General features: G+C 46.2%; 49 protein-coding genes (1 of these 49 running past the window's edge). 16 read left to right on the top strand and 33 right to left on the bottom strand.

All coding sequences use genetic code 11. The annotated features are described in order from the left end of the window. The 3 genes from L5M10_RS12165 to L5M10_RS12175 all read right to left on the bottom strand — a co-directional run. Positions 1-168: transposase domain-containing protein (locus L5M10_RS12165; RefSeq protein ID WP_263255355.1), on the bottom strand; the 168-nt coding region annotated here is incomplete at its 3' end. A gap of 112 nt (positions 169-280) precedes the next feature. Then, positions 281-1,537, bottom strand: coding sequence for a GTPase (locus L5M10_RS12170; protein WP_263197495.1), 1,257 nt, complete (start codon positions 1,535-1,537; stop codon positions 281-283). 62 nt (positions 1,538-1,599) lie between these two features. Next, on the bottom strand, positions 1,600-2,001 hold the full coding sequence (locus tag L5M10_RS12175) for a hypothetical protein (RefSeq protein WP_263197493.1): 402 nt from the start codon (positions 1,999-2,001) through the stop codon (positions 1,600-1,602). 130 nt (positions 2,002-2,131) lie between these two features. Here L5M10_RS12175 and L5M10_RS12180 point away from each other — a divergent pair, with 130 nt between their 5' ends. Further along, a complete protein-coding gene (locus L5M10_RS12180; protein WP_099457742.1) occupies positions 2,132-3,820 on the top strand; it encodes a sigma 54-interacting transcriptional regulator in 1,689 nt (562 codons plus the stop codon). A gap of 378 nt (positions 3,821-4,198) precedes the next feature. Here L5M10_RS12180 and L5M10_RS12185 read toward each other — a convergent pair whose 3' ends face one another. Then, positions 4,199-5,461, bottom strand: coding sequence for a tyrosine-type recombinase/integrase (locus L5M10_RS12185; protein WP_263197490.1), 1,263 nt, complete (start codon positions 5,459-5,461; stop codon positions 4,199-4,201). 319 nt (positions 5,462-5,780) lie between these two features. Then, on the bottom strand, positions 5,781-6,395 hold the full coding sequence (gene fabR / locus L5M10_RS12190; protein ID WP_105251021.1) for an HTH-type transcriptional repressor FabR: 615 nt from the start codon (positions 6,393-6,395) through the stop codon (positions 5,781-5,783). 144 nt (positions 6,396-6,539) lie between these two features. Between fabR and L5M10_RS12195 the strand changes: the two genes are divergently transcribed. The 3 genes from L5M10_RS12195 (at position 6,540) to mnmH (ending at position 9,906) form a co-directional block, all read left to right on the top strand. Next, a complete protein-coding gene (locus tag L5M10_RS12195) occupies positions 6,540-7,646 on the top strand; it encodes an acyl-CoA desaturase (RefSeq protein WP_173242614.1) in 1,107 nt (368 codons plus the stop codon). A gap of 95 nt (positions 7,647-7,741) precedes the next feature. Further along, a complete protein-coding gene (selD, locus tag L5M10_RS12200) occupies positions 7,742-8,800 on the top strand; it encodes a selenide, water dikinase SelD (protein ID WP_263255322.1) in 1,059 nt (352 codons plus the stop codon). After that, entirely contained in the window at positions 8,800-9,906 is a 1,107-nt protein-coding gene (gene mnmH, locus L5M10_RS12205; RefSeq protein WP_263237077.1) for a tRNA 2-selenouridine(34) synthase MnmH, read from the top strand. The genes selD and mnmH overlap by 1 nt, the downstream gene beginning before the upstream one ends. A gap of 79 nt (positions 9,907-9,985) precedes the next feature. On the opposite strand, the gene L5M10_RS12210 is transcribed toward mnmH, so the two are convergent. From L5M10_RS12210 to L5M10_RS12260, 11 genes are all read right to left on the bottom strand, one after another. Next, complete coding sequence (locus L5M10_RS12210) at positions 9,986-11,848, bottom strand: MFS transporter (RefSeq protein WP_263255323.1); 1,863 nt, start codon at positions 11,846-11,848, stop codon at positions 9,986-9,988. Then, positions 11,839-12,450 (bottom strand): TetR/AcrR family transcriptional regulator, encoded by a 612-nt coding sequence (locus L5M10_RS12215; RefSeq protein ID WP_263255324.1) that lies wholly within the window; start codon positions 12,448-12,450, stop codon positions 11,839-11,841. Before L5M10_RS12215 ends, L5M10_RS12210 begins: the two co-directional genes overlap by 10 nt. A 316-nt stretch (positions 12,451-12,766) precedes the next feature. Continuing rightward, positions 12,767-13,210 carry a GNAT family N-acetyltransferase gene (locus L5M10_RS12220; RefSeq protein ID WP_263185003.1) on the bottom strand — a complete coding sequence of 148 codons (444 nt, stop codon included), beginning with the start codon at positions 13,208-13,210 and terminating at the stop codon, positions 12,767-12,769. A gap of 7 nt (positions 13,211-13,217) precedes the next feature. Then, a complete protein-coding gene (gene cysQ, locus L5M10_RS12225) occupies positions 13,218-14,030 on the bottom strand; it encodes a 3'(2'),5'-bisphosphate nucleotidase CysQ (RefSeq protein ID WP_011848162.1) in 813 nt (270 codons plus the stop codon). 120 nt (positions 14,031-14,150) lie between these two features. Beyond that, the gene (gene nudE / locus L5M10_RS12230; protein ID WP_131525220.1) at positions 14,151-14,732 is read right to left on the bottom strand and encodes an ADP compounds hydrolase NudE; all 582 of its coding nucleotides are present in this window, start codon (positions 14,730-14,732) and stop codon (positions 14,151-14,153) included. Between the two features lie 236 nt (positions 14,733-14,968). Further along, on the bottom strand, positions 14,969-22,942 hold the full coding sequence (locus L5M10_RS12235) for an Ig-like domain-containing protein (RefSeq protein ID WP_263255325.1): 7,974 nt from the start codon (positions 22,940-22,942) through the stop codon (positions 14,969-14,971). Between the two features lie 189 nt (positions 22,943-23,131). Beyond that, positions 23,132-23,782 carry a phage tail protein gene (locus tag L5M10_RS12240; RefSeq protein ID WP_263147043.1) on the bottom strand — a complete coding sequence of 217 codons (651 nt, stop codon included), beginning with the start codon at positions 23,780-23,782 and terminating at the stop codon, positions 23,132-23,134. A 235-nt stretch (positions 23,783-24,017) separates the two neighbouring features. Then, positions 24,018-24,515: a GNAT family N-acetyltransferase gene (locus tag L5M10_RS12245; RefSeq protein ID WP_263255326.1), complete on the bottom strand. Its 498-nt coding sequence runs from the start codon at positions 24,513-24,515 to the stop codon at positions 24,018-24,020. Continuing rightward, positions 24,512-25,672, bottom strand: coding sequence for a hypothetical protein (locus L5M10_RS12250; RefSeq protein WP_263255327.1), 1,161 nt, complete (start codon positions 25,670-25,672; stop codon positions 24,512-24,514). Before L5M10_RS12250 ends, L5M10_RS12245 begins: the two co-directional genes overlap by 4 nt. Next, positions 25,672-27,717: a phytanoyl-CoA dioxygenase family protein gene (locus L5M10_RS12255; protein WP_263255328.1), complete on the bottom strand. Its 2,046-nt coding sequence runs from the start codon at positions 27,715-27,717 to the stop codon at positions 25,672-25,674. Before L5M10_RS12255 ends, L5M10_RS12250 begins: the two co-directional genes overlap by 1 nt. Then, the gene (locus L5M10_RS12260; protein ID WP_263255330.1) at positions 27,695-28,282 is read right to left on the bottom strand and encodes an aspartyl/asparaginyl beta-hydroxylase domain-containing protein; all 588 of its coding nucleotides are present in this window, start codon (positions 28,280-28,282) and stop codon (positions 27,695-27,697) included. The genes L5M10_RS12255 and L5M10_RS12260 overlap by 23 nt, the downstream gene beginning before the upstream one ends. A gap of 160 nt (positions 28,283-28,442) precedes the next feature. Here L5M10_RS12260 and yrfG point away from each other — a divergent pair, with 160 nt between their 5' ends. Then, positions 28,443-29,105, top strand: coding sequence for a GMP/IMP nucleotidase (gene yrfG / locus L5M10_RS12265; protein WP_263142171.1), 663 nt, complete (start codon positions 28,443-28,445; stop codon positions 29,103-29,105). A 143-nt stretch (positions 29,106-29,248) separates the two neighbouring features. On the opposite strand, the gene L5M10_RS12270 is transcribed toward yrfG, so the two are convergent. The 12 genes from L5M10_RS12270 to gspC form a co-directional block, all read right to left on the bottom strand. Beyond that, complete coding sequence (locus tag L5M10_RS12270; RefSeq protein ID WP_173497004.1) at positions 29,249-30,010, bottom strand: type II secretion system protein N; 762 nt, start codon at positions 30,008-30,010, stop codon at positions 29,249-29,251. A gap of 14 nt (positions 30,011-30,024) precedes the next feature. Then, positions 30,025-30,501: a type II secretion system protein M gene (locus tag L5M10_RS12275; protein ID WP_105251002.1), complete on the bottom strand. Its 477-nt coding sequence runs from the start codon at positions 30,499-30,501 to the stop codon at positions 30,025-30,027. A gap of 1 nt (position 30,502) precedes the next feature. After that, on the bottom strand, positions 30,503-31,690 hold the full coding sequence (gspL, locus tag L5M10_RS12280; protein WP_131525233.1) for a type II secretion system protein GspL: 1,188 nt from the start codon (positions 31,688-31,690) through the stop codon (positions 30,503-30,505). A gap of 183 nt (positions 31,691-31,873) precedes the next feature. Continuing rightward, entirely contained in the window at positions 31,874-32,872 is a 999-nt protein-coding gene (gene gspK, locus L5M10_RS12285; RefSeq protein WP_105251000.1) for a type II secretion system minor pseudopilin GspK, read from the bottom strand. Next, a complete protein-coding gene (gene gspJ, locus L5M10_RS12290) occupies positions 32,869-33,630 on the bottom strand; it encodes a type II secretion system minor pseudopilin GspJ (RefSeq protein WP_263255334.1) in 762 nt (253 codons plus the stop codon). Before gspJ ends, gspK begins: the two co-directional genes overlap by 4 nt. Further along, positions 33,611-33,979: a type II secretion system minor pseudopilin GspI gene (gene gspI / locus L5M10_RS12295; protein ID WP_105250998.1), complete on the bottom strand. Its 369-nt coding sequence runs from the start codon at positions 33,977-33,979 to the stop codon at positions 33,611-33,613. Before gspI ends, gspJ begins: the two co-directional genes overlap by 20 nt. Next, positions 33,966-34,541, bottom strand: a complete 576-nt coding sequence (gene gspH, locus L5M10_RS12300; RefSeq protein ID WP_113941577.1) for a type II secretion system minor pseudopilin GspH — start codon at positions 34,539-34,541, stop codon at positions 33,966-33,968. The genes gspI and gspH overlap by 14 nt, the downstream gene beginning before the upstream one ends. 1 nt (position 34,542) lies before the next feature. Further along, complete coding sequence (gene gspG, locus L5M10_RS12305; protein WP_105250996.1) at positions 34,543-34,977, bottom strand: type II secretion system major pseudopilin GspG; 435 nt, start codon at positions 34,975-34,977, stop codon at positions 34,543-34,545. A gap of 62 nt (positions 34,978-35,039) precedes the next feature. Next, a complete protein-coding gene (gene gspF / locus L5M10_RS12310) occupies positions 35,040-36,263 on the bottom strand; it encodes a type II secretion system inner membrane protein GspF (protein ID WP_105250995.1) in 1,224 nt (407 codons plus the stop codon). 3 nt (positions 36,264-36,266) lie between these two features. Further along, a complete protein-coding gene (gspE, locus tag L5M10_RS12315) occupies positions 36,267-37,832 on the bottom strand; it encodes a type II secretion system ATPase GspE (RefSeq protein ID WP_105250994.1) in 1,566 nt (521 codons plus the stop codon). Further along, the gene (gspD, locus tag L5M10_RS12320; RefSeq protein ID WP_263192122.1) at positions 37,825-39,939 is read right to left on the bottom strand and encodes a type II secretion system secretin GspD; all 2,115 of its coding nucleotides are present in this window, start codon (positions 39,937-39,939) and stop codon (positions 37,825-37,827) included. The genes gspE and gspD overlap by 8 nt, the downstream gene beginning before the upstream one ends. Before the next feature lie 24 nt (positions 39,940-39,963). Continuing rightward, positions 39,964-40,893 carry a type II secretion system protein GspC gene (gene gspC, locus L5M10_RS12325; protein ID WP_263255335.1) on the bottom strand — a complete coding sequence of 310 codons (930 nt, stop codon included), beginning with the start codon at positions 40,891-40,893 and terminating at the stop codon, positions 39,964-39,966. A 253-nt stretch (positions 40,894-41,146) separates the two neighbouring features. Here gspC and hslR point away from each other — a divergent pair, with 253 nt between their 5' ends. The 4 genes from hslR (at position 41,147) to L5M10_RS12345 (ending at position 45,976) form a co-directional block, all read left to right on the top strand. Further along, complete coding sequence (gene hslR, locus L5M10_RS12330) at positions 41,147-41,545, top strand: ribosome-associated heat shock protein Hsp15 (protein ID WP_011848177.1); 399 nt, start codon at positions 41,147-41,149, stop codon at positions 41,543-41,545. Positions 41,546-41,559: 14 nt separating this feature from the next. After that, on the top strand, positions 41,560-42,420 hold the full coding sequence (hslO, locus tag L5M10_RS12335; protein ID WP_105250990.1) for an Hsp33 family molecular chaperone HslO: 861 nt from the start codon (positions 41,560-41,562) through the stop codon (positions 42,418-42,420). 198 nt (positions 42,421-42,618) lie between these two features. Continuing rightward, positions 42,619-44,160 (top strand): phosphoenolpyruvate carboxykinase, encoded by a 1,542-nt coding sequence (locus L5M10_RS12340; RefSeq protein ID WP_173497001.1) that lies wholly within the window; start codon positions 42,619-42,621, stop codon positions 44,158-44,160. A gap of 256 nt (positions 44,161-44,416) precedes the next feature. Next, positions 44,417-45,976 (top strand): AbgT family transporter, encoded by a 1,560-nt coding sequence (locus L5M10_RS12345; protein ID WP_263255337.1) that lies wholly within the window; start codon positions 44,417-44,419, stop codon positions 45,974-45,976. Positions 45,977-46,172: 196 nt separating this feature from the next. Here L5M10_RS12345 and L5M10_RS12350 read toward each other — a convergent pair whose 3' ends face one another. Continuing rightward, positions 46,173-46,529, bottom strand: coding sequence for a hypothetical protein (locus L5M10_RS12350; RefSeq protein ID WP_263255339.1), 357 nt, complete (start codon positions 46,527-46,529; stop codon positions 46,173-46,175). 499 nt (positions 46,530-47,028) lie between these two features. Between L5M10_RS12350 and L5M10_RS12355 the strand changes: the two genes are divergently transcribed. The 3 genes from L5M10_RS12355 (at position 47,029) to L5M10_RS12365 (ending at position 51,858) form a co-directional block, all read left to right on the top strand. Then, positions 47,029-48,279, top strand: coding sequence for a dicarboxylate/amino acid:cation symporter (locus L5M10_RS12355; RefSeq protein WP_263255341.1), 1,251 nt, complete (start codon positions 47,029-47,031; stop codon positions 48,277-48,279). A gap of 272 nt (positions 48,280-48,551) precedes the next feature. Then, positions 48,552-49,688, top strand: coding sequence for an FUSC family protein (locus L5M10_RS12360; protein ID WP_263142192.1), 1,137 nt, complete (start codon positions 48,552-48,554; stop codon positions 49,686-49,688). Between the two features lie 133 nt (positions 49,689-49,821). Next, a complete protein-coding gene (locus L5M10_RS12365; protein ID WP_263255343.1) occupies positions 49,822-51,858 on the top strand; it encodes a M14 family metallopeptidase in 2,037 nt (678 codons plus the stop codon). 25 nt (positions 51,859-51,883) lie between these two features. Here L5M10_RS12365 and L5M10_RS12370 read toward each other — a convergent pair whose 3' ends face one another. Further along, positions 51,884-52,651 (bottom strand): class I SAM-dependent methyltransferase, encoded by a 768-nt coding sequence (locus L5M10_RS12370; RefSeq protein ID WP_263175873.1) that lies wholly within the window; start codon positions 52,649-52,651, stop codon positions 51,884-51,886. A 269-nt stretch (positions 52,652-52,920) separates the two neighbouring features. Here L5M10_RS12370 and L5M10_RS12375 point away from each other — a divergent pair, with 269 nt between their 5' ends. The 3 genes from L5M10_RS12375 (at position 52,921) to L5M10_RS12385 (ending at position 55,300) form a co-directional block, all read left to right on the top strand. Beyond that, positions 52,921-53,706, top strand: a complete 786-nt coding sequence (locus L5M10_RS12375; protein WP_263255345.1) for a hypothetical protein — start codon at positions 52,921-52,923, stop codon at positions 53,704-53,706. Positions 53,707-54,015: 309 nt separating this feature from the next. Further along, positions 54,016-54,486 carry a hypothetical protein gene (locus L5M10_RS12380; RefSeq protein WP_263255347.1) on the top strand — a complete coding sequence of 157 codons (471 nt, stop codon included), beginning with the start codon at positions 54,016-54,018 and terminating at the stop codon, positions 54,484-54,486. Between the two features lie 121 nt (positions 54,487-54,607). After that, on the top strand, positions 54,608-55,300 hold the full coding sequence (locus tag L5M10_RS12385) for a hypothetical protein (protein ID WP_263255348.1): 693 nt from the start codon (positions 54,608-54,610) through the stop codon (positions 55,298-55,300). A 532-nt stretch (positions 55,301-55,832) separates the two neighbouring features. Here L5M10_RS12385 and L5M10_RS12390 read toward each other — a convergent pair. Beyond that, positions 55,833-56,711: a hypothetical protein gene (locus tag L5M10_RS12390; RefSeq protein WP_263255350.1), complete on the bottom strand. Its 879-nt coding sequence runs from the start codon at positions 56,709-56,711 to the stop codon at positions 55,833-55,835. Between the two features lie 267 nt (positions 56,712-56,978). Between L5M10_RS12390 and L5M10_RS12395 the strand changes: the two genes are divergently transcribed. Beyond that, positions 56,979-57,101, top strand: a complete 123-nt coding sequence (locus L5M10_RS12395; RefSeq protein ID WP_263187938.1) for a hypothetical protein — start codon at positions 56,979-56,981, stop codon at positions 57,099-57,101. 24 nt (positions 57,102-57,125) lie between these two features. Here the strand turns inward: L5M10_RS12395 and L5M10_RS12400 are convergent, their stop codons facing one another. Then, a complete protein-coding gene (locus tag L5M10_RS12400) occupies positions 57,126-57,584 on the bottom strand; it encodes a GIY-YIG nuclease family protein (RefSeq protein WP_263255352.1) in 459 nt (152 codons plus the stop codon). 11 nt (positions 57,585-57,595) lie between these two features. After that, positions 57,596-57,671, bottom strand: partial view of a S9 family peptidase gene (locus L5M10_RS12405; protein ID WP_168826939.1) — the end only. Its footprint extends 2,060 nt past the window's final position; the window shows 76 of its 2,136 coding nt (coding positions 2,061-2,136); the start codon falls outside the window, past its right edge — the gene reads right to left on this strand; it ends in the stop codon at positions 57,596-57,598.

Below are 57,671 nucleotides of genomic sequence, written 5' to 3' on the forward strand. Positions count from 1 at the left end.
CGCGGCCCAAATCATCGCGTCCATCGGCAATTTACGCCGTCTTAACGTCGCAACGCCCTGAGAGTCTAGACAAGATTGAATTAACTCAGGTTCTAACACATCTGCTAAGCAGGTGAATTCGGTTAGGCGGGTAATATGAGTACGGGCGAGTGCTTCTGAGAGTTGCATAAAAAATCCGATGACATGAGGTCATCGGATTTTGATCTTTTCAGCGAGATCGTCAAGCGATCTGTCTTAACTGATCGGCATTAGGCATGCCCCAGGTTTTATTTTCTCGCCGTTATTTTTGTTCGGCTTTTAAGTGTTCGGTCTCTTTACCCTTAGCTTCTAACTGACTCACTACCCAGTTAAACACGGCCTGCGTACCAATTGGGCCATCTTGTGGCCAGCGCGGGTCTGGGTCAAACACGGTTTCAATCACATCGGGGTTATCCAAGCGTATTTTGGCTACCTCAAGCATTTTCTCTTTCTGATCCGGGCGCAGCATATCTACCTTATTTAGGCAGACCAACACAGGTTTACCCTCCGCCTTTAATTTTTCCAATGTCTCCACTTCGTGACCCGATACTCCACGGCAGACATCGACCACCAGCAGGAACAGATCGGTATGCTTAATGTTGTCATTCACTAGGTCATTGACCTCGGAACGAACGTCGTGAAATCCAGGGAAGTTAATCAGTTTAATGGTGCCAGTATGCCCAAGGTCATAAACTTTCGTATCGGCTGTTGAGCCAGCAATAGGATTGATATTGCCAGTATCGACACCGAATACACTTTTTAATAGCGCGTCTTTGCCTACGGAACCATCTCCCACTACGCTGATGGTCAGGCGTTTCAATACGTTTTGACGCAACATTGCAATGTGTATGATCGCCGGGACTGTTTTTCGAAAAGCTGGGCCAGCAATTTCTACCGCCAGCCATGTGCCGGAAACAATCCAACCAATTGGCCCTAGAAATGCCCCGACCCCTCTTACCAGCGCTGCATTTGCTGCAAAGTTGAGGCCATTACCCAGAAGTGAGCGGGCCAGCATGTTGGCCAGAATGACGGTCATCCGATACACCGCGAAGCCACCAAATTGGTTAAGCATCACCTGCGAAGCCAATAATGTGCCCGCCAGTATTGCTCCCTGATCTTTTTCTGAAAGATTCATAGAACGCATCAGCGCGCTGCGTTCTTCATCGCTCATTTTCTTCAGTGCATCAGAAAACATATGCTGAATAATTAATTCTTCGTTTTTCTCTACCGAATTGTTTTCACTGATCCCTTGAACCTTGAGCTTTTCACCAACATCGCAGACGATTTCTTTATACTCAACGCCTTTACCGCTGCGAAATATTCTGGCGATATCGTTGCTGCCCATTTTGCACAGGTAATCGGCAATTTTTTGCGCATCTGAATGGGTACTGCTGCGCTCCATCTGTAGCTTTAGTTCCTCCTGGGTGGTGCCAAGGTATTTAAGCAGTGGAGTAATGTCTTCTTTTTTCTGCGCTAGGGATCGTTGTAAAACATCAACGAGTGAAAGAGGTTTGGTCATTATTTATTTCCTTTTGAGCAGGTGCTGCGTTGTGCCGCTGCACCTGCGTTTACTGTAATAAGTTAGACTAACGTCAGAACAAGGTTGCCGCTATCGGCTACCGGGGTGACAGTAATACGTATCTGCGCTAAGGCTGCCCCAGCCGCAGTCCCTAGCACTGCCCCTGTTAACGCGCCGAGCACACCGCCTAAAATCGCGCCCATCACCGTGCCAGTTACCACCCCAGTGGTACAAAAGTAAATTATACGATCGGTCGATGGGTCTTCAAACTGAACCGTAATACGGCGTGCTTTGCAGAAGTCATGCAGTTCGTTTTCAACGCTTTGCAGCAAGCTGGCCGCGACTTCAAATTGTGTCCCTTTGGCTTTTACGCCAATAAAGGCTAACAGTTTACTGATTTGGTCTGGACTAGCAATTTGGATAGTCATGTTGATTTCTCTTTGGTTAATTTTAGAAGTAGTCATGGCTCTCGCTCCTATATAGAAGACTGATATGACTATTGCGAAGTATGTGCCAACTTTAAAAATATTTTTTAATACATATAAAACAATGTTTTATATATTCATCGCTCAATGTTGACTTTTTGTTTTAGTAATGAAAACATCGCTAAGTGTTTCACTTAATAATGATTTCGACATTATGAATTTCCGTGTGATCAATTTTAGCGAAGAAAAATCTCCAGCCGATTTAGCATTTTATTGGCATCAGGTCAGTACAGAATTGTCCTGCGAGCAGACAATTTCGTTTACCTCAGATATTACCGATATGATTTCTCAGGCCGTGCTGAACGAATGGAGGCTGGCGCTGGAGTTGCTCGTGAAACAGGAAAACATCCTAGTTTTGGTGAAAAAATATCCGGAATTTATGCAGTGGGTTGAGCTAATTGCAGATAAGGGACCAAGTCTAGTCTTGCAAAATGAGAGTAATATTTTCAAAGCTGTAGGGATAATAGACCGATACGATCTGGGTAATGACCGCGATTTTATCAACCGAGCGCGAGCTATTGTGATGCGCAAAACCGTTTTTTTGCTACCAGATAGTGCCCCGTCAGGCTCAGCGTTGTACCAAGTTGATAAGCGTAATGAGTTTATCGGTTCGCTTTCGGTTTTGCTTAGTTCAGGAAACACCTCCATCGCGTTGGCAAAATCTGGGCATAAGGCCGCTGCTGGCGATTCAATCTTCCGAAACGTGCTGGCCTCGCTCTTTGCTAGGAATTCACAGCTGCGAATGGATGAGGATACGGGCATTCACATCAAGCCTGGCCCTCTACTTATTGAAGGAGATACTGGGACTGGTAAAAGTGCGGCGGCAAAACATCTCGCCACGAAAATGGGTAAGACAATGGTTGAGATTAACCTTGCCGCCGTCAGTGAAACATTGCTGGAAACCCGTATGCGAGGATCGACAAGCGGTGCATTTACCGGAGCAACCAACAAAAAAGGATTTTTTGAAGAATCACATAACGGCGTGCTTTTCCTCGATGAACTACAAAGCGCAAGTCTGGCCTCACAAACACAGTTGTTGGATTTACTGTCTGCCATTAGTAATGACGTCTGGATTAGTAAAGTAGGTGATGATGCGACTAAGAAAAAATACGATGTCAAAGTGGTACTCGCTGTCAATGAACCCGTCGAGCTCCTACTGGCAGAAGGTCGGTTACGTCGCGATTTGTTTCATCGTATTCGTGACGTTGTGAAATTCAAATCACTCAACGAGCTTTTTGCAAAAGACAATGCTCTAGAGTTGTTAACCCACATTCTGACGCTCTACCGATGGAAATCCTTAGATTTGCCTGTATTTACCAGCAATGGAAAGGCGAAACAGCTTTTGTCACAGCTTTTCACGGTTTACGAAGAGGGAGTCATGGAAAAAATATTACATTCCCCTTGGCCGGGAAACTTTCGCCAGCTGGAACGCTTCGCTTGGGATCTCTTCTTTGTCCTAGGAGACAGCATCGAAGTGACTAATAAACTTATCGACCGGCTGCTGAAAGAGGAGGTGAACCGTATTCCGCCCACCCTTATTGAGACCGAGCCAGCTCACATAGAGCAAACTGTCCCTATAATATTCAGTGAAGTGGAATCCATTATCAAAAAGCACAATTTCAACATGAAAGCCTCACTGCCAGAACTCGGGGCTTACCGTCTGCGAACCTACAATGCTCTTAGAGGATTTATAAGGGAAAACAAAGCCCAATTCAGCGAGGTTTTTTTGGCTGACTCCAAAATTACGAAGATTATTAACTCAGGAGCAAAAGTAAGAAAGGCTGGAGATGTGATCTGATACTTATGGACATCTCGGTAAGTAAACTAATAATTTACTGGTTCTACAATGACGAATAAGTGACCATTTGAATAAAATGATCGACAAAGCTCTTGTTAGAGGCATACCGGTATTTAAATCGGACTGTTGACTTTAGCTTTAGCTTTAGCTTTAGCTTTAGCTTTAGCTTTAGCTTTAGCTTTAGCTTTAGCTTTAGCTTTAGCTTTAGCTCTAGCTCAGTTAAAAGCTTTTAACTGAGCTAGAGCTAAATAGTTATTATTTCAGCATGAGGTGTTTATTATCAATTTCAAATATTGCGACAATTTCTCTAATGCTTCCCTTCGCTCATCGAAATAATCATGCTTGCTTATAAATACCCTCCTCTTTTTAGTTGATATTTTAAGCAAGTTTCTGTGGTGATAAAGGTACGACATTCTCAATCATCAGTGTTTCGAGCTTCTCTCCCCAAGCTTGTAATACTGATAATTGCTCATTCAGGTAATCATGATGATTATAGACTCGCAGCATCCCAGGAAGCTGATGACCAACCGTCTTTTCAATTGCCACTATATCTAGTCCCATTTCACTGCATCGACTGATAAAAGTACGGCGTAAGTCATGAGGCGAGAAATGTTCAAGATTTGACGGCAGGTTGCGTTTGATATGAGAGCGAATCGCAGAGGGCTCTTGTACTTTATCTAAGCCAACCTGAGGCCATACCAATTTCCAATGACTAGGGACACTCTCACGTTGCTCTAGCAGCTGTTTAACAAGGTAGTCGCTTAGTGGCACTTGGCGACTGTCTTGGCTCTTAGTGTGCCGATCTTCTGAACTCGCAGGCAGCAGCCAAAGCTGCTTATCAAAATCAATTTCACTCCAGCGCATTTCAAGTACCGCACTGATCCTTTGTCCACACCCAAGTAAGAAATTTAATAGCCGAATATTGGTAGCATCCGTTCGCCAAGAAGGCAAACTTGTTAGCAATATTTTCAGCTCGGAGAAGCTTAGATTTCGCCTGGTGATTTTCGTCCCGCCACCCACATCTCTCGCCCTCAATAGCGGAGCAGGATGCGTATCGATCATATTCAACGCCAAGGCATGCTTGATAACCTGATTGATGATCTTGTGACACACCCCTATGGCGCCAGCCATCCTCCGACCATTTTTATCCACCTTAGCATCAAACACTTTATTGAGATCATTCATTCTCAAATCAGCTAATTTAATGTTGCCAAGATACGGCTTTATGTCGCGCAAATAGATGGCTCTTGCCTGAGAACCCCGCAATTGCTTTGAAAGCTGCTTCTCATCAAAACTCACAAAAGCATTATCAAATGTTTTCGCTTCCTCTTGCTCACGATGCTCTCTTAACAATTCTTGCTTAGGATTCTTGTTATTTTCTAGCCAACTACGGAAACGCCCGGCCTCTTTTCTTGCCTGCTCTAATGTCATCCCGGTTTCGGGTCTCGACTTGTCGTATCGGCCCATTGAGATTTTTTCGTGCTTCTTACCAACTTGAAATCGAAATACCCAAGTCATAGTGCCAGTTGGGCGGACGCGGATGTTGAGCCCCTCAATTTTTTTATCTGGGATTAGGTACTCTTTATCTTGCGGACTCAATGCTTGTAATGTGGCATTGCTGCTAATTCGCTTTGTGGTCATGAGTAAACCTCAACAATTCTGGGTACGGCTGGGGGTACGGTGACGGGTGAGTTTTTATTGTATCCCCAGAGATACTCATGGACAACAATAAAAATAAAATCTTATAGAATCAATTTGATATGAAACATCGATGGACTTGCATGGACACACGTAGATTGGAAATCTTTTACACAGATCACATGGAAACGGGTGTACTACTCGAGCGTCGTTAATCACTTCAGATACACTGAGCTCGACTGCATAACACTTAAACGTAAATTCGCTAAAAATAATGGAGCCTTAGGCTCCATTATTTTAGTAAATCTGCATCTCACTCAGATTAGCGGTGTTCAACCTTATGCTGCAAAGCCTCGGCGCCTTTGGCGACCATGCGCAATTGCATGACTAATTGATCGGCAAGAATTTTGCGGTCAGCCCGTTTCATATCTAATGCGGAAGCGCCGGCATTAAACACCAGTGTCACTAACGCTTCAGCCTGTGCACGAGCTAGCAAGGGGGTTCGCCCCGCTTTGGCTTCGGTATAATGAGCCAATTCAGAAATAAAATGCTCAATTTCGCGGGCAACTGCCGCACGGAATGCAGCCGAGGTTCCAGAGCGTTCATGCAATAAAATACGGAATACGTTTGGATTAGAATCAAGCACTTCCATAAAGGTATCAACGGAGATACGGATCACACTGCCACCCACTTCAGCTCGCTGACGGCCTTTACGCATCATCTGCCTTAGGGTTAACCCGCCCTCATCCACCATAGTAAGACCAAGTTCGTTCATATCTTTAAAATGGCGATAAAAAGATGTCGGCGCGATATTAGCTTCCCGAGCAACCTCTCGCAAACTCAGACTTGAGAAACTGCGCTCAGCACTTAGCTGATTAAAGGCCGCATCGACTAAAGCTCTGCGAGTTTTCTCTTTTTGCTGTGCTCGAATACCCATTCTTAAATCCGCTAACTGAATGTAATAACGCGATAATACCGCTTTTAGGCATTAAACACAGCCCCATCGTCCTTGACCAAACAATATAGCTAAGCTAAATTAGCTTACAGATGTACGCTCAAAAGCGAATTTTGGAAACCTATAATGAAAAAACCCCCTATCATCTGGCTTAATGTCAGTCTGTTTGCCATCACTTTCCTCAGTGCGGTAATTTTAGTTCCATGGCGCGGTATTGTTCATGGCTATGGTGCCAGTGAATGGATCGCTTTTATTGTTTTAGCCTTTGCCAGTGGCCTGTCAATCACCGCGGGTTATCACAGACTCTGGTCACACAAGGCCTATAAAGCCCATCCGGCGGTGCGTTTTATATATGCCCTTGGTGGTGCTTTAGCATTACAAAACAGTGCATTGCACTGGGCATCTGATCACAGAGTCCACCACAAGCACGTAGATGATAACGACAAGGACCCGTACTCAGCCAAAATGGGATTCTGGTACAGCCATATCGGTTGGATGCTGCGTGAGTATCAGTCGCAACGCTATCACGATTATCAAAATGTGCGTGATCTGCAAAATGACCGCATTGTCATGTGGCAACACAAACATTACCTCACACTCGTGTTGCTGATGAACATTGGACTGCCAGTAATGCTTGGTTGGCTCAATGGTGACGTGCTGTCTATGTTATTGATGGCGGGTTTACTGCGTTTAGTGGTGGTGCATCACTGCACTTTCTTTATCAACTCTTTAGCCCACGTGTGGGGCAGTCAGCCTTATACCGATAAGAATACCGCCCGCGATAATGGCTTCTTGGCCATGTTGACCTACGGTGAGGGTTATCATAATTTCCATCATATTTTCGAAAATGACTATCGTAATGGCATTAAATGGTGGCACTACGATCCAACCAAATGGTTGATTAAGTCATTATCTTGGTTGGGATTAGCTAAGGATTTGCGTACGAGTCCACAGGAACGTATCGAGAGCGCACGCTTACAGATGCAGTTATTACGTACCAAGCGGAAGGTTAATAACCTACCTAATGCTGATGAAATTATTGAAAAAATCCAAGCAGAGTATGAGTTATTAAAGCTGCACTTAATGGATTACTATCAAGCACAGAAAACCTTGCTTGAGGCCAAGCGTAAACAACTTGTCGATCAGCAACTATTGCAACAAGTTGAAGAGCTAAAGGCGCGTTTCTTAGTCCAGCAAAAACATTGGCGCAGCCTGACCGCAACTTATAGCTAAGCCACAATTCTGCCCGAAAGTCATACGGCCACCTTGCATGGTGGCCGTATCTGATTATGATGATGCCTTAATCACTTAAATAGGCTGTTGAGATCATGTCAGATTCCCCAGTTACACTCCCAGAATCAATCAAGCTAACAGAATATAGTCATGGCGCAGGTTGTGGCTGCAAAATATCCCCTAAAGTGCTCAGCACTATCTTAGCCTCGCAATTACCTGTATTTACCGATCCAAATCTGCTGGTTGGCAATCAGAGCCGCGACGATGCTGCAGTGTACAAACTCAATGATGACATAGGCATCATTAGCACTACCGATTTTTTTATGCCAATTGTTGACGATCCATTCACCTTCGGTCGTATCGCAGCGACCAATGCGATCAGTGATATTTATGCCATGGGTGGCAAGCCTATTATGGCGATTGCAATTTTAGGTTGGCCAATCAATAAACTACCCGCAGAAATCGCACAGCAAGTGGTCGATGGCGGCAGACAAGCCTGCATGGAAGCGGGGATCATGCTAGCCGGTGGTCATAGCATAGACGCACCCGAACCTATTTTTGGCCTCGCGGTTACCGGACAAATTGCCTTAAGTGATTTAAAACAGAATGATACCGCTAAAGCCGGCGATCGTTTATATCTCACTAAACCTATCGGCATTGGTATTTTAACCACAGCGCAAAAACAGAAAAAACTCCGCGATGAAGATAGCCTCATTGCGGTCAATGCTATGTGTCAACTCAATACTATAGGCGCGACCATTGCAAAAATTAGCGGTGTAAATGCCCTGACCGATGTCACTGGTTTTGGACTGGCAGGACACTTACTCGAAATGTGCCAAGGCGCCAACCTCACTGCGAAGCTTAAATTTGATGCAGTGCCATTGTTACCACGCGCCTTAGATTATTTGGCCTTAGGTTGTGTTCCTGGCGGAACTCACCGTAATTACGACAGTTATGGCGAGAATCTCCCTGAACTCAGCGAGCATCAAAAAGCGATACTGTGCGATCCGCAAACCAGCGGTGGTCTGTTAGTTGCCGTCTCGGCCGCAGCTGAAGCGGAATTAATTGCCCTACTCGATGCGAACCACATAACCCCAATCTGCATTGGGTCACTAGAAACACCGACCACTGCAGCGAATGTGGTGTTGAGCTGATGCCAAGCGCTATTGTAGCCGCAGAGCAATATAGGGAGATCTTTCTCAATCAACATCCGATGATGGATGTGCGAGCGCCCATAGAGTTTACTCGAGGTGCGTTTCCCAACTCGACCAACTTGCCCTTGATGCTGGATAGTGAAAGGGAAAAAGTCGGTACTTGTTATAAGCAATTTGGCCAGCAAGCCGCGATTGCATTAGGTCATTCACTAGTGAATGGTCCCATCAAGCAACAGAGAATCGAGGCTTGGGCTAGCTATGTTAAAGCCAATCCTAATGCTTACCTTTATTGCTTTCGCGGCGGCCTGCGCTCGCAACTCACTCAACAATGGCTCAAAGAAGCGGGTGTAGAAGTCCCTTATATTCAGGGTGGCTATAAGGCCATGCGCCAATATCTGATTGGCGTGATTGAAACGACACCGACTCAGCAACCGTTATTGAGTTTGAGCGGGATGACGGGCTGCGGTAAAACCGATTTTCTACTACAGCGTAAAGAAGCGGTTGATCTTGAAGGAATAGCTAATCACAGAGGCTCTAGTTTTGGAAAGAATATCGGCCCACAGCCAACGCAGATTAACTTTGAAAATCAACTCGCCATTGCCTTGCTACAGCACCAAACAAGTGGCGCGGCGTGTTTACTGCTCGAAGATGAAAGCTTCCTGATTGGGCGCTCGGCACTGCCGCAGACATTTTACAATGCCATGCAAGCCGCTAATGTTTTAGTGCTAGAAGAGTCGGACGATGCGAGGCTCGAACGCTTACGCTATGAGTATGTGCATAAAATGTATAGTGGGTTCTGTGAGCGCCTAGGACCGGAAGCAGGTTTTGCGGCTTTCAGTGAATATCTATTACAGAGTTTAGTGAGTATTCGCAAACGTTTAGGCGGAAAACAACATCAAGAACTGCAAGATTTGATGCAACAAGCCCTCGATCAGCAAATTAACCAGAATGACACTTCGCTGCACTTAGTCTGGATAAACCTGTTATTGCACAAGTATTACGATCCTATGTATCAATACCAATTACAGAAAAAGTCTGAACGTGTTCTTTTTAAAGGCTCACATCAAGCGATGCATGAGTGGTTGGATAGTTATCAAACTCAATAAATTGCCCACGCATAAATGAGATAACCGCGAACATTAGATCCGCGGTTATCACTTCACTTTATTTCATACCTTAACGAATTTAAGACTTGCCCAGCAGGCTCGCCACTTGGACTCTCAAAGATTCCTTATTCGCAAGCTTACCATCGACGGCATCCGTTAAATCCACCGACACCCTTGACCAAAAACGCTTGGGCATTTTAGCCAAGGCATGTCCGCCCTTGTGACTAAAGTAAGAACCCCATAATCCGTGCAGTGCCATAGGAATGACTGGCACTGGATCTCTGGCCAAAATCTTATCAATTCCAGGACGAAAATCGCCAAGTTCACCGTCAGGTGTGAGCCGACCCTCAGGGAAAATACATACCAACTCGTCATTGGCGAGCGCGTCATGAATCGCCTCGAAGGCACGGTTATAGGTCTCTTCACTTTGCTTAGGCGAACAGATAGGGATCACACCTGCATGGCGGAACAAATACTTCAATAGAGGAATTTCGCTGATGGATTTATCCATCACAAAGCGGATTGGCCGTGTCGACGCTCCCATAATAATCAATGCATCCACATAACTCACATGGTTACAGACTATGATGCCAGCCCCTTCCTTTGGAATTTTCTCTCGGCCTGTGACTGTCACTCGATACATAACATGGCTAAGTAAGTAACTGATAAATCGTTGTGTAAATTCTGGTACTTGTGAATAAACATAGAGCGCGACGACAGCATTCATCACGGCAAGCAACAGGAATAACTGTGGAATAGTCCAACCTGCAACGCCCAGCAACAGCATAGATAACAGTGCCGAAACCACCATAAACAATGAGTTCATAATGTTATTGGCGGCAATCGCCTGAGCACATTCACCCTTAGGCGAACGAGATTGAATAAACGCATACAGGGGGACGATAAACAAGCCACCGCTAACGCCGATCATAAAGAAATCCAGCATCACCCGATAATGTTGGGACTCGCCAATAAAGGCTTTTAATCCATAGACAAAACCAGCATCTACGGGCGCAAGTGGAATAGCCCAAAGCAAATCGACACCAAAGATAGTTAATCCCAATACCCCAAATGGCAGCAAACCGAGTTCCACATGGCCGTAGGAGAAACGTTCACAAACGAAGGAGCCAACGGCAATCCCGATGGAAAACATACCTAATAATAATGACACCACAGTCGCACCAGAATGCAAATGCAGCTTAGCAAAGTTAGGAAACTGAGTCAGATAGGTCGCGCCTAAAAACCAAAACCAACTGATAGCGAGGATAGCCATCCAGATTGAAGGCGTTTGACGGGCTTTTTTGATGCTACGCCAAGTGCCCGATAACGGCCTGAAACGTATTTTTTCGATGACGCCCTGCGGGGGTAATGCAGGAATCGCTCGGCTCGATAAATATCCTGCAAAGGCTAATACAGCAACAGTAATCGCCGACCAAAGCGTACCGTTTTCATCAGAAACCAAGATCCCCGCACTCAAAGTGCCCACCAGAATAGAGAGAAAAGTGCCCATTTCAACCCAAGCGTTGCCTGTGACTAACTCGTCCTCTTTCAACGCTTGGGGCAACAAGGAATATTTAACCGGACCGAAGTATGCAGACTGGCTACCCGTTAAAAATAACAGTAATAACATCATCATGTAGCTCTCACTCAGAATCGCAATCGCAGCGCTAAACATGATGATGACTTCGAGTAGTTTCAATCGGCGAATGAGTTTAGCCTTATCCATATTATCGGCGACCACACCCGCATGGGCCGAAAAGAGGAAAAATGGTAAAATGAACACCCCAGCCGCCAAGTTCACAAACATATCGACGCTTATGGGTAGGTCTTTCACTTGGCTAAAGGTCACTAATAGCAGCAACACATTTTTATAGATGTTGTCATTCAATGCGCCTAAGCACTGAGTCGCAAAATAGGGTAAAAAACGTTTTGTTAGCAGCATGATAGTTCCTTCTGGTAACCCATTCCTTGTAAATACGCTTGTACGTGACTCTCGAGTAAATCCCGCAGTGATAACGACTCAGCGAAGAGCTTATTATCGAGTGACAGAGAGGTCAGCCCATGAATTCCCCCCCATAATACCCGGCTCATACTGAGATGCTGCGTCTGCGTAACCTCGGGAAATAGTTGCGCCAATTCACGCTCAATCAGAGTAAATAACCCCGCAATCAATTGCCCTTGCGATTCAGGCAAGGGTTCAGAATCGAGTAATTGCAGCTCAAAAACCAACTTAAAAGCTTGGCGCTGCTCATGGGCGAATTGACTATACTCCCACGCCATTGCAATAATTTTACCTAAACTGTCGGCCGCACGAACACCCGTCAATCGGTCGTGCAAAGTCCTAAGCGTTGACTCAGAAACCGCCAGTAATAAATAGTTGTAGCTGCCGAAAATATTGATCAAGGTACTAGGGACATAACCAATTTGGCTGGCCACTTTGCGTAAGCTGAGCCCTATGGCACCTTGATCTATCAGTAACTCCGTTGCTGCTTGTATTGCCATCGCGCGAATTTCATCATGGCTGTGTTCTTTTCGTCTGGCCATAGGTCTCATCCCCTGTTGAATAGCAAGAGACTAACAGTAGTTAAAATAAAAAACAACGTTCAAAATAAGTTTGTTTTACGTACAGAAGAGGGTAAATAATGAAGGATATTATTGAAGATGATGGATAAAGATAGGCACTCGAATTAGATTCCCTCAGCAAGCCTAACGGGATCAGTGGGATGACATCACCTAAAAGAGCATAAAAAACGGCGCGCTCAGTCAGCACACCGTCCATTATTTTGATTTAAAAATCATTCTTAATTCAAAGGTGATTTTTATTTGAGGATAATCTTTGGTTCAAAGATAAGCGCGCGATTTAAGGCCTGCGATAAGTCATCACAACCCTATCTGCGCCATCGCCAAAATAATCGGCTTCAAAAGTTGAATCAATGAAACCTACATGCAGATATAAGCCATGGGCAGGGTTACTCGGATCAACGGTTAAACACACCCGCTCAACTGACACGGGCAACTCGGCTAAACATTGTTGCATCAAACGCTTGCCGAATCCCTTCCCGCGAGCATTTTCACTCACTGCGACAGATAATATCCACATGCAGTTAGGATCGCTACTCTGGGCACTGAGCAAATAGCCTTGTAGCTGATTATCTGCATCCACGGCCACTAAAAATTGCTCTGGCCAACAATCAAATCCCTGACGGAAGAAGAAATCAGGATAGCTGTGCTCACCAAAAATGGCCTGTTCGAGCTGATAAACCGCGAATAACTCTGACTTTAATACCGGACGTATAGACTGCATTTGAAAATCATTCACCTATTAAAATCTTATCCCACTCTAAGTTGGGTGCGCCAACTACGATGAAATTAGGGTTCTCTAAGCTCTCGCGCTCATTGTAGGTTAACGGTTGCAGCTCAGTATCCATCAGCTGTCCACCCGCTTCCTCGACGATAATTTGCGCAGCTCCCGTGTCCCATTCACCCGTTGGTCCGACTCGTACATAACAATCAGCACGACCTTCCGCGACAAGACAGCTCTTCAACGCTGCGCCCCCCATCACGACTAACTCGCAGTGTTTGGGATGGTTGAATAGGGTCAACACAGATTGGGGGTCCTGACGGCGACTTACGGCCAATCTTAGGGATACCTTTTCACGGTGCTCAATTTGGCGACTGCTAATACGCACTTCTTGTTTATCCGTGCGTTTGTACGCCCCTAAACCAGCAATAGCGTAATAACACACTTGCGTCATAGGCACATAAACTACGCCCATCACGGGACGATTGTGTTCCACCAGCGCAATAATGACTGAAAAATCACCACTGCCGGCGATAAACTCCCCCGTACCATCGAGCGGATCCACCAACCAATAGCGCTTCCAAGATTCACGCACACTCAACGGAATGTCAGCGGCTTCTTCAGATAACACTGGAATATCAGGCGTTAAGGCGGTTAATCGGTCACAAATGATCTTGTTCGCCGCTAAATCTGCGGAAGTGACAGGGGTATTGTCAGACTTCATTTCTCGCTCAAAATTACCTTTGAGATAAATGTCACGGATAGTTATCCCTGCATCGGTCGCAATCGCAATAACTTCGTCGATCAACTCTTCTGGCTTCATAACAACTCCAATCGCCTGCTGAGCGAATGTTTTGCAAGCGTGCAAACTCTGAACGCTTAAAAGGAAAAAGATTATTTAAGTTATATACCCAAGCTACCTGAATATACGAGTTTCAGTGCGTTAAATGCCCTTTAAACCCTGCATCTTCTGGATGTTTAGGTATAAATATTTTTGCGCCAAAAACAACGCACTCACACTACGGGATTCAGAAAAATCGACATCATCGAGCAAGGCTTCCCAATCGGCGAGCGCCCAAGGCACCACATCAATTGGCTCGGGCTCATCACCTTCAAGGCGACTCTCATACAGATCTTCTGCAAGAAAAATTTGCATCTTACTAGAGAAATAACCCGGAGCTAGGCTGAGTTCTTTCAGTAAGGTGAGCTTATTCGCTCCAAAGCCAATTTCTTCCTGTAATTCACGATTAGCAGCTTCTATTGCTGTCTCACCGGGATCGATCAAACCTTTTGGGAAACCGAGTTCGTAATTATCAGTTCCTGCAGCATATTCGCGTGCCAGTAGCATTTTCCCTTGATGAATAGGCACTATCATCACAGCGCCACGACTACCGCCTTTCATGCGCTCATATTGGCGCTCTACACCATTGGAGAACTTAAGATGCACTTGCTCAATTTGAAATAATCGGCTTCTCGCGACAACTTCGGTATGCAATATTTCCGGCTTATTCTGCCGTTGCGACATAACTGCCTCTGGATAAAAAAGCGATAAATTAAATAAGGTAAGTGACAATCTTACTATCCTGTCTTTAATCTACAACCTGAATTTATTACATGCTCCTAATGGTAAGCCACAAATCCTTTGCGATATGCATCACAAACCCAGCCCAGCCTTAAGTGAACACCTTCAAAATATTCTCAAATATGATGTTTTTATTGGATAGTAAAAAGGGGCGAATGCCCCTTTTGATATGCTAACGCTTAAAATTGATATCGTAGATTGAGCTGGTAACTGAGGAAATCATTAGGCTCGATATCCACATATTGATATCCCAAACCTACAGACCATGACTCACTAAATTGATAGCTAAAACGCACGCCCGCATACCAATCTGTACCATCAAGCTCTGTAGTTAAACGGCTATTGCCCATAGTGCTACTGATATCCGCTTGCCACCTAAACAACCCAATGGGTACTTCGAACCGCCAAGCTTCATGTTGGAGTAAAGTGAAGCGTAATCCCAGCATGACACCATCGGCCAGAACTGGCGTCACGGCTTTGACCTGCTCATGATATTGCTCAGGGGTGAGACTTGCGCCCTCAATCCTCGCAGTCCCATTACCAAAGTCGGCATAGCCTAATTCGATGGCAACATAGGGAGTCCATTGATAACCGATACTCACACCCAAAGCAGTATCTTTATCATCAACCGATGTTACAAAGCCTGCCCCCGCTTGTGGCTGTAGATCTCGCCTGCTGCTATCAACCTGAGCTTGCCCGACAAATCCCTCGACATACCAGTTATCAGCCGCATTTGCTTGATTAACAGAGCCTACGAGCAACACAGTGCCCAAGACTAATTTATGTAATTCCTTACGGCGAATTAAACCCATTGTAAGAATCAAACCTAATGCCCATAAGGACATACTGCCTCCACCCGACTTGTTATCTATCACCACATCTTGGTATGCCTTAACTGTGATTAACGCTTGCCCAGTTGCTTCGCCGCCCAATCCATCACTAATCTGATAACTCACAGTATCTACTCCATCAAATCCAGTTTTAGGGATATAACGTAGCTTATTAGATTCAACAGAAACCGTTCCTTGCTGCGCGGTTGCGCTGACTAAGGTTAAAACGTTGCCATCGGGATCACTGTCATTACTCAACACATCGAGTAACAAGCTCGTTCTGTCATCTATGGCAGCACTATCGTTCACTGTCGTAGGTGCTGTATTGCCATTAACAATCACAGTCAACTCACTACTCGCAGTACCACCTTTACCATCGGTAATACTATACACCAGCACATCTGTACCGATGAAATCGGTTGCTGGCGTGTAACTTAACTGCTGATTAGCCAAGATAACTACAGTTCCGAACTCGCTGGTGACTTGCGTTACCGTCAAGGCATCACCATCGATATCCGTATCATTGGCGAGCACATCGACATCGAGACTCTGATTCCAAGGTAAAGATGCCGTATCTGAGTTCGCCACAGGTAAATGGTTACCATTGAGTATCACTGACACGCCACTTGGGTCGACGATAGTACGGTTAGCCACACCATCATCATCGTTTGGCCCACCATCTTCTATGGTTAACTGCACACACCAATGGCCTTCAGTTAGTCCAGAAGTCCAACGATTATCTCCAGGAGGAGGGCAGAAACCACGCTCACCTTCACTACTGGCGACACTATTACGCGCATCAATCACAAAATCCTTCCAACCATTTTGGGCTTGATACTTACGATATACCGCATTGGCAGGAACTGGCGAACGTTGTGGTATCACCAGACTGTAACTCTGCCCTTGTTGCGGTAGTCCTGTAGCAATGAAGTCAAAAATCCCCCCCACATTGGCCGCGATACTGTCTTCAGGAACCAGATTAGGTAATAGTTGAATACCACTTTGCTCTTGCATCAGTGCAATATTACCTAAGCGTAAGCACACGCCCGCTTGCCCCTCTGCCAAGAAGTACACAGGCTGCAACTCACCTTCAGGCATCACGTTACAATCATTGATTGCATCCAAGTAATCTGGAATGCCATCGCGGTCTGTATCGGTAAATCCCTCTTGGTTATCAGGGATCAAATCACCGTCGGTATCAGTCCCCGTCAGAGGTGGCAAAGATGGGCGCACAACAATATAAACTTTCTCCGTGGTAGACAGCGCGGGTAAGCCGCTATCCGTCACAGTCAGGCTCACAGGATAAATGCCCGGCAAGACCTCTGTCGGCAAGAAGAACATCCCCGCATCATCGGACTGCAAGTTCAGCGCGCCACTCGACCATACAGATGTCAAAGTATCGTTCATGTTGGCATCGCTAATCTGCGCATGAATATGAACCTCGCCACCATTTTGTGCCACGATCAACTGACGTTCACCCGCTTGAGTCACCTCAAGAGTCACACTCGGGGCAATGTTAGCCTCAGTGATCGACACTTGTGTTTGCTTCTTGCTGCCTAAATTCAAACTTGGATCTAGGCTGATCAACACATCTTCTTCAGCCTCAACTTCCCCATCCTCTATGGTTCTAAAGTGAATATGGGCCAATGTACCTGAAGTAATCTCCACTACCGCATCGACTAAGTCATGATCATTGCTGTCCGCGGAACCTGCAACCGTATAAGGAACTGATATTGGATACTCAGGCGCTACACCGTTTAAGTGAATACTAACAACAACCTCATTACCCTCACCCACGACTTGATCTTTACTCAAGGAAATTAATGGATGCACTTTTACTTTCTGAGCTTTAGTCGCTTTGTTGCCATCACGATCTACGGCTTGCCAGTAAGCAAGGTAACTACCAGGGGCAAAGAATAAACGCTTATCAACCAAAGAAACGGGCAGTGGATGACCATTACGATCAACGGCCTTCGCAAACCCTAGATCCACCCGAGTGAACAAGCCTGTTGCATTAACCTCAACATCACTAGGTACAGTAATAACAGGTAAATTGTCAGCCTCCCCACCTTCTACCAGTAAGTTGACTTTTGCACTTGCGCGCCCTTTCTGACCATCACTAATGGTATAACGAAGTGCGACCGGGCCAACATAAGCTGCAGGGGCAGTAAATATGAGTCCATCAGCAGTAATCTGCACACTACCTATGTCTGCTGCCGCGCCATCGATAGTCAAAGTATCACCGTCCACATCAACATCATTCTCTAGCGCAGCTAGTGTGTATTTATCATCCGCGGTACTGGCTAGAGTGTAATTATCATCGACAGCTTGTGGGTCATCATTCACTGGCGTGACATTAATGGTGATAGTTGCAGGCTCAGAACTCAGTTCAGCATCCTTAGCAATAAAGCTTATCTGATCTGCACCGTTGAAATCTTTCTCCGGTGTGTATAACCACACAGTTCCATGCTGCTCCAAAGTGCCCGACCCAGGTTGGCTCACCACTTCATAGGTAAGAGGATCACTATCTGCATCCTCCCCAGTAAGCGTGATCATCACAGAGCTATCTTCCTCTAAGGTCACACTTGCACTCGTCGCAACAGGCGCATCGTTAACGTTAGTCACTGTGATACTAAAGCTTTGCTCAGCCGTTAAGCCATCCGTGTCCGTCACTCGTAAGGTGACCGCATGACTGCCCACATCAGCATTGCCAGGCGTGCCACTGAGTAACCCTGTCGCCGCGTTGAAGCTCAACCAGCTTGGTATCGTCACCGCACTAAATGTCAGTACGTCGTCCACATCGACATCTGTAGCGGCAAAGGTATAGCTGTAAACAGCCTCTTGCACTGCGGCCATAGTTGCTGTTGAAGTGATGGTAGGTGCGTCGTTGCTATTAGTGACTGTAATACTAAACGATTGATCTGCTGTTAATCCGTCAGCGTCCGTCACTCGCAGTAACACAGCATGACTACCTACATCCGCATTGCTCGGCGTACCACTGAGTAAACCTGTCACCGAGTTGAAACTCAACCAGCTCGGTTTGGTCACTACACTGAGGGTTAACACAGCACCCACATCTAAGTCTGTAGCTATCACTGTGTAACTGTAAGCTATATCTTGAGTTGCTGTAGTGATGGCTGGAGAGCTAATCACAGGTGCATCGTTGACGTTGGTCACAATAACCATGAAGGATTGGTCAGCCGTTAAGCCATCAGTGTCTGTCACCCTCAGCGTCACAGGGTGAGAACCCACATCAGCATTAGTAGGCGTGCCGCTTAATACACCAGTCGCGACGTTGAAGCTTAGCCAGCTAGGCTTAGTTATCGCGCTTAACGTAAGTACATCGCCCACATCAGCATCCGCAGCCGTAAAGATGTAGCTATACGCTGCATCTTGGGTCGCTGCAGTCATAGCCATAGAACTAATCGTCGGTGCATCGTTGACGTTCGTCACAGTTAAATTAAACGCTGGTAGACTCGCGGATAAAGTGCCATCAGAAACGCTGATAACAATTCCGTTAGTCACACCAACATCTTGATTTAATGGAATACCAGACAACATGCCTGTCGCGGTATTAAACGTTGCCCACGTAGGTTTATTACTAATACTAAAGCTAAGTGTATCTCCCACAGAGTCAGACGCTGTTGGCGTAAACTGGTACGAAGCATCCTGATTAACTATTAATATCGGCGAACCACTAATAGTCGGTGCACCATTTGGCGTCACAGAGTTACTCGCACTTGAAGCATTACCACTTCCCACAGTATTCGCCGCAGTAACACTAAATGTATAGGCCGTACCATTTGAAAGCCCTGTAACTGTAATTGGAGATCCTGCTCCCGAACCCGTAAAACCACCGGGGCTAGATGTCACTGTATAAGCCGTAATTGATGAACCGCCATTAAATATCGGTGCAGTGAAGCTAACAACCGCTTGGCTATCCCCAGCGATTGCGGCTCCTATGGTTGGCGCTCCAGCCACGACAGCATTTACCGCAAAGGTTCTGCTCACCTGTGTAGCAGGTAAATAGCTACTATTACCTGCTTGATCTGCATTAATAGTACAGCTACCTGCCGTAACAAAGGTCAGCGCACCACCGGAGGTAATAGTACAAACGCCCGTAGTGGATGAAGTAAAGACAGGTGTTAAGCCTGAATCAGCTGTAGCCGTTAATGTTGGCGTAGTGCCAAAGTTCTGTGCACTTGGGGCAGCAAAAGTGATGGTCTGGATTGCTGCAGGTGTTATCTGATTGGATGCAACCGATGCAGAGCCAGTACCCGCCACATTATCGGCAGTTACAGTAAAGGTGTACGCTTGGCCATTGGTTAAACCGGTCACCACAATCGGAGATGAACCACCGTGTACAGGAACGACATCCGCCGGGTTTACCGTCACTGTATAACCAGTAATCGCCGAGCCACCAATATTCACTGGGGCAACAAAGGCAACACTGGCCTGGGTATCACCGGCGATTGCAGTCCCTATGGTTGGTGCACCGGGAACTACGGGGCTAACGCTGAAAGACTGGCTCACCTGCGGTGCAGCCAGGAAAGACAAATCGCCCGCCTGATCCGCATTGACCGTACAGGTTCCTGTCGTTATAAAGGTCAACACACCGCCACTGGTAATAGTACAAACACTGGTGGTAGATGAGGTGAAAGTGACAACATAACCACCACCTGCCGATGAGCTTGCGGTCAGCGTTGGCGAAGTACCAAAGTTCCGTGTTCCTGGATTAGCAAAGGTAATCGTCTGTGGTGATGCCGGAATGATCGAGTTGGAAGCTGCCGATGCTGCACCCGTCCCTGCTGAGTTGGTCGCGGTTACCGTAAAAGTATAGGCCACTCCGTTAGTCAACCCAGTCACAGTAATCGGCGAACTGGAACCCGTACCGGTTGCACCACCTGGATTAGCGGTGACGGTGTAACCGCTGGCAATAATCGCAGCCCCACCCGTACTGGCTGGTGCAGTAAATGTCACCGTTGCTTCAGTATCACCTACAGTGGCAGTGCCGATGGTTGGTGCATCAGGAACTATCGCATTCACAGTAAAAGTCTGGGTTACTGTAGTGGCTGCATTCCACGCCGTATTACCAGCCTGAACCGCATCAATAGTACAACTACCGGCAGTCACAAACGTCAAGGTGCCGCCGCTAGTAATAGTACAAACACCAGTTGTGGATGAGGTAAAGCTCACTGCAAGTGCGGATGTTGCACTGGCCGTTGAACTCAAGTCAGGTGCAGTACCAAAGTTTTGTGCACTGGGGTTAGGAAAAGTAATGGTTTGATTACCTTTGGGTGTAGCCGAGTTGGAGGCAACAGAGACAACGCTGTCACCGACCCCATTTGTTGCTTTCACTGTAAAGGTATAGGCAGTACCGTTAGTTAAGCCAGTCACGACAATCGGTGATGTTGTAAAACCATTGCCACCGGCAGTGATATTTCCCGGGTTAGAGGTCACGGTATAACCTGTGATTGCAGAGCCACCATTATTTACAGGGGCCGTAAAGGCTATAGAAACCTGCCCGTCTCCCGCTGTCGCGGTACCAATCGTTGGAGCATCAGATACTGTTGGAATCGCAACTGTGTGGGTTGTCCCACTGGTATAAGCCACAGGACCAGCATTACCTGCCGCATCGGCAATATTGGTTGATGCATTGAGGTTTACTTTGATAGTACCGTTGCCAACAATACCACTCACCGTAACCGTGAAACTGGAACCAGACCCGGAAACACTGGCAATGGTGCCATTGGCTGTTCCAGTAATTCCTAACGCAAAGTCGTCGGTTGAAACACCGGTCACCGATTCATTAAAGGTCACAGTGAAATTCACACTGGTAGCGGCCGCCGTTGGACTCCCGCTTACCACAATGCTGGATACCGAAGGTGCAACACCATCAATAACCAAGGCTTTATTGTTACCTAATGAATTGGCTGCACCCGGTGAAGCCAGGGTCAAGGTCGCGTCATTACCCGCAGCGTCCCTGATAGTTCCCCCGCCCAATGCCAGCGAACTGGTAGCTACATAATCAAGGTCACCGGAAATATCCCCAGCCTGAACGGTATAGTTAAATGTCAGCGTAGAGGTGCCACTACCGCTCGCATAGTTGATTGTCCGGTCGGTTGCACCCGTCTCCAATGTTAGTTGTGGAGTGCCGGTCACGGTTACGGCTTCACTGAAGTTGACCTGCACATCAATCGAATTCCCCGTGTTATAGGTTCCATTAGCTGTACTGGAATTTACTGATGTCACTGTGGGCACCACGCCATCAATAACCAGCGCTTTATTATTACCCAGTGAATTTGCAGCACCGGGGCTAGCAAGTGTGAGGATGGCATTGTTGCCTGCTGCATCGCGAATAGTACTGCCATTCAAAGCCAGGGCAGTGGTCGTGGTGTAATCCAAATCAGCAGTGACATCACCCGCCTGTACGGTATAGGTAAACGTCAGGGTGCTGCTGTTGGTGCCGCCGGTATAGTTGATCATTCTGTCGGTAGTACCTGTTTCCAGGGTTAATTGCGGAGTGCCGCTGGCCACAATCACGTTTTCACTGAAATTCACCTGGATGCTGATTGGATCACCCACTTTATAGGTGCCATCTGAAGTACTGGAGGTGACGGAAGTTACCGTGGGCGGTGTAGTATCAGGCATGCGTGGGCTGGTAATTTCTATGTCATCTACGGCAATCTGCAAACCAGTATTGACCGTAATTCGAACACCGTATATGCCGTCAAAATCTGTATTACCGGATACACTGAAAGTTCCATAGTTGTTAAACGGAACACTATTTAAAGTAACTGCAGCCCCCGCCGGAGAAAACGAGCTATCAAGCGCCTGGAGAGTAAAGTTATAGCTTGTCGCAGTAATACGATCTCCACTAGCTACCTTAATTGTCGTGAGATCAAATATTCCTTGATTGGCACGTAATTCGAGCCACTCTGGCGTATAACCGTTAACCGCCCCTATGCGCACAAAAGGAGCGCTGGTAGCACCTGTCATCCCTATCGTCTGGTTGCGCATGGTAAAGTTCTGTGAACTGGGGTCAGAGTTGTTCTTCGCGTAGATGTCAAAGCCACTACTTAAATGGTTAGTTACGGAGATCAGACCACCAGGAGTCTGACCAGTGATTGCACCTGCAATAATTCCGTTGCTTATGATTGCATCCCAACCGATAGTGCCGTCAACACCGTTATTTACCAGCGTCGCGAAAGCAGCTCGCGGCGTTAGTAACATCATCACGATGGCAAGCCAAAATAATTTATGCCATTTATTGTGGGAGGTGTTGGCAAATGGTTTGGTCTTATCGAGGTTGGTACGCAACATGGTATTTCCTTAAAATTCATTAACGATATTTACATTACAAAAATTTCCGAATCGCATTAAGCAGCTCACTTATCGATCCAGGAACTTACCTTCCGCACTCTTTAACCGTTTGCTTTAACAAATTGCACAAGCGCCTGTGCAAACACTCTAAAGAACATTTACACAGATGCTTTTAACTCATACTTTTACTTAATTACGCGATGGGAATATCCCCTCAACCGCAATAATGAAGCTAACACCCAAATAAGGCTGAGCGATTGAAAAGGGAAGACCGTTACCTGTTGCGCCCACAGTAACCGTACCTGCTGGCGTTACAGTACCACCGCCATGAACTCCACCCAAGCTACCTGTAGCACCACTTGCCGGCGCAGTGCTGGTAAATAGCCCATGGAAATCAACAGTATCACCAAGGTTGGTGGCGGCGGTTACGGCAGTTAGATAAGTGGTTGAACCATTGGTGGGATTAGCTAATGCGTTTGCGGATGATGTGCCCACATCAATCGTCGGGGCACCAACCTGGCTGGCACTTCCCTGGAAAACTGCCGAGTGGTTGTGAGTCGGCAACTGGTTGATGGTGAGCGTAGTAGAGGGAGTACCTGCAACTTCTCCCAGAACAACCGCAGGAAGACCAGGCCCTTGCCCTTGCCCTGTCGGCACACGGCCACGTAGATCCGGTAACCCAAAAGTCGCTTGACCATCACCACCATAGGTAGTGCCCAGAATTGCAAAAAGCGCAGAATTTTGCGAAATGGACAGTAATTGCCCATTGCAAAAGGCCCAACCACGGGGAGCGAAATTACCAGCGAACATAGAAATTTGACCGATAAATGGATCTGACATTGTTTTTCTCCTTAAAATCACGATTTTGTCTGTTTAACGTTTTTCAACAATTTAAATACTCACGACATTTAATCGACAGCGAGTTCCTTTAGCTGATTTCAACATCATCCATATCACAAGATGAAAGGACTATCTAGATAACATAAACCAAAAATAAAACAAGTTAATTACAATTAAACATACATTAAAAATTGATAAACACAATCTGGCCCCAAAAAAATCAAGGTAAATGCTTTCACGTCAGTCCATCCCATCGCATCAACTCGTGGGTCTCAGAACAACTTTCAAACTTGAATCCATGCTGTAGGTAAAGCTTCTTCGCTCGCGTATTTTCCGCCTCCACTGATAAACCGACAGGTAAATGGCGTTTCAGCGCTTCTTGCTTAATGGCCTCTAAAATGACCGAGCCAAAACCTTGTCCTCTCATGTCAGGTATAATAATTAAATCAATAATATGGATTTTATACTCACTGATATCGAGCATCACTTTCCCTACGGCTTGCTGGTGATAAAACAAGATATAAGTGTTGGCATTTGGATATTGTTCCCGATAAGAGGCCTCCTGCAGTCGATATTGTTGCTCCAGCATGGTTTCAACGACTTCACAGGGCAAACCAAGTTCATAAAAGAACGTTTTTGTGGAATAAAAAAGCTGCGCCATAAATAAGCTATCGTTTGTATTAGCGGCTTTAACACTCAAGCCTATTGGTAGATTTAACTCACCTAGCATCATGCCTTTTTATCCCAATATAAACGCTGTAAAAGTTGGTTATAGATCATTAATAATTGCTGCCACGATGGGCTTTGAAATTCAAGGAGTGGGACGAGCTCATTTGACACAACAGGTGTAAATAGTTGCCCCTGCTGTTTCGCATCAAAACACCAATGGTGTTGCCAGCGCTCAATCTCACCTTCAGATAATGGCCATCCTAAGATGGTAGAGAATGTTGTGGGTTTAAAATCTTTTAATTGACGATAATCCAGTAGAATAGCTTGAGAAGATTGATGTAAAGCGACAGATAATTGCGCTAAATACTGTAAAACGGTGGTACGAAATTCATCTAAGCTAGGCTCAGTATCCGTATTTTTCATCTGTTGAATATGCAGTTCAGTTGGAAGTAAACTTTGCACTCCAGCCATATGTCTCCCAGCAACTCTTTGATGAGACGCAATAATATCCTTAGGATTGCGTATCAAGCATAACACTCGGCTCTTAGGGTAAAGTTCGAGCAACATGGGCCAGCAGGCCAGATCCCATGCATTCCACTTGATCACTAACTCACGCTCTACCAGCCTCAATCGCCCCTGTAGTCTTAAGCATAAATCGACGAGCTGAGGTTTTAGTTCCAAAGACCAATGGTCGTCATGCATAACATCGCTGCATAGCATAGATTCAGAGAGCACTCGGCAAGTTTCTAGCAGAGCAAAGCTGCTCGACACTAGTGTCGAACCACAACGGGACCAGTGAAAAATCATCAAACTTGGATTTACGATAGGCAAACTTTCGCGTTGGGATAATAGGGGTTCGAGCAAGGTTTTAGGTTGGATAAAACTGGCGAGCAAACAACGACGAGCATCACTGATATCGTCCTCTAAGAAGGGTTTAGATAACCTATGAAATGCCGGAACCCAACTCACCGTTTTATGTTGTGAGTGATAACGACAAGGGAACCAGGCTTGACTGAAGCGATCTAAATCTGGAATAAAGCTATCTTGCTGCAAAGCAATAAATGCGAGCATGTGTTCCAAATTAAGCTCTGGCCAAGCAAGAAAATCCATCATCAGCGCAATAAAATGCTCAACATCATTCGCTTGATGCAGTAAAAACAATGACTCTGGTTGATGTAACAATTGCCAATAGCGTTGCTGTTGTTCTTTAAAATCAACCATTAGGAAGCCATAGGGTAAAAGTTAATGTATTGCACCATACGCGGTAACGTCCCACGATTAGGACTGGCGCCGTGGGGCAAGGCATGGTGCCAAATGATTAAATCGCCTGCTTTAGCCGCTATAGGTTTTACTTGCCAGCGATGCCAATCCTGTTGCTGAAGCTCAATATCAGACTTGTTCTGTTCGAGAAGCCACTCCTCTATCTTGAGATGAAATCCGGGGACACAACAGAATGCGCCTTGTTCGGCACTGGTATCGGTTAAATAAATTAACCCTTGAGTCGCAAACTTAACGGGTAGCTGTAGCGGCATATCCCAGTGCATATCCGGACCGGGGAAATGCCAAGTTGGCGTTTCAGGTGGATTAAAGCTGACTCTATCGGTTGTCATGACTAAATCAGTTCGCTGCCACAACTGTTCAAACACTTGACGGATTTTGGGGACTTGTCGATTCGCATCCAGTTGCGGATGGCGAAACAGTTGCAGCATGATTTTCTGCATAAACTCATGAGGTTGATACCAAGTGGTGGGATCTTGTTCATTGGCTCCTAACTGCTGCCAAATAAAATCTCGTGTTGCGGCGCATTGCTCTGCCGTGAGTACTTGCGGGATCATTAAGTAGCCTTCACTTTGCCAAAAATTGAGTTGTGACTCACTGAGTACTGCCACCGGATTTGAGTCTTCAACCTCTGCTGAATTGAAGTCTTCGACTTCTGGTACTGTGACCGATGGCGTTAATCCATGGGAAATAGCGCCTAATTGCTGATTAATCCCAGCAATATCCGCGGCTGTCAGCTTGGCGATTTGCTGAATGTAAGCAACAAAAGCTGACTGATGATCGTTTTGATATAAAGCTCTTAGACCCGGCTCTAGCCCTATTCCACAAAGATCCAGCAAGGTTTTATCTAAGTGCCATTCATTAGCCAGTTCAGTGAATGGCACTCCCCGTTTGCGTAGTTGTATCTTTTGCCAAAGCCGCTGCAAATGATAAATGCCTAAGCAGCTCAGATCGTCACTCGACACCAGCACTGGTTTTTGCTCTATAACATCAAACACAAAATCGGGATGAGTACCCTGCTCATATCGAAAAGCAAGGCATGAGAGCGGCTTAAGCCAATGTTCACGTCGATATCGAGGCAGAGTGAGTTGAGATTGGTATTCGCTCAGCATGGAATTACCATAGACTTGAATGGAAGTCGTGAACTTAAGCGTTACCACACTCGGGCTGAAATCGGGCAATAGTAATGTACCAGCCAAGAAACTGCGGTCTCCACTGGCAAGCAAGCGTGCTGTTTGTAGGTTGAGCGCGAATAACGGTCCTAAATAATGCGTCTCCACAAAATCCTGCACAGTACGACACTCAAGCCAAGCGTCTAACTCAATATTTTGCGGGATGAGCACACCATCATCGGCAAGATACGCCTGTAAATGGGTAAAAATTTGCACTTGCGGCTCCTGTTGCAACAAGTGCTTCATGGTTTCGGAAAGAATCACATCAAACTTAACGACTGTATTTGGCTGCCAAAGCGTGGCATCCGCACAGACACTTTCCACCACACGATCAGCCAAATCAAAGTGTTCAATAAGCTTGGTGACTTTATCTAACGAGGCTTGATGAATGTCGAGCAAAGTCACTTGAATTTGACTCGCAGAAAATAACGGCAGCAGAGGTATTAATAACCAAGCAAAAGGTCCAGTCCCCGCATATAGGATGTTCACAATCTGCCCGGGATGAGCCTTTAGACGATCTTGTATTGCTTGATAAATCCCTTGTATGAAGACTCGGCCCCGCTCGGGATCTTCGGCACACTGCGCCGCGGTAGTGAGTGACACCGCCTTACCAAAAGGTGTATGGCTCGCCTCAGTATCCAAAAAAGACTCGGGGTGTAACTCCACTGCCGCTATTTGGCACAACTGCTTCAGCATGGGATCGATGAGCCGTTTAGACTCCCCTGCTGAGGTCGACAGCAGTAGCGCATTAGCAAACTGAGTTAATACAGCTACATCCAAACTATGCCCTAATTCAAGATCTGATCTTTGCAGCATCGATTAACTCCCTTAACCAAGTATTGACCTCGCAATCAATCACTAAATTGATCCGCGCATCCTGCCCTTTATTTTCAACCCAATGGACTTGGTCGGCATTGATATACCAAAGCTCTCCGGCCTGCATGGGTACACGTTTATCGTCCACGTAAAAGTTGAGTTGCTCATTCGTTTGCAGTGGCAAATGCAGTCTTGCCTCGCCTTGTTCTAGGCAGAGTCCTTGATCTCTATGGGGTTTGATTTCTGCCCCCGCATGTAAGCGCATCAAACGCACGGATTTCACTGGGCAGGCTAAGGATTGCAGAAAATGGCATAACGCAGGGCTCGATTCGAGTTGAGGCAAATCTTGCCAGTGCTGACCAGTAGAAATTGAGAAGGCTTGCAAGATAGGATGAGCACCGCGATACTCTGCAGCACAGCGTAAGACGAGAACATCCCAACCACCCATATAATCACGCTGATTTACATGGGGTAACCAGTCTTGTTGCAGTAAAGCATTCAACTCTTGCTGTAAACTAAGGGAGTTTGAAACTTGAGCTAATAGGGCAAAAGAACAGATATCCATATCCAACCGCTTAATTTTCAGATTAAAAATAATTAATCATCCAAGACTAGCACAAAGATTTAAGCATACAAGTGACTCGAATCATCGTCATCACTGAGTATTACGCAGTGCAACAATCAATGCTAAGCGTGATTCAGTTTTGCAAAAATAGGAAATACCCATGTTTAACTGGAAGACTATCGATACGGTTCTGCTCGATATGGATGGCACCCTATTGGATTTGCACTTCGACAATCATTTTTGGCTGAATTTAGTACCGCAGGAATTGAGTCGACAACAAGGTGTGAGCCACAACGAAGCGCAGCAATTAGTTGTGAACGCCTATGAGAAAGTCGTAGGCACGCTCGATTGGTACTGTCTCGATTATTGGCAGGAGCAACTGCAGCTCGACATTATGGGCTTGCACCGCACTTTAGTGGATCGTATTCAACTGCGCCAAGACAGCATGCCATTTTTAGCGGCCTTAGCCTCTGCAGGTAAACGGCGCATCCTAGTGACCAATGCGCATCCTAAGAGTCTTGCCCTAAAGCTTGAACATACCGAGCTGGCCGCGGGGCTCGATGCCATGATCTCCAGCCACGAGACGGGTTACCCTAAGGAACACCCACAATTCTGGCTCACCTTGTTTGAAAAGTTTCAACTTGAGCCAAGTCGCTGTCTCTTTATCGACGACAGCGAAGCCATACTCAAGGCCGCTAAACTTGCTGGCGTGGGCCATCAATTGGGGATTGCTAACCCAGACAGTAAAAAACCAGTCAAAGTCTTTCAAGATTTCCCCGCGATTACCGACTATCACTCACTACTGACTGATCTAACGCGATAAAAAGGCTATAAAAAAGGCACCTAAGGTGCCTTCGTTTCTATTCATCGCATTGTTTTATGATCGGACATTTAATCGCAACTCTCGCATTACGGCCTTCACATCTGAGCACTCACATTAAGTTTAAGTGCTCATCTAAAACAGCGCTATAACCCAGGGATCCGCCCCTGATATACCACAGGGAAATAACCATCCGCACCACGCTTACCTAAAATATTCAGCGACTCACGCATATCTTCCGGTTGCTCTGCCGTTTCTTTAATCTTAGCCTCAACCTTCACCATATTGCCTTCATCTAACTGTAAGGTACCAACAATACCAAGCTGGTTCTTGGTTTCATCTGTGGCCAATTGCGCTTTGCCTTCGACACAACTCAGTCCGAGTTCAATATTACCTAGAGGATAGTTACCAAACTGATTCTTAACATTGGTTTGATTCAAAAACAGCTTACCAGACAACTGTTCACACCAAGGCTTACCTTGCTCTAGCGTCTCAACCAACAAACTGACTTCACCGGTAATTTCGGTTCTAAAGGGCAGTTTTGCATTGCCGAGTAAAAAACTATCCGGCGCTTCGAAACGTAGCCCCTGCGCACTTAAGCCTCCCATAGACCAAGAAATTAATCCCTTAGCACTGACAGGTGTTGCGCGGCTGCCCACTTGAAAATCAACTTTCACTTTACCTAAAAATAGCGCCCAAGGACTCAGATCCCAACGCACTTGCTCTACCTGACGCTGCGGCATACTTAAGGTTTCTATGCTGCCAGACCAAATACTGCCACTCACACCCGAAACACTGATATTTGCGGGCAATGGGGCTAACGCTATCGCAATCTTAGCGGGGAATAGAACGACTAAAAATATTAAATAAATCAGTACGCCTATGATGACTTTTTTTATCAAACTCACAGCTACACCTTAATTTATTGCGCTAATTGGATACGTCTCACTTTGACATAGCCAGGTACATCGGCCTCAGCCAAATCAACACTTTCGAGTGAAAGTCCTTTCTTCTGTACTAACTCACTCAAATAACCTAACAAGGCATCAAAAGGAACATCGTCCATCCACACTTGGATCTTATCGCCTTGGGGCTGCATGCGAGTAATCACTAACCCATAATTGCCCGCAGTTTGGTTAACTACTGAGCTTAAACTGCCCGACGTAGTTGGCTTAGCACCGTTCTGCTTAAGACTCGCTATTTTATTCGCCGTTTGTTTTACATAGTTCAACGTCTGTTGTTGTGCATTGAGGTTACGTAATGCATCGGCTTCAGCATTGGCAATCGGCGTCCAAACACCCCAATAAAAAATACCAATGACTAAAAATACCGAGCAAAAGCCTACTAACTGCTGCTCGCGCGATGCGAGCCCTTGCCACCAAGTCCGCAAATTATCCATCTTATTTGCTCCTCAAGGTTAAGGTACTGGTGACTTGCTCTTCACCGCTATTCATAGTGCCGCCATCGAGTTGAAAACGACGACCGACAATCTCTTTAAACTTCTCGATCTGCGCGTAATTTTTCGCACTCACTTGCATGCGGATCTCGTTACGAGCGCTTTCGAATCTTAAGCTATTAGGTTTAAGTTCAGGCACTTGCTTAAAGGCATCCTGTAAACCATCGAGCATAGCAAAAAACTCGGCACCACTACCCTGTCCCTGCAATGCACGTAACTGACTTTCCATCTGCGAACGTAGGTTAACAATGCGCGAATTTCCCGGGATCACTTGCTGATAAATGGATTCACTCTGGGCTTTAAGATCGGCAATCTGACCATTGACTTGATGTATAGTCAGCCCTTTATTCACTAAGGCCAGCACACAAGCGATGGCAATAACGATGGCCGCACTTTTCCACATCATCAACTGTTTGCTGTATTCACGCTTCGGCGTGTAAACGCCGCTCAGTAAGTTCACTGGTGCATGCAAAATACCGCGGGCTAACACTAACATAGGTAGCTCAAGTGATTGCGGCTTAAGCTCGACACCCTCAAGTTGCATCTCGGTATAACTGGCGACAGAGACTTCGCCCTGTGCAGGCTTAAGTTGTTCTAACGCAATTGGCAACCAAGGCAGAGGTAAGCTCTGGCCCGAAGCTAATCCGGTACGCAGCAATAGCTCATTGCCAAAATTCATTGCCGCCCATTGGCACTCTTGCAATGGCAAGGCTAAACAATCAGGCACAATGCGCTTCACTTTTAAACCCGCTTCGGTCAAACAACTCAGCCAAGTCTGCATTTGCTCATGTGCCACTGCGACCACACTTAAGGCGTCACCGTCACGTGGACCAACAGTAAAATGCATAGCATCGACATCATCGGCTAAGGCTTCTTCGAGCATAAAAGGTAAGGCTTTCAAGGCTTGGCGTTGGCCTTTTTCGGGCAAATGCACACTAGTGAGTGTCATTGCCGCTGCGGGCACTAACACATCGACGGGACGATTGCCCGCACGCTCGGTTAAGGTCGACAAACCTTGAGCATTGGCGAGCTCGCCAGAGGCGATAATTTCCTGTTCTTGCTCCGACCAAACGAGCCAAGAGCACGCTTGCTCTGCTGTTCTGCCTAAGCGAATAAATAGCCGTTCACTCACAGTTTTTCTCCACCAGTCCCAGTCAAGAAAGCGTGACTGAGCTCGTTGCTATTATTTTTGTCCACCAGATTCTGCCGGGTGAGCACTTCCATTATTTTTGGCCACCAACATCAAACCCTGCCGGGTGAGCACTGCCATTATTTTTGTCCACCAACATCAAACACTGACGGGTGAGCACTGCCATTATTTTTGTCCACCAAACTGACGGGTGAGCACTTCCATTTTATTGCCGCCGCTCTTTTTGAGCACACTTTCCATTCTAAATACGGCGTTATCAACCTTCGCCCCCGAGGCCAATAAAAAATATTGGCTATCGATGACAAAGCTCGACTTCATGGCACCTTCCCACTTGATCGATCCCATGGATGAGCTTTCATAAAAATCATCTATCTTGGCAAAGCCATCACCGGGGCGTTGGTTGATGATACTTTCTGCTTCGCCTACCGAAATCTGATTTTCGAGCATGCCAGCTAACAGTGCCGCTTGCTCGACTTCCAAGGTATTCACATTCAGTAATTGCCTGTCATTGCCAGGGATAACGCATACATAGGGCAAGAGTTTCAAATAGATATCTTGGGTGTATCCCATCACTGCCCGTAATTCACTGCGATGATTCATCAGCGTATTGGCCGCACGGTAAGGCACATTTCGCGCTTCGTATTCCGCATCTTCGGCACCATAAGGGCTAGCAGTGGTGTCTTCGTCGATATAATCTTTTAAGGTCTGGGTCAGACGGTCCGCACTAAAGTCGTCCATCCCTAAACTCACCAACAAGGCCTTATATTGCTTCGCCGCCAGCGGCAGCTTAGGTTGACTGTTTTCCACCTCTTTCGTGGTCACAGACAAGGCATTTAAGTTAAAACAGGCGCGCATATCAGTGATCTTGCCAGCAATTTCACCGTATTCCGCCGGAAACACAACATCGGCCATGGCCCAATATTGTTGCCTGTGGACTCGACCTTCCGAGTCGTCTAAATCTTGTTTTAAAATCTTCTTCGCCAGTTCTTCGGCAGAAATCGCGTACCAATAGGCTTGATCGTACTGGGCCAAGTTCAACGTTCGACGCATGGATAACTGATTACGGCCTGTGATATTTGTTGCGATGATCACCACCATGGCCACAATCAAGAGCACAACTATCAGTGCGACACCGCGCTGTTTAGACCGAGATTGGGTTCTCATTCGCGGCCCTCATCTTCAGGGTCACCATCACCAGGATCGTTCCCCGAGCCATCATCGACTCCATCACCATCTTTGTCTTTATCTTTGTTCGTATCGTCAGGATTTTCGTCTTTATTATCGTCATCCTTAGACTTTTCTGGTGCAACAGCACCCAGCGGCAACAAGAACTTACGTTGGATCTTGCCTAAACCTTCAATCTCAATCTCCATGGCGATCGCTTTAGGCAACTTAGTCGCCTCGACTTTGCGCTCCCACTTGTCTTCCATAAAGAAGGAATATTCCACCGACAGCACTTTGTCGATAATCACTGTCTTAATCGGCTCGGCGCCAAATTCAGGCTCAGGATAAGGAAAATACCAACGTTCCAGCCGCCCTTCATGCACCACATACGCCACCGACTGTAAGCTGCCTCGCGGTAATAAACCGTCGGGATTTAACCAGCCTAAACGGTAAAACACTAAGGCTTCTGATTCTGAATCTAAGATATCATTGCCCGTTTGGAAGACGGTCGAACCTCGACCACCTTCGAGTAATCTTGGCGTGCGCGCCACCATTTGCGCGAGATCACGCTCAATCGCACCAAAGCCTTGTTGTAGAGCTTTAAGCCGAGTTGAAAACGCGCGCGTCACTTCATCGTTAGTCAGCACTGTGCTAAGTACCGCATTAGAAGCCAAACCTATCATGGCAAAAATCGCAATGGCGATCAGCATTTCCAGCAGGGTGAATCCCCGCTGCGCACTAGTTAGTTTTAAGGACATAACTGCTCACTTGTGCGGCAATACGCTGATAGCGTTCGTCTTCACTCACACTTATGCGGATCATACGAAAATTATCGTCCGTCGTTTTCACCACTTCTTTACGCCAATACCAATCTTTTCCTGCGAGCTCAACTTGACCTTCTTTTTTACCGATTTCAGGAAACTGTGGATCAAGTCTGGCATCGACCATCTGATTATCAGCCACCCATTGTGCCAAAGTGCGCGATTCCAGAATCGGCATGTTTGCCATCTGCTCGCCCAAACTTTTAGTGATAGACACGGCCGCAATCGAAAATACGGCAAGGGCCACAATCACTTCGAGTAGGGTCATGCCCTTAACGCGTTTCATCGGGGCGCCCTATGGTTAATCTGCCCAGCGCATCACCGACCACTAACGTTTCGGCCTGCTGGCCTTTGTTAGTTTTAGCGATAAACGTCAGCTCAAAAGCGCTCATTTCACCGCTCGGGAATAGCATGACCTGTGGCTCAGGGTGTTTCTTCTTATCATCGGCAGAGGGTTCAATCAGCGGTTCTTCAAACCAAGAATCGTCTTTCTCATCCTCTTGTACCAAAGGTAAACCATCGAGCACTAAGTTCAGTACAACCCCTGGCTCCATTTGCTTTTCAGATAAGAGTCTGTCTTTATCCAAAGGCTCCCACTTACCTTCTTTATAAAAAACAAACTGATAACTGGTTTTCTCAATCACAATACCAATAAACTGGCCACTTAAAACGGTTTCATCAAGCACCATTTCAGTGGCCGCAATAAACTGCCGCGCCGTTCTATCTAAGGCCTGTTGCGGCCCAGAATTGCCGATAGACATAGTCACAGCCGCAGCCGTGAGCCCCATCAACAAAATCACTAGCATCACCTCCATTAAGGTGAAACCAGCGTGACGCAGCTTTAGCATCTTATTGGAAATTCTGTAAATTCCAGTTACCGATGTCATCTTCGGTACCTGGTTGACCATCGGGGCCTGCACTGAAAATATCTAACTTGCCGTTTTCGCCAGGGCTTAACAACAGGTAGTTATTGCGCCATGGATCTTCTGGCAAACGTTTTACATAACCATCTTCACGGTAGTTACGTGGCTCAGGCGAAATCGTAGGCTTTTGCACTAATGCTTCTAAGCCTTGTTCGGTCGATGGATAAACACCGTTATCTAACTTATACATATCTAAGGCATTTTCGAGTGCAACTATGTCAGACACGGCTTTTTGTTGGTCAGCCTTATCTTTGTTACCCATCAAGTTAGGCACAACCATAGAGGCTAAAATCCCTAAAATCACGATAACAACCATCACTTCGAGTAAGGTAAAACCTTGATGTTTCTTGTTCATTTGCATCGACTACTTCTCCTAAAAAATCCTATGCCAATCGACTTGGTCATAATCCATAAATTCAAAAATTAACCGCTAATCAAGTTATTCAAGGCTAAAATTGGCTGCAAAATTGCCATCACGATAAAGAGCACAACACACGCCATACTGACCACCAGCATAGGCTCGAATACACCCAATGCTATGTTGACGTTACCTTCGAATTCCCTGTCTTGGTTATCGGCGGCCCGCTCTAACATCTGCTCAAGTTGACCACTCTTCTCGCCCGACGCAATCATGTATAACATCATAGCCGGAAACAACTTAGTATTAGTCAACGCTGCACCTAAGCTAGTTCCTTCCCGCACGCGTGCGGTCGCATCGTCAACTGCGGCCCGCACTCGCATATTCTGCAACACTTCACTCGCTATACGCATACCATCGAGCAAAGGCACTGAACTAGCGGATAAGATACTTAACGTCCGCGCAAAACGCGCCGTATTTAATCCCTTACTCACGCGGCCAACAACCGGCATGCTCAATAAAAAATTATCGTACTTCATCCTAAACGCAGGTGACTTTAACATGCGCCGAAAGAGTGCGAACAGCAGCACTAAGGCGATGACCACAAACACACCATAGTTTTGAACAAAGTCAGAGGCCGAGATCAAAAATCGGGTCGAAGCGGGTAACTCGGCGCCCATGTGCTCAAACTGTCCGACCACTTTAGGCACAACCGCAGCTAGCAGGATTGAAATCACCCCTATCGCCACTGTGGTCAAAACCGCGGGATAAATCATGGCTTGGGTCAGCTTAGATTTAAGCTGTTGGCGTCGCTCGGTATAATCCGCCAGACGATTAAGCACCACTTCTAAGTGACCGGACTTTTCACCCGAGGCCACCATGGCACGATATAAATCATCGAAAATATGCGGAAATTCAGCCAATGAATCAGCCAGACTATAACCTTCCACCACCCGAGAACGTACCGCCATAATCATGCTCGCGAGACGATCTTTCTCGCACTGCTGACCAACGGCTTTAAGGGATTCTTCAATCGGTAAACCCGCGGCCACTAAGGTCGCAATTTGGCGGGTGATCAAAGCTAATTCAGCAACTGAAATGCCACGTTTGAAAAACGAAAAACTGCTGCTCTTAGCTTTGGCTTCTTTTTCAGTAACAGGCAGTATTTCCAAGGGCATCATGCGCTGATCGCGCAGTTGGCTGCGGGCGTGTCTGGCGGTATCCGCCTCAATCACGCCCTTAAGCTGCTTTCCCTTGGCATCCAGTGCCTTATATTCAAATGCTGGCATAAATTACTCCTCGCGAGTCACACGTAGCACTTCTTCGAGAGTGGTGATGCCCGCGAGCACTTTGCTCATGCCATCGTGACGAATGCTCGGTACAAACTGACGAATATACTTTTCGATGGCTAACTCACCGCGGCCGCCATGGATCAATTCACGCACATTATCGTCAACCAGTAAAAGCTCATGAATACCGGTTCGACCACGGTAGCCATTGTTACCACAGGATTTACAGCCATTGGCACGGAAAATACGTCTGTCGTCATCGGCGGCTATGCCCAGCAACTCACGCTCACGCGCATCGGGCACATGCTCGATTTTACATTTAGGACAAAGAGTACGGATCAAACGTTGAGCCAACACGCCGAGTAAACTTGAAGACACGAGGAAAGGCTCTACGCCCATGTCTTGCAAACGTGTAATCGCGCCAGACGCTGTGTTGGTATGCAGGGTTGAAATCACCATGTGACCAGTGAGTGACGCTTGCACCGCAATTTGCGCGGTTTCGAGGTCACGGATCTCGCCTATCATCACGACATCGGGGTCTTGACGCAAAATAGCGCGCAGACCACGAGCAAAGGTCATGTCGGCCTTAGTGTTAACTTGGGTCTGACCAATACCGTCTAACTCGTATTCGATAGGGTCTTCTACTGTGAGTATGTTGGTGTCTTTAGAGTTGATCTCCGTCAAACCCGCATACAGAGTGGTACTTTTACCCGAGCCCGTTGGGCCAGTCACCAAAATGATCCCGTGAGGACGACGAATAAGATCTTCAAACTTAACGCGAATACTGTCGGTCATCCCCAATTGTTCTAAATCGAGGTTGCCAGTATTTTTATCCAGCAGACGCAGTACAACACGTTCACCGTGGCTCGATGGCATGGTCGATACCCGCACATCTACCGCACGACCTGCGATTCGCAGCGAAATACGGCCATCCTGTGGCACACGTTTTTCGGCGATATCGAGGCGAGCCATAACCTTAATCCGCGACACTAACAGCGACGACAGTTTACGGTTTGGCTTGAGCACTTCCTTAAGTACACCATCGATACGGAACCGCACTACAAGCTGTTTCTCGTAGGTTTCGATATGGATATCCGACGCTTCTTCTTTAATCGCTTCAGATAACAAGGCATTAATCAGTTTGATGATAGGCGCATCATCATCACCTTCGAGCAAGTCTTCGGTCTGCGGCAGCTCTTCGGCAAGGGTGAATAAATCCATCTCGTTGCCTATGTCTTCCATCAACTGCTGCGCTTCAGACGAGTTCGCCTGATATGCTTGAGTGAGTTTGGCCTCAAACTTTGCCACTTCGAGCTTAACCAAAGGCAAATCAACACCCGAATAACGCCGCGCTTCGAGCATAGCCGTTAAGGGTGTTTTACTCGTATAGAACAAGCTTAACTCGCCCGTTTCACCCAGCGCGAGCACCACATCGTGGCGGTGTGCGAAGGCAAAAGGTAAACGCTCTTTACTGCTCGAACGAAAGACCTCATCACCTTCAGCTTCAAGGCCTAGCTCATTAGAGACTTGGCTGAGGTCATCGACTTGGGATAGTTGAATTTCACTCATTGGTTTTATCTTTGTTTTTGTTTTCATCGAGCGTTTTGAGCGTTGGATCCGTTTTACGCATCTGAGTATCTAAGCCTTTACCTTCTTTATAACGCTCTAAAATCTCGTTAACTTCAGGAGGTAAATACTCAGACTGATTCCATTCTTCCAACACTGGCACTTGAGTATTTGGCATTAAGTTCACGCCACGCTCTTGCTGCTCAAGCTGTAATGCTCTGAAATAATTATATTTACGCCCAGCAATCCCTTCCATCGTGATGCCATCACGTATGATCGTTGGCTTGATGAAGATCATGAGGTTTTTCTTCGTTTTTTTGCTCGAAGAAGATTTAAACAAATGTCCTAGAATGGGAATATCACCCAAGAAAGGTACTTTTTGTATACTTTCTTGTACTTCTTCGTTTATCAAACCACCGAGTACCACAATTTGACCAGAATCCGCCATAACGGTAGTGGTTAACCGACGAGTCGCGAAGGAAATATCCACGCCTGTATTACCGTTAACCCCAGAAACTTCCTGTTCAATCGTCAGCTTAACAGAGCTGCCTTCGTTGATCTGTGGCACCACTTTCAGTTTAACCCCAACCTCTTTACGCTCAACGGTTTGGAATGGGTTACTGTTGCTCGAGCTGGCGGTAGAACCTGTCAGAATAGGCACTTCGTCACCCACAATAAACGAGGCCTCTTGGTTATCTAAGGTCGTAATAGAAGGCGTTGCCAGTACGTTTGAGTTAGTGTCACTCGACACTGCTTGAATTAAGGCACCAAAGTCGCCCATGGCCACGCCCCAAGCCATACCGTTCACTTTACCTAAGGCTTGGGCGAGTAGCGTCACATCTCCCTTAGTACTCGGGTTTTGACCTATCACCTGACCAGTGCTCGGGTTAGTGATGAATGTCCCTTCTTGATCTTGCGCCTGCCATACACCTGCACCAATTTCACCTATGGTTGGGCCTAAGTTATTAAACTGAGTACCACCACCCGCTTTCGCGGCCCATTGGACCCCAAAGCCGACGCTATCGCCTTCGGCGACTTCCACGATAATGGCTTCTACGAGTACCTGAGCACGGCGGATGTCGAGTTGATTAATCACGCTCTCGATAGTGCGCATCTGATCGGGTTCAGCACTGATCACTAAGGCGTTGGTTTCAGTATGCGCCATGATATTGATTTCATTACGGCGTTTACCACCTGCAGCCTGAGCGCTCGGATCTTTCTCGCCTTCCAACTTTTGGGCAAAACCGGTCAGCACTTCAACTAAATCTTCTGCTTTGGCATAACGTAGATAACGAACTTTTGTGTTACCTGTGCTGGCTTGTTCGGCATCGAGACGACGGATAAGCTCGACCACACGTTGGCGGCTCTTCTCATCACCGCTCACGACCACGGCATTGATACGTTCGTCAGCAACCACTTTTGGCGCTTGGCCTGGCAATTGGGATTGGTTAGCGGTAGCACGATAAAGGGTATCGATAATTCGTACCATTTCACCCGCAGAAGCAAATTCTAACGGCACGACTTGCACCGAGGTATCGCCTTGCTTATCTACTCGACGGATAATTTCGACTAACTTGTTCACTACAGCAGCACGGCCAGACAACATCAAGACATTGGAGGGGTCGTAGTTCACTACGTTGCCGCCACCCGCATTATCATTAAGTTGACGCAATAACGGCGCTAATTGCTTAGCCTCAGTGTTATACAAGGCCACAATACGCGTCACCATTTCATCACCAAGGCCGGGGTCGTTATCGTTAGCGACTCGAATTGCAGCGGTTTTGGCATCTTTGTCTTTAATGACTTTAATAACGTTATTTTCCATCTCAACGATGGCATAACCGTAAACTTGTAAAACGTTGAGGAAAAACTGGTAATACTGTTCATCGTTCAACAGATCATAACTGCGAACGTTGATTTTGCCGCGAATTGTCGGGTCAACTATGATGGTCTTATTCAGGTTTTTACCAACGATATTGATAAATTCTTGAATATCCGTGCCTTTAAAGTTGGCCGCATACTGTTCAGACCAAGCGAATTGGGAGGAGAACATGGCTGCACCCGCAACAACCCCAGCAATCAGCTTGCGTCGAATCCTTTTGTTATTCATTCTTTTTCTTTCCTCTAACGCGTGTTATTGCGGCAAACTAAACATGATTTCAACCAATTGTCCTTCCCGCTCAACCATAATAGAAACTTCGGTTAACTCGGGTAATTGGCTCATCATTTCTAACGCTTGACTCATTACGGTCAAGTCGTATCCATTAATCGATTTGGCTAAATCGTTAGCTTTAAAACCCGCCTGCTTAAACAAATTGGCGTCTTTCCCTGGATTCAAGCGATATCCCGCCACAGCGTCACCCTGTCTGACAGGTGAAATGGCAATATAATCGGTGATCTTACTGGGGTCGGCTAACAATTCGGTGCGGGATTCGGCGAGTTCTTGGGAGATTTCGGCATTTTTACGTTGATCGACACGGCTCACTGCCGAGCCAGTCTTATTAGTCTTAGCTTGTTGTAACTGCTGATTAGCTGGGCTTTGGCTAGTATAAACTAAGCCATCGAGCATTAATGTCTCGTAACGGCCAGCGTTAGTGATGATAATACGGTCGGCATAGACTTCTTTCAGTGATGCCGAAGTGCCCTTAATTTTATCGCCTAAGCTGTAGGTCTCTTGGCTGCCGTTTGACTCAATGATCGCTAAGCCTTTCTGATCTGCTGTCGATGCAACAACGCCAGTGAGCTGAATAGAGAGCGTGGTCTTAGGCGCGTCGGTCACAGTCTCAACAACCTCAGTTTTTGGCTTTTCAGATTTACCATCTGCCTTACCAAAGAGACCAAGCTGCTGCAAACCCGCAAGATCAACCTGCCCAGCACCTTTACCCGTCAGGTTAACGGGCGTTGGCGACCAAGCACTGGGTGATGAGCTAGTAGGCACTAATTTCCATGTAATTTGCGCGGCTAACAACATGATCACAATAAAACCCAACCAGAAGACTATCCGGCTTAAGGGCTTATGGGGCATGCTAATGGCTTTTGCGATAACTTTATCTAATAAATCCATATTTTATGTGGACCCTCGATACAGGTCTCTGTTCTGATTATAATAATTAGGCGATTACCGTCTCATGCTAACCTAGGCAGCATTTGGCAACAAGCCCATAACAGCATTCAAATTGGCGAAAATAGGCCAATTATGCTAACTTTGCCCGCCATAAAAGGGTGTGAAGCACGCCACCCTTTAACATAATAGAAATGCTCTTCACGCATTTTCTTGCTCGGCATGTGAACTCATCGATCTTTTAGCTGGAGACACTATGACTCAAGGTCAAAGCGATAAAACAGACATTCGACTCGATAAGTGGCTTTGGGCTGCACGTTTTTATAAAACCCGTGCCATCGCCAAAGAAATGATTAACGGCGGCAAAGTACATTACAACGGCCAGCGTGCCAAATCTAGTAGGAATGCCGAGATAGGCGCCGTCCTTAAGATACGCCAAGGATATGACGATAAAGAGATCGTCATAAAAAAATTATCGCAATTACGCCAAAGTGGTGCGATTGCACAAGAATTGTACGAAGAAACCGCGACAAGTCTGGCTAAACGGGCCATTAATGCTGAGCAACGACGCCTCCACATGCTCAATAACCCGATACCCGATCAGAAACCAGATAAAAAGCAACGACGCCAGCTCATGCGCTTTAAAGACCTTTAACAGTGAGATACACGATGAACCAAGATACTTTACACCGCTACTTGTTCGATAATGCCGATGTGCGCGGTGAACTGGTGCAGTTACAAGACAGCTATCAACAAGTGATCAGCGCCCAAGAATACCCAGCCGTACTGCAAGTGCTACTGGGTGAATTAATGGCAGCCACCTCACTATTAACCGCTACATTGAAATTTAGCGGTGATATCAGCGTACAGTTACAAGGCAACGGCCCTGTATCTTTAGCGGTGATCAACGGTAACAATTTACAAGAGTTACGCGGTGTGGCTCGCTGGAATGCTGAACTCGCCGATGATGCTAGCCTCACAGAACTCTTCGGCCAAGGCTACATGGTCATCACCTTAACACCCGACGAAGGTGAACGCTACCAAGGTGTCGTTGCACTAGACAAGCCAACACTTGCGGCCTGTGTTGAAGAATACTTCAATCAATCTGAGCAGTTACCTACGGGAATTTGGTTATTTGCCGACGGCAAACAAGCGGCGGGCATGTTCCTACAAATTCTGCCAAGCCAGCAAGATCACAACGCCGACTTCGAACACTTGAGCCAACTGACGTCGACCATCAAGGCCGAAGAGCTATTTACTCTTGATGCAGAAAGCGTGTTACATCGCCTCTATCATCAGGAAGAAGTACGCTTATTTGATCCTATCGATGTGAGCTTCAAATGCACTTGTTCCCATGAGCGCAGTGCCGGCGCGATCAAAACCTTAGATCAAGCAGAAATCGAAGCCATACTGGCCGAAGATGGCAAGATAGAAATGGGTTGCGAATATTGCCACGCTAAATACACCTTTGATGCCATAGACGTAGCAACCTTATTTGCTAACGGTCAAACATCAACAACCCAGCAGTAAAACGACTCCCCCTAAAAAATGGGCGCCCTATTTGGCGCCCATTTTTTATTCATACCTATAATCCCCTCACACATTGCACTCGGCTTAGGCTACAATCGCCCTCACTTTGTCACCTAGCACGACTCAGGCGATAAATAAAATTAAATCGGCAGACGATCGATATTAAAATAACCTTACAAATCAAATGGAGACCTCACTATGGCGGATGGATTAAACCGCGTTCACTTTAACCCCTCAACAGCACAACTTGTCGAATTTGCCCTGCTACGCGGCGAAGGTGAATTGACAGCCAATGGCGCATTAGTTGCTAAAACAGGCGCTCGCAGCGGTCGCTCACCTGGCGATCGTTTCATTGTTAGAGAACCCAGTTCAGAAGCTGATATCGAATGGGGCCCAGTCAATCAGGCTTTCGATCCAGGTGCTTTTGAAGGTTTATGGGCACGGGTTGAAGCTTACCTAGCCGATAAAGAACTGTTTGTATCTGATCTCGAAGTCGGTGCCGACACTGAACATTACCAACCAGTACGAGTCACCACGCAATACGCTTGGCACCAACTGTTCGCCCGCAATCTATTTATCATTCCTGAAGAATTTAATCGTAAAGACAAACCAGTGTGGCAGATCATCAATGCCCCTGACTTTGTTTGCGTACCAGAACGTGATGGCACTAACTCAGATGCGACCGTGATTTTAAACTTCGCTGAACGTAAAGTGCTGCTTGCCGGCCTGAAATACGCTGGCGAAATGAAAAAGTCTATGTTCTCAGTGCAGAACTTCCTACTGCCAGCCCAAGGCGTGCTACCTATGCACTGTTCGGCCAACGTGGGTAAAGATGGCGACACTACGCTGTTTTTCGGTTTATCTGGCACAGGTAAAACCACACTTTCTGCCGATCCAAAACGCTTCCTGATCGGTGACGATGAACACGGCTGGGCACCCGGCGGCGTATTCAACATCGAAGGCGGTTGCTACGCCAAATGTATCGATTTAAGCCAGAAGAATGAGCCCGTGATTTGGGATGCGATTCGTTTCGGCACTGTGCTTGAAAACGTCGTGATGGACGAACACCGCGTACCTAACTACAAAGACAGCAGCCTGACGGAAAACACCCGCGCAGCCTATCCGCTAGAGCACATTGCCCAACGTAAAGAAGACAACTGCGGCGCTGAGCCACATGCGGTTGTATTCTTAACCTGCGACGTATCTGGCGTATTACCACCGGTTTCTATCCTGACCAAAGAACAAGCGGCATACCACTTCTTGTCTGGCTATACCGCCAAAGTAGGTTCGACTGAAATCGGCTCAACCTCGGCGATTCAATCCACCTTCTCAACGTGCTTCGGCGCACCTTTCTTCCCACGCCCTGCTGGCGTGTACGCAGAACTGTTGATGAAGCGCATTGAGTCCTTCGGCAGCCAAGTGTACTTAGTCAACACAGGCTGGACTGGCGGTCCACACGGTGTAGGTAAACGTTTTGACATCCCAACCACCCGCGCCATCGTCGATGCGATTGTCAGCGGTGAATTGAAAGATGTTGAAACCGTCCACTTAGACACCTTGAACCTCGCCGTTCCTGTGGCAGTCACAGGCGTAGACAGCAATTTACTCAACCCAATCAACACTTGGGGCGACAAAGCGCTATATGCCGAATACGCCCAGAAGCTGGCCGAAGCTTTCACTAAAAACTTCGCTAAGTATCAAGTGTCAGACGCTATCCGTAACGCAGGTCCAAAGGCATAAGCGCGTAGCGGCTCTGTTCGGTACGATTATTGAGTCAAAAATATCGTTCTATAAAAAGCGCGGGTTCAGTCATGAACCCGCGCTTTTTATTTGCGGCTAAATTGATTTAGTGACGATGAAATCCACCCGCACTAAAGTCACTGCGATAGATTTTTATGTGTTTTATTTCTTATCGATTAGTTAAACCAAGCTTAAATTAATGCTGCGTTTTTATAATCGCCGATAACAATCATCATTTTTAGGAAGCGGCACCCAAATGGAAAATCATAAACCTGTCACTGGATTCCAGCGATTTCTCAATGGCGTCGAAGTCGTCGGCAATAAACTGCCTGATCCGGCGGTATTATTTGCGATGTTTCTGGGCTTAGTCTGGTTGATCTCTTGGGGATTATCGGGTGTCAGTTTTGATGAAATCGACCCTCGTACTGGTAACCCGATTCAAGTCGTTAATATGCTCGAAGGCGGTGCACTGACCGCGTTTACCTCGACGATGGTCACGACCTTTGTGACTTTCCCGCCGCTCGGTGTCGTGCTGGTTGCTATGTTGGGTCTAGGCGTTGCTGAACATACCGGCTTTATTAATGCGGGGCTGCGCTCCATTTTATCTGTCACTCCCAAGATGTTACTCACTCCGGTATTGATAGCCGTGGGTATTCTAAGCCATGTCGCGGTAGATGCGGGTTATGTACTCGTTATCCCGCTCGGCGCGGTGATCTTTTATGCCGCTGGTCGCCATCCCTTAGCCGGTATTGCCGCCGCTTTCGCTGGCGTATCCGGCGGTTTTTCTGCAACCGTTGGCGTGCCATCGAGTCTTGATCCTATGTTAGCGGGCTTAACTCAGGCAGCGGCAAGATTATCGGCCGACCCCGCGGCCGCCACATTAACGATTAACCCACTGAATAACATCTTTTTTACTTCGGCATCTGCCATCCTAATTATCTTAGTTGGCTGGTTCTTAACGGATAAAGTTATCGAGCCGCGCCTAAAAAACACTGCGGTGAATGGCGATCCCAGCACGCTCCCAACCCTAGATGAACTGCAACCCCATGAGCGCCGTGGACTCAAATTCGCCATGCTATCCATGTTGTTATGTGCCTTAGGACTGGTGTTTACTGCCTATGGGGACAACTCTGCTTGGCGTGGTACTGACGGCGCCTTAACCAGTGCTTCAGCGCCATTAATGCGCTCCATTGTGGCGATTATTTTTGTGTTCTTCCTCATCCCCGGCATCGTGTATGGTTACGTCGCTGGCACGGCAAACAATCACAGAGCCATTATTCAAGGCATGAGCAAATCCATGAGCGGCATGGGTTATTACATCGTGATGGCCTTCTTCTGCGCCCAGTTTATTTATGCTTTTGGTCAATCTAATTTAGGCGCATTAATGGCCATTAAAGGCGCATTGGCGTTAAAGGAATTAGCCCTTCCTATGGGTGTGACTCTGGTGGGGATTGTTTTTCTCACTGCATTCGTCAATCTATTAGTGGGTTCCGCTTCAGCCAAATGGGCATTGATTGGTGCCATTATGGTACCCATGTTAATGGAGCTAGGTGTATCACCGGATTTGACTCAAGCCGCTTACCGAGTGGGCGACTCATCCACTAATATCATCACCCCACTGATGCCTTACTTTCCGTTAATTGTGGTGTTTTGCCAAAAATACGTTAAGGAATCAGGCATAGGCACCTTAGTGGCGCTGATGTTGCCGTTTTCAATCAGTTTTCTTTTACTTTGGAGCGGTTTCTTACTGGCATATTGGGCCTTAGGCTTGCCTCTAGGGATTGGCAGCTCGTTCTCCTTCCCCGCAATGCCTTAGGGCGTTCAAGAGGTATTCAGAGTGCTTGCGAAATTGAATTCATAATAAACAGGCGCTCAATACCTCAATAACCACTAAATGGTGCACAACTTATTACCTCGCCTTAAACACAAATGCCGACGTTAACCGTCGGTATTTTACCGCTAACAACACGTAATTTTATTTTATATAGAAACAACAAAATAAAAATAAACACTTAAATATCTATAAACGCATCTCGCTCATAGTAAAAGATAATAGCTTCAAGCAGTTCCTGTTCACTGGGCTGAGCTTTTTGCTGCATAAGGTTATCGATCACATCCTCGATTTGATCCATGTTTAGCAGATAACCATAGTCACTCCGGCCTAAGCTATCCTCAAAGGCATCGATTTCGTCATCCGATAGGTCTCTCATATCATTCACTATCGGGAATAATGGAGTGGTCAGTTGCAGGGATTCACCTTCATCAAGTTCTTGATAAACCAGCCAATAACTTAATCCAGGTTGTTCGACGCACTTTCTTATCCAGCACTGTAACGATTCGGGCGGGCCAAAAAATGAGGTGATGTTCATAATGTCCTCGAAATGGAGTTGTCATAGGGAAAACTGAGTGAGTCACAGAGTTGAATGGTCATGGAGGTTTTTTAGCTATTAACCACTCTCATGATTCATACAAGTAAAAGATGGGTGACCAACGACTCAAGCCGCCCCAAGAATACGAGAGGATATCTGCGCCCATCAAAGTAAAAATTACAATTCATCAATTCGGCAGTTAAAATTCCATAATTAAATAAGCTTTATTCATTTTTAAGCGCATAAATTTAAGCATTCCTCATTTAACGTTAACATGATTTAGACTTTGGTTATTTTGAAACCAAGGTTAGTGATGTTTCACAATCCCCTGCTATGCAATTGTGGTACTTTACTCGGTCAAAAATGTCGGGCATTTGCCTTTAACATAGAGTGAACCTTTAGCCTAGAGTAAGCCTTAATCACTAAAGCTTGAGTCGTCTAGGTTCAAATCGTCTGTGCATGACACAAAATGCTGCGGCAACTGGGGAGTTTCGCAAGAATGAAGAGCAAGAGTTTATTAGGTAACATTGGTGTGCAAGTGGTTATTGCCATGATTATCGGCGCACTGGTGGGTTTTATGATGGGTGAGAGTGCAAGTGTGTTTGCACCACTCGGAACCATTTTCATCCATTTAATCAAAATGCTAGTGATACCACTGGTATTGGTTTCTATCATCAGCGGCGCGGCGAGCTTAGGCGATAGCCCATCGGCGGGTAAGATTGGCATTGGCACTTTCGGCTTTTTTATTGTCACGTCGGGCTTTGCCGTTGTGCTTGCACTCTTGATGGGTAATCTGTTCCAACCGGGTGCAGGCGTTGATTTTACCGCCCACAGCAGCACAGACTTGATGGAAGTAACCAAGGAACATGGCGCATTACCCGGGGTAATGGATACCTTTATCGGCATGATCCCAACCAATGTGTTCGAGTCGCTGAACGGCGGTAACATATTACAAATCTTAGTCTTTAGTATCTTCTTCGGCATCGCACTGACTAAAGTTAAAGGCGATGGCGCTAAACCTATTTTGGCCGCACTTAACACAGTCGTCGATGCCTTTGTGTGGATGATCAACTGCGTGATGATCATTGCCCCTATCGGTGTATTTGGTTTGATGGCCGATTCTGTCGGCACCTTCGGTTTTGATGCACTAAAAGTCGTGTTTAAGTTATTCGCCGTGTTTGTTGCTGCGATTCTGATCTACGGCTTTATCTTCTTCCCATTAGTGGTACAACTCTTCTCAAGAGTGTCGGCGCGCCAGTTTATTTCGGCAATGAAGAAGCCGCAGGTGATGGCATTATCGACCGCCTCTTCAATGGCGACTCTGCCAGTGAATATGGAAACCTGCGAGGAAGATCTTAAAGTATCTAAGGCAACCACGGCTTTTGTACTGCCGTTAGGCGCCACCATTAATATGAGCGGCAACGCGATTTATTATGGTTTAGTGGCCATGTTCTTCGCCCAAATGTATAACGTTGATCTATCGATGACAGCCTATGCGGCCATCATTTTCACCTCAACCTTAGGTGCAATTGGTCAAGCTGGTGTGCCAGGCCCATCCTTCTTAGTAGTGGCAGTGCTGTTAGCTGCAGGAATTCCTATCGATGGTTTACCTTTGCTGTTTGCGTTAGACAGGGTTTTTGACATGATCCGTACCGCACTCAATATCACTGGCGATGCTGCTTGTGCCTTGATCATGGATAAATACACAGAAGTTGACGTTAAAGCGGATAGTGAGCGCAGCTTAAGCTAACTCAAACACTTTGAATATAGGCTTGAATAGGCAACGCTTATTCAAGCCTTTTTTATCTGCAGCACGGTATAATGGCCTGCCTCTACACGCATCAGTTAAGCCTATTTAATCTGAGTGTTAATGTGATCTCTCCCGCGCCATCCACTAAGCTCAATTTGCTAGATTTCGCAATTTACATTTCTTTATGGCGCTATGGCCGCAAGTGACACGGTTTTTCTGCGATACTGCCACTAGATTAACATCGCTAAGTTAGCTCAAAGGAATTTTGCCCTATGTCTGTATTTGCCCCAGCCACACCCTTTGCCGACTTTATCTATCGCCATTTCCGCTCAATTCACGCCCTAAAGCTCGGGCTAGCCTTACTCGTTGCTGTCACTATTAATGCCATTTGGGCGCCACCGCATTTTATTTGGAGCATGGTCACGATAGTGATCATTATGATGAGCTTACCTCAAGTAGGCGGCGCGATTGAAAAGTCGCTACAAAGGGCGATAGGCACTTGTTTAGGCTCAGCTTATGGGGTGATGTTAGTTGCCACAGTGGACAGTTATTGGCTAATCATGAGCCTGCTGATCTTAGCCGTTAGCTTGATTTGTTTTATCTCGGCCGGACGTTATAGCTATGCCTATTTAGTGGCCGGATTTACCATCATAATCGTGGTCGGCGATGCCAACCATGACACCTCTGAGGCACTATGGCGCACGGCCAACATCCTCTCCGGCTGTGTGATTGCTATTTTGGTCTCACTGTTCATTTTCCCGATTAAAGCTAAACAAGATTGGCGCTCCCAACTCACCCATGCCATCGACAATATGGCCGAAGTATTAGCCGAGCATCTTAAGGCGCCCGCCAATCATGAGCTCGATTTTCGCGCTAGACTAGAGGCTGCGATGAAGGCCGTACTCACTCAAAAGAAACTGTTTTTCTCCTTGGAATGGGAAAGTCAAACCCTCAAAAAACACAAAGTGCTACTGTCACAGTTAGCCAATAAACAAGTGCGCTTAATCACCTTACTCGAACTCTTACCCTTAACCCGCTGGCAGGAAGAAGACAAAGACGCCTATCTGCAGATTAATGCGGTTGCCTCTGAGCTTGCCTTCTATTTGCAACAACTTGCAGAATTTGTAGCGGGTAAAGCTCAACAATTACCGACACTACCAGAATGCTTAGATCAAGAATTACAACACAGACTCCAGCTTGCCCTAGTCGCAGCCACTCAAGCATCAATCGCTGATCCAGTGACAGCCGTAAACGACCAAGTGCCGCAGGGATTTGCACTCACAGGTTATAGCTGGCTGATTTATCAGCTCGCGATTGCCGTCGAAGCACTTTATAAAGACATTGCCATTATCGACATTGCCTATCACAAGCGGCCAGCTTCTCAGATAACGCCCAACAAAACGGCTTAGTCGATTTTCCCATTCCGCTTAGTGCTTAAATCCATGTCAGAAATGCCGGATAACCCTTAGCCGCCCTTGCGTTAACGGGGCGTTTAATGAAAAGATACCGTCCTAATAAAAATTCGATAGATGGACTCTTTTCATGCGCTTGTTTTCTTTCTCCGTTATCGCCATTGCCTGTCTCTCTACGGGCAATCTGTACCCTGGGAATGCTTTTGCCAATGATGCGAAAACCACAGCCCAAACAACTCCGGCAGCCACTATGGCGCAAGCCTCTACCACAGAAACATTGGCAGTTGGCTCCCCAGTAATCACAACGTCACAGGATGCAAGTCCAGCAGCGAATAGCCAAGCAACTGAAACTGCGACTAATGTACTGGCCGATACCACAGTTACGTCGCCAGAAGCACAACCAGCGCCCATTCCTGAACGAGCCAACACCTTTGTCAACGATGCGATTTTACCGCCCAGCATCACTTGGCATGGCGCCAGCGAATCGCTCATGTTAAGTGTTGATAGCGAGTGGGCGACTCCCTTTGAGCAAAGTGGCGGTATTGAAAGTCCAAGCTACGATGCCACTATCGCTTGGCTCGACAAACTCGCGGGCGAGACAGATAAATTACAAAAGGTGAGCTTAGGTAAGAGCCCACAAGGGCGCGATATTTGGATGTATATCGCCAGCAGTGAAGGCATTAATGAATCGGCACGCCTCAAACAAAACACTAAGCCAACAGTGCTAGTGCAGGCGGGGATTCATGCGGGAGAAATCGACGGTAAGGATGCCGGCATGATGCTGCTACGTGACATTATCCAAGGCGATAAAAGTGCCCTGCTCGATAAAGCTAACCTCTTGTTTGTGCCTATTTTTAGTGTTGATGCCCATGAGCGCAGCGGCGAATTTAATCGTGTAAATCAACGTGGCCCTGTGAATATGGGCTGGCGCACTACGGCTAATAATCTCAACCTTAACCGCGATTATGCTAAGGCCGACAGCTTAGAAATGCAGCACATGCTGCGCGCAATCAACGTATGGCAACCGGATCTGTATATCGATGTCCATGTTACTGACGGCATCGACTATCAATACGATGTTACCTTTGGTTATAACCTTGCCCAAGGCTTAAGCCCAGCGAGCTACCGCTGGCTCGAAAACAGCTACAGACCTGCGGTTGAAGCCACATTAACGGAACAAGGCCATATTCCCGGCGCACTGATTTTTGCCGTGGATAACGCCGATATTAACAAAGGCATGTCGCTGTGGAATCCAAGCCCGCGCTTCTCTAACGGTTATGGCGATGCTCGCCATTTGCCCACCATTCTGGTTGAAAACCACAGCCTAAAGCCCTTTAAGCAAAGGGTGCTCGGCACTTATGTGATGTTAGCGCAAACCCTCAAAACAGTGGGTGAACAGGCGACAAAACTTAAGAGTGCGATTCAAGAAGATAAATACCGCGCCTCACCGCTAATCACCCTTACTTGGAAATTAGCATCATTAGAAAAAGGCTGGGATTTTAAAGGCATAGATTATCAACTTGAAAAGAGCCCCATCAGTGGCGCTGAAGTTGTGCGCTGGACAGGTGAACCTAAGCTTTACCCTAACTTGCCTGTGATGGCTGAAACAGTGCCCGACATTAAGGTCACTCGTCCGAGTGCTTACTATATTCCCGCTCAATGGACTCAAGTGATTGATCGTCTTAACGTGCATGGCATTCGCATGACCACACTCAAAAAGCCAACCGAGTTGAAATTGCAGCAATATACCCTCAGCAATCCCGTGTTTAACACTAAGGATTTTGAGGGCCGCCAAACGGTCAAAGCCGAGTCAGAGTTAACCAAAGTCAGCACTACTCTGCCCGCTGGCACCATTAAAATCAGTACAGATCAACCGCTAGGCGATCTGGCGATTTTACTGCTTGAGCCGCAATCACCAGATTCTTTACTGCAATGGGGTTTCTTCAATCCTATCTTCACTCGCACTGAATACATTGAAGATTATGCGGTAGAGCCACTGGCGGCCAAGACGCTAAAAGATGATCCTAAGCTACAAGCTGAGTTCGACAAAGCACTGACCAATGCCGAGTTTGCCGCCGATCCTGAGGCACGCCTACGCTGGTTCTATGAACGTAGCCCTTACTACGATAACCAATACCTTAAGTATCCGGTTTACCGTAGTCGCTGATCATCTCGATTACAAAAGGCTGTGATTAAGCGGGCTTACGCGCGCTTATGCTGTACACCAAGGGCACATTCTGCCCTTGGTGTGTTAACACATAACGACCATCGGCTTGCGCTTCGAGCCCTTCAAAGCAGTTATAGGGGCTGAAATCAAACTCGTGGAAGAACTCCAACACTAAGCCCGCCTGCAATAATGCATTGATCACTTCAGATAAACTGTGCGACCAGCACATTAAGGTTTGCTGATCATCACCGGTATTTTCGGTATATGTGCCTTCCTGCTCTATGTCTGGCTCACCCCGATTAAAATAGCTATAGCCATCGAATAGCTGCTGCGCAGGATGGAACTCGGCCATGTAAAACTGTCCGCCGGGTGTTAAACAGGCAGCCACTGTCTGCGCCCACAGAGTTAAATCCGGCAGCCAAACAATGGCACCATAGGACGTAAACACAATATCGTGAGGCTCAACCTTGCTCGCCACACTGTAAACATCGCTACAGATAAACTCAGCAGACAACTGTGTCCGTTCTGCCAACTTTTGCGCTTCAACAATCGCGACCTCTGACAAATCGACGCCAGTGACTCTCGATCCCATTCGCGCCCACGACAAGGTGTCTAAGCCGAAATGACATTGCAGATGCAGCAAACTTTTACCTGCAACCTCGAGTTCACCTAGCTCAATTTCCCGCAGCGAAGTCTTACCACTAAGAAAGCCCGCCACATCATAAAAATCAGAAGTTAAATGTACCCGAGTGCGCGCATCCCAAGCCGTTTTGTTTGTTGTTAAATAATCCATCAGCATCCCTTCTTGTCTTTTTTGTATTTTTGATTCCGCGTGACTTACGGAGCTTAAACTAACTTAATAAATGAGCAATTTCACTAATCTATGAGTAAATCACCCATGTAGCGGACATGTCCGCACAGTGAACCTCGGACACTTTCAGCTTAACCAATTGATTATAAATGAAACTTAAAATTGGCATGGGCTGTGCAATGTCTTATTCATCGCAAGACGACTCAGCACTCACCCAAAAAATCGAGTGACAGATAAACAAGGAAGCTAACATGTCACTACGCCCATTTATATTCACCCTCGCTTTTATAGTGTTTTTTACTGCTGGAGTATCGCTCACTGGCTGCATTCTTAATGTGAACGCTGCAGGCATGCCAGACTTAGACCACCAGCAACGCGAACTCACACTCGATAGCCAAGACTTACAAGGCCTGATTGCAGAAACTGGCGCAGGCAGTCTCGAAATTATCGGTGTCGAAGGCCTAGCCCAAATTAAACTCGTCGCTGACATCTATAGCAATAAGGACGGCAACGATGACAGCAAAGTCATTCTCACCCTTGAGAAAAAAGCCAATAAAGCCAAGCTCAAGGCCAACTTTGAGCAAACAGATTCTAATAATGACTCGCCCTATATAGACCTAAAACTGCAAGTCCCTGCGAACTTTACACTGGATATTGATGACAGCTCAGGGGCTATTTTGATCAGCAAGATGACGTCAGACATGAACGTCAAAGACGGTTCGGGTGAACTCACTATCAACGGTGGTAACAATATCAACATAGAGGATGGCTCAGGTGATATTGAAATCAGCCAAATCAACGACAGCCTAACCATTGAAGATGGCTCTGGTGCCATCAAGCTGACCGATATTCGCGGCAATATCGCAATTGATGACGGCTCGGGCAACATAGAGGTCGCCAATGTGCAAAGTGCTGTGACCATCACAGATGGCTCAGGCAACATTAATGTCTTTAACACTAAGGGATTAACGATTCTTGCGGCAGGTTCTGGCGATGTGACATTTAACAAAATCGACGGCCCAGTAAGCATGGAATAACGCGCCGTTTTACCACTCTACTCCCAAAGGTTTTACCCACTTCCCGGCGTAGAGGCTGATGTTGCAACGGTTCCCAGCCAAGATGTCAGTCTTCTACCCACCCTTTTAAGCTTAAGCCCGACTTATGCATTTATGCCACTAACCCCTTGTAGTGGCATTTTTTTATACCGAAATTAAGCTTGAGTTTGCAGAAATGACATTGATTTTATTCAGACCGTTACGCTTTAACCTTGTGGATTTGCTAAGATTGTCAGCCTTCCAACTTCAATAGTCGAAAAGTCACACTATAGTGCCAGTAAAGTCGAGAATATGGATCAGTTTTCGGAATACCAAAGAGAAATTGAATCGCTTTCCCTATCAGATAACCCTAGACAGATAATGGAAGGACTAGGGGATATTTGTTTTGATGGCGAATCTTTTTACCGCAACGGCAATAAAGCCCTAGCCAAACACATTTTCAAGCATATTTACGCCTTAGATGCGCGATCAGACTATTTCTCACACGCCAGAACTGTCGCAAAAGCCTTTCTTATAACCTTGGAAGAAATTCCCCCTATCTCCCTAAAAGAGGTTATTTTACAGATAAAGCATGAGCATGCCTCATTAGCTGCACATCAATTAAATCTGCTGATTGCAAAGCGTCTTTTTAGGGAATTTAGTCACCATCAAGACGCTATCCACATCACTATGCAATATCTCACCAAAGCCGAGGCACTTACCCCTCTGAGCAAGAGTGACCTTCGCTTTAAAGCTTTAGTCAGCTCAAATAAGAGTGAGTAAAGGGATAGCGTGACAGAATAAATCATCAGAATTTAGAGCCGCTTCTCAAAAGAAATGCAAAAATATACCAGAAGAGATCAACATTCTGAATTCGACAACCCAATTTTAATTAAGTGATAACATGGACATTTCATCTTTTAAGAAATATATAAAGTTAGCACCAGAAAATGTTTCAGAATGGCAGAGATGGGAAAATTCATTACCTACCTTCGATTCTATATTACCAATATTGGATTATGTATATAACGCTGAGTGGCAGCGAGATGATTGGAAAGCCATAATGGCATTCATTCGGAAAGGTTATGTTGAGCAAAATGAATCATCTGAATTAGTTGACGGGATTAAGCATGTAAATATATTCAACTCCAAAGTTATTAATCTAAAAGTTGATGTCGCAATTTCATTAAACTGCTCCATTGTTCGTTCATTAGAGTCAATTAATTTATGCTCAGACTCAGTTGAATCATTAAGTGTGTCCCATGCAAGCAAACTCTCTGAAATTACCGGAAACACCCAGAATTTAAGCTACTTATCTTTGAATAAATGTCAAAAGTTAGATTTGGGTTCTATCATTTCAACGCTGGACAGCGTAAAAATTTTAGACCTCAGTGGAAACCCACAGTTGTCCAGTATTGACGAGTTGCGTGGAAATAAAAATATTTTTGCGTTGTATCTTTTTGAAACAAATGTAATTAAGACTAAAGAGACAGTAGAAATCTTGGCTTCGATACCAAACTTGAAAAAACTTTGGATTAAAGCAAACCAAAAGGAGTTGGAACTTTTAAGAGAAGCCCTACCAGGGATTGTAAATTAAGCATAGAAAAAGACCGGACATGTAGTTCGAGAGCGTGAAAAAATCTGTGTAAGTGGCATTCTTAGCCTGTTGAATGGAGTTCAGAATACCAATAGCAGACAAACTTATCGCTCAGCAGAAGAAAAATCGACGCTCCCCAATGCAGACCAGTCTTTGGTGGCAAAAAAGTCTTAAACACTTGATTTATTATGGAAGTTAATCGTTAAGCTATTAAGCACTGTCATTCTAGTGACTCGCCGCCCTTTCGTTTAACAAGAAGTGTCCCTATAGGCTCAACGGCGGCATCTGCTGCATACAGAAGTGCAAATACCGCGATCACATGGATGTGAAAGAGCGGACATGCCGCCAACGGTTACTTCCATGACAGTGCTTAATCTCATTAACCTTTGAGTATACCTGTGGCCAAATTGAACAATGAATGCCTTGATAAACTTCACATATAATGTTGCATTCAAGTATGAGCAACATTGCCACTAGCCCCCAACCTTGAACTAAAAATACCAAGCTTTAGGAATCACTCTTAAATGCTTTATTATCTTAATGACTTTCGACCAAACCTCTCATAATCATGGACAATAGCTTCAAACAGTTTTGAACCTACCACTTTATCCACATTATCAATCACATAATTTTCAATCTTTGCAAGCTGTTCTTCTGGGATTTGCTCGTATAGTTCAGATATTTTATTTGCAGCATCCCTGATATAACCATCAAAACCGTCAGGAAAGACGTACTGTCTTGGGGATATTGTTCCACCGCTAATAGCCACACGGCTAGATCGCATTTGTTTCGATTGCTTTGACTTAATTACACCTATAACAATAAACGAAGGTAACTTCGTATAAATGTACGTGCCTTGTGAGTTACCCACAATATCCATGGCAATAGCACGAAGGAAATACCGATTGATGTTTGTTGGAAGATTATCGAAATTTGTTGACTCAATAACATCAAGAGGAAATATGTGTTGCTCAAATTCGTATAAGTTTGAAGATTTACCAAGTAAGAAGTTGGCTAACCCCTCTTCAGCTTTTTCCAACATTTCTAGGTATTCTTGCGGTTTAGTTTCATGGCTATTTTTGCTGCGAACATAAGTAAGTGTTCGCCAAGACAAAGAGGCTGCAAATTTTGACAACCAATTTCCATACACTGCTACTAAACTCGAGTTTTTCATATAATGGTGGAATATTTTAACCGAAAAAGTTCTTTCCCATGTTGAAAATAAATCTTCGCAATCTCCACATAACCAATATTCTTTGGCTATATCTTGCTGTCGTTTACTTACTTGATTTCCATCTCTTAAATAACCCGTAATTGAAGTCTTCTTAAGCCACTTTCCTATAAATTTTGGAATAAAATGACTCAACTCAAGCTTCGCTTCTTGATTACATAATTTGCAAACGCCATGCATATAAAAAAGACCTCCATTAAGATAACCGTTGAATAGTGTGCATGCTCGCTTACCTCATTAGAGCAGAGAAAGCGTGCATCGTTAACTATTTGTATCAAAATAAATTAATCAGATTTCTATCACTTTCCTTACACAACAATCTATCAGACAGAATATCCCATGTGCGAGTTACAAACCTATCATATATTGCAATAGGATCATGCCAACTAAGATAGATAGTTCTGTCTGACATTAGGCTTAAGAGAATGCTCTAGGTAACAGGATACTATGCAGTTAGCCAGATTAAGCACTGACATGGAAGTGACCGTTGACGGAATGGATGCCGTCGTCGAGCCTATAGGGATATATCTACGGCGAGTCACTGGAATGACAGTGCTTAATCATTACTAGTCACAGAACAAGTATGATGCAGTGTTAACGATCTACTAATCCACGCTCTGACTCAATCAACGTCAGCTTTTGAGCGCGACTCAGCTTTTTAACTGCAATCTCACGGCGCAGTGCATCGCCGTGACTGCCAACCTGCTCTTGATACATCAGCGTTAATGGACCTTTACCGCGCAGATACTTAGCGGATTTGATGCCACCTGACTGATGCTCGCTAAAGCGTCGTGTGACATCTGTGGTGACGCCTGTGTATAAATGCCCGTTGGCGCAGCGGACTAGATACAAATACCAGAGGGGTGCTGACTTTATGGGTGTAGGCTTCTGTGGTGCAGGATTTAATGGTACGGGATTCAGCGAAGCTTCTGTCACTGCATCTTTGGTAACGACAGCGCTAGTCACTGGGGCAAGTGTGTCTGCCACCAGTGACTCATGTTGCTGCACAGCTTCTATGTCCGTATTGCCTAAGCTGACGACTGATTCAGTCACTTGCGAATAACCTACTTCGACATACCTAACAGACTCAAGAAGAAGGCATATTCTTGGGCTGTATCTTGGTATTGGCGATAACGGCCA

This window comes from Shewanella sp. SM32 (assembly GCF_025654235.1).
GTDB classification, from domain to species: domain Bacteria; phylum Pseudomonadota; class Gammaproteobacteria; order Enterobacterales; family Shewanellaceae; genus Shewanella; species Shewanella oncorhynchi.

What these genes read in the sequence shown, in the direction of transcription:
- L5M10_RS12170 (WP_263197495.1), bottom strand. Translation starts at nt 1,537, where the DNA reads ATGACCAAACCTCTTTCACTCGTTGATGTTTTACAACGATCCCTAGCG.
- L5M10_RS12175 (WP_263197493.1), bottom strand. Translation starts at nt 2,001, where the DNA reads ATGACTACTTCTAAAATTAACCAAAGAGAAATCAACATGACTATCCAA.
- L5M10_RS12180 (WP_099457742.1), top strand. Translation starts at nt 2,132, where the DNA reads ATGAAAACATCGCTAAGTGTTTCACTTAATAATGATTTCGACATTATG.
- L5M10_RS12185 (WP_263197490.1), bottom strand. Translation starts at nt 5,461, where the DNA reads ATGACCACAAAGCGAATTAGCAGCAATGCCACATTACAAGCATTGAGT.
- fabR (WP_105251021.1), bottom strand. Translation starts at nt 6,395, where the DNA reads ATGGGTATTCGAGCACAGCAAAAAGAGAAAACTCGCAGAGCTTTAGTC.
- L5M10_RS12195 (WP_173242614.1), top strand. Translation starts at nt 6,540, where the DNA reads ATGAAAAAACCCCCTATCATCTGGCTTAATGTCAGTCTGTTTGCCATC.
- selD (WP_263255322.1), top strand. Translation starts at nt 7,742, where the DNA reads ATGTCAGATTCCCCAGTTACACTCCCAGAATCAATCAAGCTAACAGAA.
- mnmH (WP_263237077.1), top strand. Translation starts at nt 8,800, where the DNA reads ATGCCAAGCGCTATTGTAGCCGCAGAGCAATATAGGGAGATCTTTCTC.
- L5M10_RS12210 (WP_263255323.1), bottom strand. Translation starts at nt 11,848, where the DNA reads ATGCTGCTAACAAAACGTTTTTTACCCTATTTTGCGACTCAGTGCTTA.
- L5M10_RS12215 (WP_263255324.1), bottom strand. Translation starts at nt 12,450, where the DNA reads ATGGCCAGACGAAAAGAACACAGCCATGATGAAATTCGCGCGATGGCA.
- L5M10_RS12220 (WP_263185003.1), bottom strand. Translation starts at nt 13,210, where the DNA reads ATGCAGTCTATACGTCCGGTATTAAAGTCAGAGTTATTCGCGGTTTAT.
- cysQ (WP_011848162.1), bottom strand. Translation starts at nt 14,030, where the DNA reads ATGAAGCCAGAAGAGTTGATCGACGAAGTTATTGCGATTGCGACCGAT.
- nudE (WP_131525220.1), bottom strand. Translation starts at nt 14,732, where the DNA reads ATGTCGCAACGGCAGAATAAGCCGGAAATATTGCATACCGAAGTTGTC.
- L5M10_RS12235 (WP_263255325.1), bottom strand. Translation starts at nt 22,942, where the DNA reads ATGTTGCGTACCAACCTCGATAAGACCAAACCATTTGCCAACACCTCC.
- L5M10_RS12240 (WP_263147043.1), bottom strand. Translation starts at nt 23,782, where the DNA reads ATGTCAGATCCATTTATCGGTCAAATTTCTATGTTCGCTGGTAATTTC.
- L5M10_RS12245 (WP_263255326.1), bottom strand. Translation starts at nt 24,515, where the DNA reads ATGATGCTAGGTGAGTTAAATCTACCAATAGGCTTGAGTGTTAAAGCC.
- L5M10_RS12250 (WP_263255327.1), bottom strand. Translation starts at nt 25,672, where the DNA reads ATGGTTGATTTTAAAGAACAACAGCAACGCTATTGGCAATTGTTACAT.
- L5M10_RS12255 (WP_263255328.1), bottom strand. Translation starts at nt 27,717, where the DNA reads ATGCTGCAAAGATCAGATCTTGAATTAGGGCATAGTTTGGATGTAGCT.
- L5M10_RS12260 (WP_263255330.1), bottom strand. Translation starts at nt 28,282, where the DNA reads ATGGATATCTGTTCTTTTGCCCTATTAGCTCAAGTTTCAAACTCCCTT.
- yrfG (WP_263142171.1), top strand. Translation starts at nt 28,443, where the DNA reads ATGTTTAACTGGAAGACTATCGATACGGTTCTGCTCGATATGGATGGC.
- L5M10_RS12275 (WP_105251002.1), bottom strand. Translation starts at nt 30,501, where the DNA reads ATGGATAATTTGCGGACTTGGTGGCAAGGGCTCGCATCGCGCGAGCAG.
- gspK (WP_105251000.1), bottom strand. Translation starts at nt 32,872, where the DNA reads ATGAGAACCCAATCTCGGTCTAAACAGCGCGGTGTCGCACTGATAGTT.
- gspJ (WP_263255334.1), bottom strand. Translation starts at nt 33,630, where the DNA reads ATGTCCTTAAAACTAACTAGTGCGCAGCGGGGATTCACCCTGCTGGAA.
- gspI (WP_105250998.1), bottom strand. Translation starts at nt 33,979, where the DNA reads ATGAAACGCGTTAAGGGCATGACCCTACTCGAAGTGATTGTGGCCCTT.
- gspH (WP_113941577.1), bottom strand. Translation starts at nt 34,541, where the DNA reads ATGCTAAAGCTGCGTCACGCTGGTTTCACCTTAATGGAGGTGATGCTA.
- gspG (WP_105250996.1), bottom strand. Translation starts at nt 34,977, where the DNA reads ATGCAAATGAACAAGAAACATCAAGGTTTTACCTTACTCGAAGTGATG.
- gspF (WP_105250995.1), bottom strand. Translation starts at nt 36,263, where the DNA reads ATGCCAGCATTTGAATATAAGGCACTGGATGCCAAGGGAAAGCAGCTT.
- gspE (WP_105250994.1), bottom strand. Translation starts at nt 37,832, where the DNA reads ATGAGTGAAATTCAACTATCCCAAGTCGATGACCTCAGCCAAGTCTCT.
- gspD (WP_263192122.1), bottom strand. Translation starts at nt 39,939, where the DNA reads ATGAATAACAAAAGGATTCGACGCAAGCTGATTGCTGGGGTTGTTGCG.
- gspC (WP_263255335.1), bottom strand. Translation starts at nt 40,893, where the DNA reads ATGGATTTATTAGATAAAGTTATCGCAAAAGCCATTAGCATGCCCCAT.
- hslR (WP_011848177.1), top strand. Translation starts at nt 41,147, where the DNA reads ATGACTCAAGGTCAAAGCGATAAAACAGACATTCGACTCGATAAGTGG.
- hslO (WP_105250990.1), top strand. Translation starts at nt 41,560, where the DNA reads ATGAACCAAGATACTTTACACCGCTACTTGTTCGATAATGCCGATGTG.
- L5M10_RS12340 (WP_173497001.1), top strand. Translation starts at nt 42,619, where the DNA reads ATGGCGGATGGATTAAACCGCGTTCACTTTAACCCCTCAACAGCACAA.
- L5M10_RS12345 (WP_263255337.1), top strand. Translation starts at nt 44,417, where the DNA reads ATGGAAAATCATAAACCTGTCACTGGATTCCAGCGATTTCTCAATGGC.
- L5M10_RS12350 (WP_263255339.1), bottom strand. Translation starts at nt 46,529, where the DNA reads ATGAACATCACCTCATTTTTTGGCCCGCCCGAATCGTTACAGTGCTGG.
- L5M10_RS12355 (WP_263255341.1), top strand. Translation starts at nt 47,029, where the DNA reads ATGAAGAGCAAGAGTTTATTAGGTAACATTGGTGTGCAAGTGGTTATT.
- L5M10_RS12360 (WP_263142192.1), top strand. Translation starts at nt 48,552, where the DNA reads ATGTCTGTATTTGCCCCAGCCACACCCTTTGCCGACTTTATCTATCGC.
- L5M10_RS12365 (WP_263255343.1), top strand. Translation starts at nt 49,822, where the DNA reads ATGCGCTTGTTTTCTTTCTCCGTTATCGCCATTGCCTGTCTCTCTACG.
- L5M10_RS12370 (WP_263175873.1), bottom strand. Translation starts at nt 52,651, where the DNA reads ATGGATTATTTAACAACAAACAAAACGGCTTGGGATGCGCGCACTCGG.
- L5M10_RS12375 (WP_263255345.1), top strand. Translation starts at nt 52,921, where the DNA reads ATGTCACTACGCCCATTTATATTCACCCTCGCTTTTATAGTGTTTTTT.
- L5M10_RS12380 (WP_263255347.1), top strand. Translation starts at nt 54,016, where the DNA reads ATGGATCAGTTTTCGGAATACCAAAGAGAAATTGAATCGCTTTCCCTA.
- L5M10_RS12385 (WP_263255348.1), top strand. Translation starts at nt 54,608, where the DNA reads ATGGACATTTCATCTTTTAAGAAATATATAAAGTTAGCACCAGAAAAT.
- L5M10_RS12390 (WP_263255350.1), bottom strand. Translation starts at nt 56,711, where the DNA reads ATGCATGGCGTTTGCAAATTATGTAATCAAGAAGCGAAGCTTGAGTTG.
- L5M10_RS12395 (WP_263187938.1), top strand. Translation starts at nt 56,979, where the DNA reads ATGCAGTTAGCCAGATTAAGCACTGACATGGAAGTGACCGTTGACGGA.